General features: G+C 64.6%; 32 protein-coding genes (1 of these 32 running past the window's edge). 13 read left to right on the top strand and 19 right to left on the bottom strand.

Features of this window, described 5'->3' with window-relative positions; genetic code table 11:
* Positions 1-151: 151 nt before the first annotated feature.
* Positions 152-412, bottom strand: a complete 261-nt coding sequence (locus ACIQT2_RS12945; RefSeq protein ID WP_402946924.1) for a hypothetical protein — start codon at positions 410-412, stop codon at positions 152-154.
* Between the two features lie 45 nt (positions 413-457).
* Entirely contained in the window at positions 458-655 is a 198-nt protein-coding gene (locus ACIQT2_RS12940; RefSeq protein WP_402946922.1) for a hypothetical protein, read from the bottom strand.
* Between the two features lie 268 nt (positions 656-923).
* Between ACIQT2_RS12940 and ACIQT2_RS12935 the strand changes: the two genes are divergently transcribed.
* Entirely contained in the window at positions 924-1,712 is a 789-nt protein-coding gene (locus tag ACIQT2_RS12935) for a putative protein N(5)-glutamine methyltransferase (protein WP_402946919.1), read from the top strand.
* 261 nt (positions 1,713-1,973) lie between these two features.
* The gene (locus ACIQT2_RS12930) at positions 1,974-3,593 is read left to right on the top strand and encodes an MFS transporter (RefSeq protein ID WP_402946917.1); all 1,620 of its coding nucleotides are present in this window, start codon (positions 1,974-1,976) and stop codon (positions 3,591-3,593) included.
* Here ACIQT2_RS12930 and ACIQT2_RS12925 read toward each other — a convergent pair.
* Entirely contained in the window at positions 3,590-4,081 is a 492-nt protein-coding gene (locus ACIQT2_RS12925) for a hypothetical protein (RefSeq protein WP_402946914.1), read from the bottom strand. The two genes, ACIQT2_RS12930 and ACIQT2_RS12925, sit on opposite strands and share 4 nt — an antisense overlap.
* 154 nt (positions 4,082-4,235) lie before the next feature.
* Between ACIQT2_RS12925 and ACIQT2_RS12920 the strand changes: the two genes are divergently transcribed.
* Together ACIQT2_RS12920 and ACIQT2_RS12915 are read left to right on the top strand one after the other, a co-directional pair.
* Complete coding sequence (locus ACIQT2_RS12920; RefSeq protein WP_400335374.1) at positions 4,236-4,931, top strand: response regulator transcription factor; 696 nt, start codon at positions 4,236-4,238, stop codon at positions 4,929-4,931.
* Positions 4,928-6,286, top strand: coding sequence for an ATP-binding protein (locus tag ACIQT2_RS12915; RefSeq protein WP_402946912.1), 1,359 nt, complete (start codon positions 4,928-4,930; stop codon positions 6,284-6,286). The genes ACIQT2_RS12920 and ACIQT2_RS12915 overlap by 4 nt, the downstream gene beginning before the upstream one ends.
* A gap of 12 nt (positions 6,287-6,298) precedes the next feature.
* Here the strand turns inward: ACIQT2_RS12915 and ACIQT2_RS12910 are convergent, their stop codons facing one another.
* The gene (locus ACIQT2_RS12910; RefSeq protein WP_402946909.1) at positions 6,299-7,711 is read right to left on the bottom strand and encodes a PLP-dependent aminotransferase family protein; all 1,413 of its coding nucleotides are present in this window, start codon (positions 7,709-7,711) and stop codon (positions 6,299-6,301) included.
* Here ACIQT2_RS12910 and ACIQT2_RS12905 point away from each other — a divergent pair.
* The gene (locus ACIQT2_RS12905; protein WP_402946907.1) at positions 7,710-8,642 is read left to right on the top strand and encodes a DMT family transporter; all 933 of its coding nucleotides are present in this window, start codon (positions 7,710-7,712) and stop codon (positions 8,640-8,642) included. The genes ACIQT2_RS12910 and ACIQT2_RS12905 overlap by 2 nt on opposite strands.
* A 26-nt stretch (positions 8,643-8,668) precedes the next feature.
* On the top strand, positions 8,669-9,295 hold the full coding sequence (locus tag ACIQT2_RS12900) for an FMN-binding negative transcriptional regulator (protein WP_402946905.1): 627 nt from the start codon (positions 8,669-8,671) through the stop codon (positions 9,293-9,295).
* Between the two features lie 48 nt (positions 9,296-9,343).
* Here the strand turns inward: ACIQT2_RS12900 and ACIQT2_RS12895 are convergent, their stop codons facing one another.
* Positions 9,344-9,859, bottom strand: coding sequence for a GNAT family N-acetyltransferase (locus ACIQT2_RS12895; RefSeq protein ID WP_402946903.1), 516 nt, complete (start codon positions 9,857-9,859; stop codon positions 9,344-9,346).
* Entirely contained in the window at positions 9,856-10,326 is a 471-nt protein-coding gene (locus tag ACIQT2_RS12890) for an SRPBCC family protein (RefSeq protein WP_400335365.1), read from the bottom strand. Before ACIQT2_RS12890 ends, ACIQT2_RS12895 begins: the two co-directional genes overlap by 4 nt.
* Before the next feature lie 121 nt (positions 10,327-10,447).
* On the opposite strand from ACIQT2_RS12890, the gene ACIQT2_RS12885 reads away from it, so the two are divergent.
* Positions 10,448-11,509, top strand: a complete 1,062-nt coding sequence (locus ACIQT2_RS12885; protein ID WP_402946901.1) for an FUSC family protein — start codon at positions 10,448-10,450, stop codon at positions 11,507-11,509.
* A 47-nt stretch (positions 11,510-11,556) separates the two neighbouring features.
* On the opposite strand, the gene ACIQT2_RS12880 is transcribed toward ACIQT2_RS12885, so the two are convergent.
* Positions 11,557-12,237, bottom strand: a complete 681-nt coding sequence (locus ACIQT2_RS12880) for a ScbR family autoregulator-binding transcription factor (RefSeq protein ID WP_402946899.1) — start codon at positions 12,235-12,237, stop codon at positions 11,557-11,559.
* Between the two features lie 760 nt (positions 12,238-12,997).
* Here ACIQT2_RS12880 and ACIQT2_RS12875 point away from each other — a divergent pair.
* From ACIQT2_RS12875 to ACIQT2_RS12860, 4 genes are all read left to right on the top strand, one after another.
* Complete coding sequence (locus ACIQT2_RS12875) at positions 12,998-17,332, top strand: LPXTG cell wall anchor domain-containing protein (protein WP_402946897.1); 4,335 nt, start codon at positions 12,998-13,000, stop codon at positions 17,330-17,332.
* An 88-nt stretch (positions 17,333-17,420) separates the two neighbouring features.
* Positions 17,421-18,920 (top strand): SpaH/EbpB family LPXTG-anchored major pilin, encoded by a 1,500-nt coding sequence (locus ACIQT2_RS12870; protein ID WP_402946895.1) that lies wholly within the window; start codon positions 17,421-17,423, stop codon positions 18,918-18,920.
* Between the two features lie 9 nt (positions 18,921-18,929).
* Positions 18,930-19,895 carry a class C sortase gene (locus ACIQT2_RS12865; protein ID WP_402946893.1) on the top strand — a complete coding sequence of 322 codons (966 nt, stop codon included), beginning with the start codon at positions 18,930-18,932 and terminating at the stop codon, positions 19,893-19,895.
* Positions 19,896-20,093: 198 nt separating this feature from the next.
* Positions 20,094-21,635 carry an MFS transporter gene (locus ACIQT2_RS12860; protein ID WP_402946932.1) on the top strand — a complete coding sequence of 514 codons (1,542 nt, stop codon included), beginning with the start codon at positions 20,094-20,096 and terminating at the stop codon, positions 21,633-21,635.
* Here the strand turns inward: ACIQT2_RS12860 and ACIQT2_RS12855 are convergent.
* On the bottom strand, positions 21,625-22,404 hold the full coding sequence (locus ACIQT2_RS12855) for an SDR family NAD(P)-dependent oxidoreductase (protein WP_402946890.1): 780 nt from the start codon (positions 22,402-22,404) through the stop codon (positions 21,625-21,627). The genes ACIQT2_RS12860 and ACIQT2_RS12855 overlap by 11 nt on opposite strands.
* A 135-nt stretch (positions 22,405-22,539) precedes the next feature.
* On the opposite strand from ACIQT2_RS12855, the gene ACIQT2_RS12850 reads away from it, so the two are divergent.
* Positions 22,540-23,859, top strand: a complete 1,320-nt coding sequence (locus ACIQT2_RS12850) for a BNR-4 repeat-containing protein (protein WP_402946888.1) — start codon at positions 22,540-22,542, stop codon at positions 23,857-23,859.
* Positions 23,860-23,915: 56 nt separating this feature from the next.
* Here the strand turns inward: ACIQT2_RS12850 and ACIQT2_RS12845 are convergent, their stop codons facing one another.
* The 8 genes from ACIQT2_RS12845 to ACIQT2_RS12810 form a co-directional block, all read right to left on the bottom strand.
* Positions 23,916-25,757, bottom strand: coding sequence for an IucA/IucC family protein (locus tag ACIQT2_RS12845; protein WP_402946886.1), 1,842 nt, complete (start codon positions 25,755-25,757; stop codon positions 23,916-23,918).
* Positions 25,754-26,344 (bottom strand): GNAT family N-acetyltransferase, encoded by a 591-nt coding sequence (locus ACIQT2_RS12840; protein ID WP_402946884.1) that lies wholly within the window; start codon positions 26,342-26,344, stop codon positions 25,754-25,756. The genes ACIQT2_RS12845 and ACIQT2_RS12840 overlap by 4 nt, the downstream gene beginning before the upstream one ends.
* Entirely contained in the window at positions 26,341-27,684 is a 1,344-nt protein-coding gene (locus ACIQT2_RS12835; protein WP_402946882.1) for a lysine N(6)-hydroxylase/L-ornithine N(5)-oxygenase family protein, read from the bottom strand. Before ACIQT2_RS12835 ends, ACIQT2_RS12840 begins: the two co-directional genes overlap by 4 nt.
* Positions 27,681-29,243: a pyridoxal phosphate-dependent decarboxylase family protein gene (locus ACIQT2_RS12830; RefSeq protein ID WP_400335345.1), complete on the bottom strand. Its 1,563-nt coding sequence runs from the start codon at positions 29,241-29,243 to the stop codon at positions 27,681-27,683. The genes ACIQT2_RS12835 and ACIQT2_RS12830 overlap by 4 nt, the downstream gene beginning before the upstream one ends.
* Before the next feature lie 202 nt (positions 29,244-29,445).
* Entirely contained in the window at positions 29,446-30,288 is an 843-nt protein-coding gene (locus ACIQT2_RS12825) for a sulfurtransferase (protein ID WP_402946880.1), read from the bottom strand.
* A gap of 206 nt (positions 30,289-30,494) precedes the next feature.
* Entirely contained in the window at positions 30,495-30,920 is a 426-nt protein-coding gene (locus tag ACIQT2_RS12820; protein WP_402946878.1) for a hypothetical protein, read from the bottom strand.
* Between the two features lie 96 nt (positions 30,921-31,016).
* A complete protein-coding gene (locus ACIQT2_RS12815; protein WP_402946875.1) occupies positions 31,017-37,109 on the bottom strand; it encodes a hypothetical protein in 6,093 nt (2,030 codons plus the stop codon).
* Between the two features lie 226 nt (positions 37,110-37,335).
* Positions 37,336-38,940, bottom strand: a complete 1,605-nt coding sequence (locus tag ACIQT2_RS12810) for a sigma-70 family RNA polymerase sigma factor (RefSeq protein WP_402946873.1) — start codon at positions 38,938-38,940, stop codon at positions 37,336-37,338.
* Positions 38,941-39,371: 431 nt separating this feature from the next.
* On the opposite strand from ACIQT2_RS12810, the gene ACIQT2_RS12805 reads away from it, so the two are divergent.
* Positions 39,372-39,716, top strand: coding sequence for a hypothetical protein (locus ACIQT2_RS12805; protein WP_402946870.1), 345 nt, complete (start codon positions 39,372-39,374; stop codon positions 39,714-39,716).
* Here the strand turns inward: ACIQT2_RS12805 and ACIQT2_RS12800 are convergent.
* The 3 genes in view from ACIQT2_RS12800 to ACIQT2_RS12790 are tightly spaced (at most 59 nt apart) and all read right to left on the bottom strand, a layout consistent with a single transcriptional unit that may run on beyond the window.
* Entirely contained in the window at positions 39,713-40,078 is a 366-nt protein-coding gene (locus tag ACIQT2_RS12800; protein ID WP_402946930.1) for a GNAT family N-acetyltransferase, read from the bottom strand. The two genes, ACIQT2_RS12805 and ACIQT2_RS12800, sit on opposite strands and share 4 nt — an antisense overlap.
* Positions 40,065-41,405, bottom strand: coding sequence for an acyltransferase (locus tag ACIQT2_RS12795; RefSeq protein ID WP_402946867.1), 1,341 nt, complete (start codon positions 41,403-41,405; stop codon positions 40,065-40,067). Before ACIQT2_RS12795 ends, ACIQT2_RS12800 begins: the two co-directional genes overlap by 14 nt.
* A gap of 59 nt (positions 41,406-41,464) precedes the next feature.
* On the bottom strand, positions 41,465-41,833 hold the 3' portion of the coding sequence (locus ACIQT2_RS12790; RefSeq protein ID WP_402946864.1) for an amidohydrolase. It continues 840 nt past the right edge of the window; 369 of the gene's 1,209 nt are visible here — the last part of the coding sequence; the start codon falls outside the window, past its right edge — the gene reads right to left on this strand; the stop codon is at positions 41,465-41,467.

Here is a 41,833-nt window from a genome sequence, read left to right as displayed (position 1 = left end):
ACCCACCCTCAACCTCGAAACCCCAGCCAACCGGCTTAACCAGCTGCTACAAGCGGCCTAACCCCCCAGCGTTGCTCCCACCCCTTGACTCCGCCGGCTCAAAACGCGCTTAACTGCGACCTAGTTGGGCAGGCGGGGCGAGGCTAGCCGGTCAGGAGGAGTGCGGCATCTGGGGCCGGCTGGTCCGGTGGACCGCGGTGACCGCCGCGCCCTGGCCAGCCCGGCCGTGGGACTGGTCATGGTCCTTCGGGTGCCGCCGCTTGCCGTTACCATCCGGCCATTGATTGCCCTGCTCGGTGCCGAGAGTCGCTGCTACGGCAGCCGGCTCAGGCATCGGAGCCATATCCATGGACTCCACCAAGTGGCTGGCAACCTCGGGGTTGATGCCTCCGGAGTTGTGGTTCGCAGTCATGGTTCTTCCTTTCCTCAGTGAAACGAAGGGATTTCAAGTTTAGGCCTACCAGCGGACCTTTTTCATGGTCTTTGCCTGCTTTCCGCTGGCGTGCGTTGGCTTGTGGCCCTTGCCCGTGCTTTGCCAGCCACCGGGGGTTCCTCCCCCGGACTTGCTCTCAAGCATGGCCCGCTGGGCGTCGGTCAGTTTGGATTTGATTCCGCCTTGGGCGGCTTGGTTGTTATCTGGCGTGTTGGCAGTCATAAGTGGACTCCTCAAAGGTGGTGAAGTCCTGGAGAGGCGCGGGAACCACGGCGTCACGGTGTGGTCATGAAGCAAAGAAGGCGACAACGGGAACGGCATGGAGGCAGGGCCTCAACAGGCGTGGATTTTTGTCAGGTGAAACTCGGCTGCGCACCAATCGGCGCAGACGGTTTACTCAAAAATCAATGTTCCCATGCGTCACACCTTAGCCAAGATGGGCCGCGTTTGGGAACCCCGTGCGGCGGAACCCCTTGCTAGCATGGGCGCAATGTCTCCTGGGTCCCCGATTGTCGACGCACTCCGGGCTGCCGGCTGCGTCTTCGCAGAGGACGAGGCAGCACTGCTCATGGAGGCCGCCCGGGACCCCGAACACCTGCAGCACCTGGTGGAGCAACGCATCGCGGGCATGCCGTTGGAACACCTCCTGGGCTGGGTGGATTTTTGTGGCACCCGGATGGTCGTGGAGCCTGGCGTTTTCGTGCCACGGCGGCGCACGGAGTTCCTGGTTCGGCAGGCGGCGTCGCTGGGGAAGCCGGGTGCCGTCGTCGTCGATCTTTGCTGTGGTTCCGGCGCGATCGGCGCCGCGGTCCACGACGCCCTGGGAACCAGGGAACTGTATGCGGCCGATATCGATCCTGCTGCTGTGGCGTGCGCGCGCCGCAACATCGAGCCGCGGGGCGGGCGGGTCTACGAAGGCGACCTCTTCGCCCCGCTCCCCCGCCATTTGATGGCCAGCGTTGATGTACTTCTGGTGAATGCCCCTTATGTGCCCACCGATTCGATCCGCATGATGCCTCCGGAGGCGCGCCTTCACGAGCCACTGACAGCGCTCGACGGCGGCTCTGACGGTTTGGCGGTCCAGCGCCGGGTCGTGGACGGTGCGGCTGAGTGGTTGGCGCCGGGTGGGTTCGTGCTGATTGAGTCGTCTGCGTCGCAGGCGCCGGAAACAGCACGGCTGTTCACCGGTGCAGGGCTCGTGGCCCGCATTGCCTCGGACGCCGGGGTGGATGCCACGGTAGTGCTGGGCCGCGCGCGGGAGTCGGTCCCACATCCGTAAGCTTTTCCGCTGAAATCGCCCCCATTGCGTGGGCTGAGCTAAACAATTTGGTAACAGTGCTCCCGTGAGGGCCAAAAACCGCGCGTTTACAGGGCAAGAACGGGCAAAAACAAGTAAGGAATCTGGGCAATTTTGACCCAGATATGGCCAATAAATCGGATCTCAACTCGGGTTTCGGGGCAAAAACGCGTAAAATTGAAACCCTGCCCAGAGCGGGGCAGCAGAAGTCGCAAGCAAATGACCTCCCTAGGAGAAGCCCAAATGCCCACAGACCCAAGCAAGATCGTCTCTCCGGACGGCGCAAGGAACGCCCCCGGAAAACCGGCCGCAGCCACCACCCCGGCTGCCGCCGACACTGCTAAGAACCCGAAGAAAATGAAGCTCCGCACCAAGCGCCGGTTGAAGGAATCCGACGTGAACGTGGTGGACCAGCCCATGCTCAAGAAAGCACTCGGCGGAACCATCGTGGGTAACACCATGGAATGGTACGACGTCGGCGTGTTCGGCTACCTCATCACCACCATGGGTCCTGTCTTCCTCCCGGAAGCCGACAAGTCGGTCCAGACACTCTTCCTCCTCGGCACCTTCGCCGCAACCTTCATCGCCCGCCCCCTCGGCGGCGTGGTCTTCGGTTGGCTTGGCGACAAGGTGGGCCGCCAGAAGGTCCTCGCAGCAACACTGATGCTGATGGCGGCAAGTACGTTCGCCGTCGGACTCTTGCCCGGCTACGCGCAGATCGGCATCTGGGCCGCCGCGCTCCTGGTCATCCTGAAGCTCGTCCAGGGCTTCTCCACCGGTGGCGAGTACGCCGGTGCCACAACCTTCGTCAGCGAATACGCACCGGACAAGCGCCGCGGCTTCTTCGCCAGCTTCCTTGATATGGGCAGCTACATCGGTTTCGCCCTCGGTGCCGCCCTGGTTTCCGTTCTGCAGCTCACCCTGGGCCAGGCAGCAATGGAGGAATGGGGCTGGAGGCTTCCGTTCCTGATCGCCGGTCCGCTCGGCCTGATCGCCGTGTACTTCCGGAGCAAGATCGAGGAATCCCCGCAGTTCCAGGCCACCCTGGATGCCCAGGAGGCCATCGCCAAGGACGCCGCGTCCAAGGATGCGGACGTTGCCAAGGGCCCTGTCGGCATCATCAAGGCCTACTGGCGCCAGATTGTGCTGGCCATGATCCTCGCGGCCGCCGCCAACACTGTTGGTTACGCTTTGACCTCCTACATGCCCACGTACCTCACGGACTCCAAGGGTTACGATCCCGTCCACGGCACCTTGCTGACCATTCCGGTCCTGGTGGTCATGGCCATTTGCATCCCGCTGACCGGCAAGCTGTCCGACCGCATCGGCCGCCGTCCAGTGCTGTGGATCGGCGCAGGCAGCACCGTGCTGTTCGCGATCCCGGCCTTCATGCTCATCGGTATTGGTGAAGTGTGGTCCACGCTGCTCGGCCTTGCACTGGTTGCCTTCCCCGTGACGTTCTACGTTGCCAACCTGGCCTCGGCACTTCCGGCACTGTTCCCCACCTCCAGCCGTTACGGCGGAATGGGTATCGCCTACAACTTCTCCGTGGCAATCTTCGGTGGAACCACGCCGTTCATCGTGCAGGGGCTCATCGAGGGCACGGGCAACGACATGATGCCGGCCTACTACCTGATGGCCACGTCCATTGTTGGCGGCATCGCGATCTTCTTCCTTCGTGAATCGGCACAGCGTCCGCTGCCGGGCTCCATGCCCAGCGTTGACACCCCGGCCGAGGCCCGCGAACTCGTTGAAACCCAGGACACCAACCCGCTGATCAACCTGGACGAGATGCCATTCGATGGCCAGCCGGTCAGCGACGTGGCCTTCGGTAACGACAAAAAGGATCTCGCCGGAGTCTAGGAACCGCTTGCCTGCAACTTCTGCGCAGCTTTTTGGATCCGCTCGCCGTAGCCACCGTTCAAGGCGCTCTCCTTGATCTTGGTGGCTACGGCCGTTTGATCATCCTTTGCGGCGTCCCGCAGGGTCTTCAAATCCGCCTGCAACGCTTCCGGCAGCCTGTCGGCCCAGTGAGGCCTCTTGTCCAGGATGAAGCCGGCCAACTTCGCGGCCCGTTCGCCGTAGCCGGTCTTGCTGCTGTCGCCCTTGATGAAGAAGCGCAGCACAGCGTGGGCTGCGGGGTGGGCAAAGAACCTGGCTCCCAGTCCTTCCCGCGACGGGGACGGGGACGGAGCAGCTGAAGCCGTTGACGACGTCGAAGGTGTGGGGGTGGGCGTCGCCGCATTCGCGGCCACGGTTCCACCGCCCAGAAGCAGTCCCGCCGCGAGGACGCTGACGACGGCGGTGCGTCCCACCGTCGAACGCTTGCCGTTTACCGAGGTGCTTTGCATTGCCTTGTCCTTTCACTGGCCGGCAGACTGCCCGCCGGCTCCTGTACTGACTCTGGACCGGCAAGGTGAAGTGTGTGTTCGGCCAATGTTCGGGGAAGGTAAAGCCGCTGCGGAAAGCCCTCCGCGGCCGGCGTTCTTGCTGTTCAATGGACGCATGGAGGACAGTCGCGGGCTGGTGCTGATTGCAGAGGATGAACGGGCAATCGCCGATATCCAGCGCCTCTACCTGAGCCGCGCCGGCTTCGGCGTGCACGTGGAAAGCGATGGCTTGGTGGCCCTCAGCCAGATCCGGCGGCTGCGTCCCGTGGCAGTAATCCTCGACGTCGGCCTGCCCGGCATGGACGGGATCGAGCTCTGCCGCAGCCTGCGGCAGGCCGATGACTGGACCCCCGTGCTGTTCGTGACCGCGCGTGATGAGGAAGTGGACCGCGTCCTGGGCCTGGAACTCGGGGCGGACGACTACCTGACCAAGCCCTTCTCGCCATCGGAACTCGTGGCGCGCGTCAAGGCCGTCCTCCGCAGGACTTCAGGCGTGCCCGGTTCCAAGCGGCTGGTCCTCGGCCCGCTGGAAGTGGATCCCCTGCACAGGACCGCACGGGCGAACGGAGCCGATGTGGTGCTCACTGCCACCGAATTCGATCTCCTTGCGTTCCTCATGCAACAGCCCGGACGGGTGTTTTCGCGCGAACAATTGCTCTCCGCAGTCTGGGGCCAGGCCAACTACGCTGCCGGACGGACCGTTGATGTCCACATTGCCCAGCTGCGCGCTAAGTTGGGCGCATACTCCCCTATAGTCACCAGCCGCGGGGTGGGCTACTCCGCGGCACAGCCTGCTGTTCCCCCGGCATGAGGCACTGGTTGGGCTCGCTGGCGGGCCGCATCACCCTGGTCATCGCAGGAGTAGCCACGGTGGCGGTGGTTCTTGCAGGGCTGCTGGCCGCCCAGTTGGTGAATTCGACGGCGGTGGACGAGGCCCGGAAGTACCTCGCCGCAGAAGCCGAAAGCTTGAGCAAGGAACCCCTGGCCGGAAACCTGCAGGAATTGCGGGCAGACCTGGTGGGGCACGGTGCCCGCCTTGCCCTGATCCGGGCAGACGGCCGGGTGACCGGTGCCGGGGCCCGATTCCTCGATGACGCCACCGTAGCCGATGTGCAGGCCGGTAAATCCGTCTCCAAGACCGTGGACGGTCCGCAAAATCCGGTGGTTCTTGAGGCGCGCCCGCTTGGAGCGGGCGGAGGAGTGGTGCTGGTGCAGCCCGTCTCCGAAATCCGCGAAGCCGCGGCACCCCTCTTGCGGCGCATGCTGATCGCACTTGCGGTGTGCCTGGTGTTCTCGATCGTTGCCGGGGGGCTGGTGTCCCAGTGGCTCAGCAGGCCATTGGTGAGAACCGCCGACTCGGCCCGGCGCCTGGCCGCCGGGGAACGTTCAGTGGCCGTGGCGGCGGGCGGTCCTGCCGAAGTCGCGGCCGTGCAAGGTGCATTGGGGGCCCTGGACACCGCGCTCCGGGTCAGCGAGGGCCGGCAGCGCGAGTTCCTGCTGTCCGTATCCCATGAGATGCGGACACCCCTGACGGCCGTCCGCGGATACGCCGAGGCACTCGCGGACGGCGTGGTGAGCGGACCCGACGTTGCCGGGGTTGGCCGGACGTTGGTGACGGAGACGGACAGGCTGGACCGGTTTGTCCGCGATCTCCTGGAGCTGGCGCGCCTGGAAGCCGATGATTTCCGCATGGACCTCCAACTCCTGGACGCTACTCCGCTCCTGCTCGAAAGCTGGGCTGCCTGGCAGGCGGTTTGTGCCCAGCGCGGCATTATTGGACGGTTGGACCTGCCGCAGGCGGTGCCCATCGGCCCGTTGCCTGTCCGGACCGATGGGCAACGGCTGCGGCAGGTGGTGGACGGGCTGCTGGAGAATGCGTTGCGTGCTACCCCGGCCGGGGCACCCGTAGTCCTCGCCGCCCGTTCCGAAGGCGGCGGGCTGGTGGTGGAAGTGCGCGACGGCGGCCCTGGCCTCTCGCCGGACGATGCAGTGGTGGCGTTCCAACGCGGGGCGCTGCACGCGCGGTACCAGGGCGAACGGCAGGTGGGCAGCGGGCTGGGTCTGTCCATCGCTGCTCGATTGGTGGAGCGGCTTGGCGGCACCATCAGCGTTGACCAGGCTCCGGAAGGTGGCGCCAGGTTCGTGGTGCGGCTTCCCGCCGGGTGACGGCGGCCGAGGCTACCGCCCCTGGCGGCCCAAAAGCTCCCCGATGATCCGGACGCCTTCCGGGAAGGCTCCGGGATTCGGCCCCGCATAGTTCAGCCGCACGTACGGCCCCTCCGGTTCGGCCGGGAACCACTCCGCACCGGCTGCGATCAGCACGCCGGCTGCCTCGCAATCGCGGGTGAGGCGATCGACGTCGGTCGCGTCCGGCAACCTCAGCCACACGTTGAGGCCACCCTTGGGCAGGTGGGTGAGGTGTGCTTGCGGCACGTGTTCACGAAGGCTGGTGACCAGGAGATCACGGCGGGATTGCAGTTGGGAGCTGACCCCGCGAAGGTGCGTGTGCCACCCGGGCTGCGTGACGACGTCGAGCGCCGCCGACTGCAGTAGCCCGCTGACGTACATCGACTCCGCAGCCTGGGCGGTAAGGATCCGCTCGCGGGCGGGTCCGCGGGCAATGACCGCCGCCACGCGGATGGACGGGGAGACGCTCTTGGTCAGGGACCGGATGTACAGCACGTGCCCGGAGTCATCCTTCGCGGCGACCGGGATGGATTCCGCGGCGATCCCGAAATCATGCGCCCAGTCGTCCTCCACAAGGAACGCCCCGTGGGCCTTCACCACGTCCAGGACTTCCTCGCCGCGCTGCACGGACCACTGGGCGCCGGTGGGGTTGGCGAAATTGGGCTGCGCGTAGAACATCCGCGCACCTGTTTCCTCGAACGCGCGGGCAAGCTGCTCGGGGTCCGGGCCCTCCGGCCCGCTGGGCACCGGGACCACCCGGACGCCCGCCTGCGACGCGGCCAGCAGCGCACCCCAATAGCTGGGCGACTCCACCAGCAGCGGCTGGCCGTGCCCCACCAGGCCGCGGAAAATCGAGCTGAGTCCGCTCTGGCTCCCGGGAAGGACGACGACGTCACTCGGCTGTGGCGGCGTGACGCCAACCGGCGTTGAGGTACTGAGTTCCCGGGCGAACCACGACTGCAGTTCCGGCAGTCCAGCCACCGGCGGCCGGGACAAGGACGCTTCCGCCCGTGCCGCACGCGTCAACGCTGCGCGGACGAGCCGTTCGGGCAGCAGGTCACGGGCCGGGTACCCGGAATGGAAGGCGATCACGTCATTGGATGCGCTGCGCATGGCCGCCGTGTTGGTGAGGCGGGGTGCCTGGAGGGCTCCGAGTGCGGCTGTCTGCCACGCATAGTCGGCCGGCCTCGCCGTCCGGAAGGCCCGCACGAAGGTTCCCACTCCGGGGCGGCTCTCGATCAGGCCCTGGGCGGTTAGGGTGCGAAGGGCCTTCTGGACGGTCACCGGGCTCGCCTGATAGTCAGCCACAAGCTTCCTGGTGGACGGTAGCTTGGACCCCGGGGCAGCGCTGGAAATCCATTCCTTCAGTCGCAGAACGATCCGGGAACTGCTATCGTTATTCATGAGTCAACATAGTAGCGCTACTCTTCTTTCATCGCCAGTGGTATCCACACGGACAACGGTGGGAATCTGGTGGGGCCTCCTGGGCGTGTTTGCCTTCTCCTTCACTGTGCCGTTCACGCGGGTAGCTGTAGAGGGAATGTCGCCCTTGTTCATCGGGGCGGGCCGAGCCGTAGTCGCGGCCATTCTTGCCGCGGCGGCGTTGGCGTTCACTCGGCAACGCCTTCCCCAGGGCATCCAGTGGTTCCGTTTGGCCATTGTTGCCGGCGGAATCGTGGCAGGATTCCCGCTGCTGACCACTTTCGCCTTGACCAGCACCTCGGCCAGCCACGGAGCAGTGGTCATCGCGCTACTCCCCGCGGCCACGGCAACAGTAGCGGTGTTACGGGGACGGGAACGTCCCCGCCCCTTGTTCTGGATCCTCACGGCTGTGGGCGTGGTGGCCGCGCTGCTCTTCGCCCTGGTCCAATCCGGAGGTTTCGGCTCCCTGCACTGGGCCGACCTGCTTCTGCTCGGGGCTGTCCTTGCAGCGGCCATCGGCTACGCGGAAGGTGGGCTCCTGGCGCGCGAACTTGGCTCGTGGCAGACCATCTCCTGGGCACTCGTGGTGGCCTCGCCCGTGATGATTGTCCTGACGCTGGCTTCCCTTGGCTCCGGCCTTCCGTCCGCGTCCCCGGCCAGTTGGGCGTCCTTCGCCTACCTGGGCGTGGTGAGCATGTTCCTTGGCTTCTTTGCCTGGTACCGCGGCTTGGCCATCGGGCCGATGGCACAGGTCAGCCAGATCCAACTGGTCCAACCCGTCATGACCATCACCTGGGCCGCACTGCTCCTTGGCGAGTCCCTGACCCTGACCACTGTTGTTGGCGGACTCTTGGTGATCCTCTGCGCAGGTGCCGCTGTGCGCGTCAGGCTCGCACCGCCGTCGGGCTCTTAGCCCCCTCCCAGCGAAAGGAAGAATCCATGTACACCCCCGCGCACTTTGCTGCTTCCCCCGAGGCAATTACCGCCCTCCTCCAGGACTCCGGCGCAGCGAACCTGGTGACCATGACTACGGACGGCTTGCTCGCCACGTTCCTGCCGTTTGTCCACGATCCGTCCGTGGGCGGGCACGGTGCTTTGCAATCGCATATGGCACGGAACAACACCCAGTGGTCGTCCCCTGTGAGTGGAGAAGCCTTGATGATCATTCAAGGTTCCGACGCGTATATCTCGCCATCCTGGTACGCCTCGAAAGCGGAGCACGGCCGGGTGGTGCCGACGTGGAACTACTCCACCGCGCACGTCTACGGCGAGTTGGTGGTCCATGACGACGTCGACTGGCTGGCCAGGCACGTGCGTCGCCTTTCTGATCGGCACGAGGCCTCGATGCCGCAGCCGTGGACCGTCGACGACGCCCCCGAGCGGTTCATCGCCGGGCAACTGAGGGCGATCGTGGGCGTGGAACTGGTCATTACCCGGGTGGAGGCCAAGACGAAACTGAGCCAGAACCGGACGGCTGACGATGTGGACGGCGTGATTGCCGGACTTCGGGCGGCAGGCGACCCGGCGAGCGCGGCGGACGTGGAACGCGCCCGGAATCCCAACTAGGTCGCAGTTGTGCGCATTTTGACGGCTCAAAACGCGCACAACTGCGACCTACTTGGGCGGAACCACCGGGCGCCACATGGCCACCCGCGGCCACCGGGTCAGGCCCAACTCCGCCTCGTGCTCCATGAGGCGGGCCAGCTCGGGACCCCAGCTGCCGGCGTCGAGCAGTTCAAAACCGAGGCGACGGTAGTACGGGGCGTTCCACGGCACGTCGCGGAAGGTGCTCAGCGTTTGCCGCACCATGCCGTGGCCGCGTGCCCAGATCCGGGCGGCGTGCAGGAGTTCGCGGCCAAGGCCCTGGTGGGCATGGTCGGGGTGGACGCTGACCTGTTCCACGTGGGCGTTGCCATCCACCACGTCCACCAGGATGTACGCCACAGGAAAGTCGAGGCCGTCCACGTACACCCATGCGCGTCCGCCGGTGACATAGCGCTGCAAGACGTCCACAGGGAAGGACTCGTCATCGGCGATCTGGTCCATGCCGAGCGACCGGAAGGCTTGACCGGCCGCCGTTTCGATGTCCTGGAGTTGTCCCAGATCGTCAGAGTGCGCCAGCCGGATCATCTGTTCGGGTCCGGAACGGGAGGAGCCTGGGAGACAAGGAATTCGTTGCGCTTTTCGATCAGGTTCTGCATGTAGCGGGCCAGGACCAGCTTCTCCACCAAGCGCCCCAGTGCCCCGAAGGGTGCGGCGAACTCCACCGTGTCCACCATGAGCGTGCCGGTGCCGTCGGGGCGGAACTGATGGGTGTGGCGGAGGTACTTGAAAGGGCCACTGACCTGCTCGTCAGTGAACGACGCCGGGGCCTCCATGTGCACGATGCGGCTGGTCATGCGGAACCTGACTCCCAAATGCCACGCCTGCCACGTGACGGACTCGCCCTGGGCAATGAGTCCCGTGGTGGTGCCGGCGATCGCTTTTTCGCGGCTCTTGGTCATGGAGCCGACGTGGGCGTCGATGTTCCTGGACAAGTCGAAAAGCTCCTGCGGCGGCATGGCGGAGCGGGTTCGGCACACAAAGGCTACAGGCATATCTCGATCTTTCCAGACTCCAAACAGTGCGTTGCTTTAACGGCGTGTGACCGGGCTTATGGCGGACCCTGACCCGACCCTGATAATTTTCGAACCTGAGACTTTCGCCCACAAGCCCCGGATGATTGGTGGTGTTCCCGTGCCCACGTTCATGACGCACGCACGCGAACTTCACAGGCTGGGACCGGCCAACAACGATCGCCTGTCCGCCGTCCGGGTGGCCCTTAGTGTCGCCGCCCCGGCCTTGGTTCTGATCCTCGTGGGGCGGCCGGACCTCATGTTGTACGCGGTGTTCGGCGCCTTGACCGGCATGTATGGTCGCAACGAGACCCACCAGCTCCGCCTGAAACACCAGGCCCAGGCCGCCGTGATCCTGGTGGGCGGGCTGACTATCGGCGTCTTCCTGTCCGTGAACCACATCCACTCCTGGTGGCTTGTGTTGGTGGCAACCTTGTTCGCGGGTGCGGGTTCGCTGTACGCGGATTCATCGCGGCTGAGGCCCATCGGACCCTTCTTCGGAATCCTGGCGTTGGGCGCCTGCGCATCGGTCCCCACCAGTGTTCCGTTCACGACGGCGGTACTCATCGGTGCTGCCTCCGCCGCCTTCTCCCTTGTGGTTGGCTTTGCCGGCTGGTTGCGTCACAGGACCTGGGAGCGCGGCGCCGTCCGCGATGTTCCACTGTTCCGGGGTTCCTTCAGGCAGGCCGCCCTGATTCATGCCTCCCGGTACGTGCTGGCAGTGGCCGGCGCCGGAGCGATTGGCGTGCTGAGCGGGAGCGGCCACCCGCACTGGGCCATGGCCGCGGCCGCCGTGCCCCTTGCAGGCGCGGATCTCCCCAGCCGCGTCCACCGGGGCATCCACCGCATCGTTGGGACATTCCTCGGATTGGGCGTCGTGGCAGTCGTGCTTTTCCCCAGCCCGCTGTCTCCACTGGAGTATTTCCCCGGCCATACCGCCGTGGTCCTCGCCGTCATTGTGGTGTTGTGCCAGTTCCCTACGGAGCTGTTCATGGCCAGGCATTACGGGTGGGCCATGGTGTTTTTCACCCCGGTTGTCCTGCTCATCGCCCAGTTGGCGGCGCCCATGGATCCAGGCGTGCTGGTGCTGGAGCGTGCAGTGGAAACGTTCGTGGGGGCTGTTGTGGGGATTGCCGTGGCTGTGGTGGTGCAGCGCCGGGCATAGCGTGGCATCCCGCGGCTCGGATTCGCTGACGTCGTGGGGTCAGGGAGTCAGGCAGATTGTCCTAAGGGACGGCCGGCTACGTTGCCCGACGTGGATTCGAGCGACACCAAGGCACCGAGTTCTGCCGGGCTGAGGCCGGAATTCCCGTCGATGATTCCCGGCAACAGGATTTCCCACATCTGCTGTATCCGGAGCATCACGTCCTCACGCCCATTGAGGACATTGGAAACCATCTGGACGCCCGTGAAGGATGCCACGATGTAGCGGGAAAAGTCTGCAGGATCCACCGATGCCCGGATGTGCCCCTGCTGGATTCCGTTCTCGGTGAGGTGGCTCATGGTGTCGAGCCAGTCCTGGTAGGGCTTTCGGACCTCCTGGCCGAACGCCGAAGCCTCAAGGGTCAACCGGATGCCTGCCCGGACAATGTGGTCGGTGACCAGCAGGTTCCCGAAGGCTCCACACAGCCGAATAATCGTCTCCAAGGCCGGTTTGTTCTCGCCAAGAATGCGTCCGCCGGCCGCCATGGCGATCGAATGCTGCGCTTCCAGGACTGCGCCGGCCAGCTCGTCCTTGGTTTTGAAGTGGAAGTAAAGGGCGCCTTTGGTCACCTGTGCGGCCTCTGCCACCAGCGCAATGGTCGCGGAGCCAAACCCACGCTCCTCAAAGACGAGTGCGGCGCCGGCAACGATTGCCTCCCGCGTCGCCTTGGCTCGGTCTTGAAGGACCAACGGTGGAACCTCGACTCTCGGAATTGGCGTGGTGCAACAGCTCCGAAGAAACGGGCCCACTGAGGATCTTACGTGGCCGGTCGGGGCTCCCCCCAATGCGATTCCCACCGGCAGCTCTTCTCCTGTGGGACCAATCGATGCCCCGACCGGCAACCCCTAAAACAAACCATACATCCGGTTTTAAGGCAAGGTGGATGTCATGCGGAAGATTCCCGGCCCACCTCGGTTGAGGGGTCATCGGCACCCGGGAGCCGCGTCTCCGTCACATTTCATAACGACAAAAAATAAGACGGCTGCAGTGCGCCTGCCGGAGACTTCAGCGCCTGATCGGGATCTCGATTCACGACCCGCGCCTGGCGTTCATAAGTCAGCAACCTTATAAATATATCAAGATAATCTAACTATCAAACGGCAGGACTACCGAAGACATGGGAATCAAAGCAGCGCCGGGATCGATGTAGTTAGTTTATCTAGCTAATCTCTGATTTCAGGCACTTCGCACGAGCGGGAAATCCGTACGTCAAGCTCTCCTCGTGGGATCGAATTTCACGCCCCTACCAGACTCTGACCTGCGCTAATAGTCAAATATGGGGGGTTGTGCCACCTCGAACGGGCTTGTTAGGGTCGGCGGTGTCAGCTCGCCTTCACGGCAGCTGATTCCGAAGTTGGGGGGCTTCTTCTCGGAAATGGTGACGCTTCTGCGTCCCTTCCGTCGTGGTCTTCCAGCCACTGACGACGAACCGAGAGGAGCGCTGGCCCGTTGAAACACGCAAAGCCAAGCAAGCGCCCCAAAGCCCGGTCCACGTCACGGCGAGGTGCCCGCACTGTCGCAGCCGCCGTCGCTGTTGTGGTCATGTTCGGCGGGTGGGGTGCAACCGCTCCGGTCTCACCTGCCACGGCGGGACCAACCCCGGTGGATTCGGCGTCGCCGTCCGAAACGGCCACCACCACGGAAGCGCCCGTGACTGAAGAGCCAACGCCGGCCACCACCACTGCCCCCGCACCAGGGGAGCCAACAGCCACTCCGTCCACCGCTGGAAAGACGCCCACGGACAAGCCGGAACCGTCCGCACCCGGCCCAAGCGCCGCCGTCGAGCCTGAGCCGCGTCCCGGGGGGACGACGCCGAGCGGGGAACCGGGCGCTGGCGGCGATGACGCGGTCGCTGAAACCGGCCGCGGTCCACCAGCGGCGGCCAGCGCAGCCAAAGAAGCCAACGCAGGCAAGGACGCCAGCCTCCTCGCAGCGGGAGTCGCAGACGCGCCCCGCCAGGTCTGGACCGAATCCTTCGAGTCCGGACTCACCAACAATGCCAGTGGACTGTCAAGCTACTCGGCCAGCAAATACACGGGATCAAGCGGTTGGTTGAACGGAACCAGCTGCACGGGCGTGCTGGTGAACTATCTCTCGCCCTACCCGAATGCGTCATTCTGCCCCACCCAGCCCTACCTGGCCGTCGGGCAGTCCTCCTTGGCCGCACGTGACGCGCGGCGCATGGCCGACGTCCTGGGCCAGGTAGCGGCAGGCGTCACCGGTTCCACCTCCGCCTCCGCTCCCACCAATGGCTCCACCTCCAGCACGCAGGTCAACCACGCACTCGTCGCCCTTCCCTACGCCACGGTCGCCGGCGGAACCACGGTCCTTCAGTCGGCAGCAGGAACGGGCGTGAGCCCCACGGATTCGCGGTATTACGCCTTGGGCATGAATGCCGTCGGGGCCCAGTGCGGCACCAACAACGCCTCACTGTCGCTGAACCTGGTCTCGGGTGCGACCACGCTCCTGGGCGGATTTGCCTCCCCCGTGGTCCCGTGCACCAGCACCGGCAACGTCTACTACACCTCCACGGCACTTCCCACCCTGGGCACGATCTCCGGGATCGTGGACCCCGCATGGTCCGCCTCCGTGCGTGCAGGAAGCTACAGCGGCACCAACACCGCACTCCTCACTCCCGCCCAGATATCCGCCGCGCGCGTGCAGATCGTGAACACCGTGACCGGTACCGGCAGCGGATTCGGCGTTGACAACGTGCGGATCCTCGATGTCAGCCCAGCCCTCGATACTTCCTTCGACGCGGCAGGGGCAACGGCGACGGTGCCTACCACCCTGACGTACACGGTCACCAACACCTCAGACCTGCTCGCCAAATCCGATTGGGGGTTCTCGACGGCGTTGCCCACCGGACTCGTCGTCGCACCGACTCCCGCGGTGGCCGGCACCTGCACGAACGTCACGGGCACGGCGTTTGCCGTCACCGCTGCAGCGGGATCGGGAACCATCTCGGCCGTCGGTGGTGACCTTGCCGCAGGCGCAACCTCCTGCACCATCACGGTGGACGTCGTGGCAGCCACCGCCGGAACGTACACCAGCGGAACGGTAACCCCCACGGGACTGATCACCACCACGCCGGCCAGCCTCACGGTGGCACCGGCAACCACCATCACGGTGCGCAAGAACCTCCCCGCCCGCACGGCCTCCACCGACCAGTTCACGTTGTCGCTGCGAACCGGAACCACCGTGCTGGCCTCGACCACCACCACCGGAACGGCAACCGGGATCCAGCCGGCCCAGATCACCCGTTCGGTAGTCCAGCCCGGGTCCACGTACACCATTCACGAAACACCCACATCCGGCGCGGGCCTGGGTTATTCCAACGGCTATGAGTGCACCCGCTCAGGCACCGTGATCGCGTCCGGCGCCGGCGCGTCGGGCACCATTACCATTCCCAACGAGACGGGAATCGACGTCCTGTGCACCTTCACCAACACGGTCCAGGCCACACGCCTCTTCTGCGACGCCAACCACTTCTACTCCGTCACCGCTGCCGGTGCGCTGGAGCAGGGCGACATTGTCTCGGGGAGCCTCGCCTCGGTCGGTTCGTGGTCCAGCGTGACGGCGGCCAACGCTTTGGGTATCGGTTCGAACGGAAACCTCGTCTACGCCATTGATCGGTCCGCGGATGCCTCGGATGTCGCGTCGATTCTCAAGTGGACACCGGGTGCCGGTTTCGAAAAGCTGGCCAATACTGCCTACACCACGACGGCGGGCGGCACCGCTGTCACTGGAAGCATCGTCGCCGGAGCTGTGGACATGGCCAGCGGCCGGTACCTGTTCGGGATCTTCGCCAACTCCCAGTTCTACATCTGGAGCTTCACCGAGTCGAACCCCACCGCCACCCGCTTCGCCTACGTCGGCGCGTTCCCCACCGGGTCGGCGCCCAACGGCAACGGCGACATGGCGTTCGACGCCCAAGGCAACCTGTACGTCGTCGGGGCGGCAACCATCAACTCCACCAACAGCGCAACGATCTACACGGTCACCGCCGAAACCCTGGCCGCGGCAGCCGGTGGGACACTGGCCGTGAACACGTCCACCACCAAAGCCACCACCGGCACGGACGCGGCCTTCGCCAACATCAACGGCATCGCCTTCTCACCCCGGGGTACCGTCTACCTCTCCAATGCGGGCAGTGCCTACGAATTCGACGCCACCACCTGGGCCCGCGTGAGCGGAACGCCCCGCGTGGCAGTGAACTCGGTTGACCTCGCGGGGTGCTCGTCGCCGTCGACCATTACCGTCCAGAAGAACGTGGTGGGCCGCCAGGCCGCGGCCGACCAGTTCACGCTGACGGCCTCGGCCGGTTCTCCGCTGACGGCGTTCGCCACGGCAACAACCACCGGCGCGGCCACCGGACGGCAAGCGGCACAGATCGGGCCCTACCCTGTCCCGATCGGCACCGCGGTGACAGTCTCGGAGGCCATGGCAGCCGGCTCCACCTCGGCCATCAGCGTGTACACCACGGTGTATGAATGCTGGGCTGACGGCGTGCGGCTCAGCACAGGAAGCACCGCGACTGGAACCGTCACCATGCCGAACCGGCTCAGCGTGAATGTGACGTGCACGTATTTCAACTCGCCATCACCGGTTTCGAGCGTACGGATCACCAAGACCATCCAGGAGTTCTCCGGCCTGACCCGTCCCGGCGTCGGTTGGAGCGTGGGCACCGCTGCGACGGCCACCACCGGAACCGCAACCGCCCTGCCAAGCCTGGCACCGCGGCAGGCGACCGATGCCGCCGGCCAAGCCAGCTGGACCGTACTGTTCGGCTCGGCAGCGTCCCGGGCAACAGTGGTGGTCTCCGAGATCCAGCAGGAAGGCTTTGCCTTCGTCAGCGGATCCTGCACGGTCAACGGCACTGCCCGCGCGGTGACGTTCAGCCAGTCCGGAACCACTATCAGCGCAAGCCTCACGGCGATTGCGCCGTCATCCAGCGTCGAGTGCACCATGGTGAACCGCCCGACGGCGTCACTCACCTTGGTCAAGCAAGTCACCTACGGTTCCGCGCTCCCCACGGACTGGACCCTGAGCGCCACCGGGCCCGCGGGGGCACTTGCCGGACCCGCCGGACGCTCCGGCACCGCCGCCGCCACCGGCATCCCCGTAACCCCGGGCGCCGCGTACCGCCTCGCGGAAGCAAACGGTCCGTTGACGTATGTCCAAACCGGCACCTGGCAGTGCGTTACCGGAACCGGCGCCACCGTCGCGGTCACGGCGGCAGGGGATGTGACGCCGAGCAACGGAGCCAGCATCACGTGCACCGTGCAGAACGCCACGGCGTCCATCACCTTGCTCAAGCAGGTAGTGAGCCCGCGGACCGGTTTCCAGGCGCCGGACTGGAAAGTTACCGCCACTCCGGCTGTGCTGGCAGGTGGGGTCCTGCCAACGGAAACGCGCACGGGCGCCGAATATGTCGCCTCGGGCAACCCAGCCAACACCTTCGATGTCAGGCCGGGCCACAGCTACACACTCTCCGAAGCGGCCACTGATCCCACCCGACGGATTGCTTACCAGGAACTCCGGCTCGAGCGATTGGTCGGTTCAACCTGGACCACGGTGTCGTCACGAACCATCACCGCTCCGGCAGCCGGGCAGACGGCGGTCTACCGCTTCGTCAACGCCCCCGTTCAGCCCACCACCTTGCCGCTCACCGGCGGTACGAGCGCTGACTCCTACTACATCGGAGGGGGATTGATGCTGGTCCTGTCACTGGCCCTCCTGGTGTGGCACAGAAGTCGACGGATGCGAGGCGCCCATCGGTGAAACCAACCCCAGAACACCGTGCCAGACATCCGTCCAGCCTTCATCCAGTCCAACCCGCCACTCGCACCTCACTCGTAGGAGAAAGCACATGTCCAACACCATCCTCAGGCGGCTATCCGCCGTCGTCGGCGCTTTGGCGCTGGGCGCCTCGGCGACCCTTGCCGCCATCGCACCGGCAACAGCCGTAACCCAGCCGGGCAACATCGACCCGACGATTGCCCGAACCCTGACCGTCCACAAGTTCGCGCTCGGACCCAACAACGGTCAGCAGATCGGCACCGGCCAGGAAGTCACCGTCCCCGGCACGCCGCTCTCGGGCGCCACCTTCACCGCCGCCCTGGTCCAGGGCGTCGACCTTACGACGCCGGAAGGCTGGACGCAGGTCTCCGCGCTGACCCCTGCCACGGCAGCCTCGCGGGTCAACGCCAACGACACGTATACAGCCACCACCGGAACCAACGGCGTGGCGGTGTTCAACAACGGCGACACCTTGCCGATCGGCCTCTACCTTGTGACCGAGACTGTGCTGCCCGCCCAGGCGACCAACCCTTCGGCGCCGTTCCTCGTCACACTGCCGTTCCCCACAGGACCGAACGGGGCACCGAGCAACCAGTGGATCTATGACGTCCACGCGTACCCGAAGAACGCTGTCACGGCCCTGACCAAGACCCGCGTCCCCGCTCCCGCCAACTCGGTGGAGGCCCGCAACCCGGACCTGATCCGCTGGGCCATCAACTCGGACGTGCCGACGTTGGCCGGTGGTGACACCCTGAACACCTTCACGCTCACCGATATCCTGCCCGCCGAGCTCAACTATCTTGCCACCGGCCCCACGGGCGTTGCCCCAACCAGTGTGCGGGTAGCCAACTCCGCCGATGTTACGCAAAACTTCCTGGCCGGCACCGACTACAGCCTCGCCTACGACGAAGCCACACGTAACCTCACCGTCACCTTCACACCCGCTGGCCTGGCACGCCTGGCCGCACTGCCCGGCGGGAAAGTGACACTGAACGTGCTCAGCCGCGCCGTCACCATTCCGGCCAACGGCATCATCACCAACACGGCACGGAGCGTGGTGAACAACGCAATCGAGACCGTCACAGGCAGCACGCCGATCGGCCAGCTCACCGTTTTCGCCTACCAGAACGAGAACGGCGTGCGGACTCCGCTCGCAGGCGCCGTGTACCAGGTGTTCCTCAACCAGAACGACGCCAACCTGGGCCAGAACCCGGTCTTCATCAACGGCATCCAGAACTGGACCACGGGGGCGAACGGCCTCGTGGCGATCCCCATCATCACACCGGGGAACTACTACGTCCGCGAGATCACTCCCCCGGCCGGTTTCCAGTTGCCCACGCCGAGCCAGGTGCAAACCCAGGTGGTAGCCGGACCTTCGTCCACCACCGCGCCTGTGCAGAACTACGTGGAATTCGAACACGACCAGGTTCCTGCCTTTGCGCTCCCGCTGACCGGTGGTGACGGCGCTCTGTGGTTCACCGTGGGTGGCATCGGGCTCATCGCCATTGGCCTTGGTACCGCCATCATCACCGCGCGTCGTCGTGCCTCCTTGGCACCCGCACGCGCGTAACGGAGAACTGTGAAAGCGAAGGCGGGGCGTCGAAAGGGCACCCCGCCTTCGCCGGTCTCCACCGCCTCGCGAGGTATCCAGGACCAGCCGCGCCGGTGGCGCCTTCCAGGGGTGGCGCTGCTGGTGGCACTGGCGATGATGTCCGGAAGTGCGCTCCTTCTCTACCCGGCCGCGGCCGCGTGGTTCAGCGCAGTGGACCAATCGCACGAGATCGACAAACTCACCCAGGGAATCAAGGACCTCGGCGCCGAAACACTGCATTCCAGGCTCAACGAAGCACGCGAATACAACCAAAGCCTCAGCGGCGGTGGAGCAGACATCGCAGCAAACGAACGGCTCCCGCTCGCAAAGGAACCCCGCGATGGCACCGGACAAAAATACCTCGACATGCTGCGGGGTGATTCCGAGGGCCTCATGGCCCGCATCAGGATCCCTTCGATCAAAGTGGACCTGCCCATCTACCACGGCACGTCGGACGCCGTCCTGGAGCACGGGGTCGGCCACCTCGAGGGCACTGCCCTGCCCGTCGGCGGGCCGTCCACCCACTCCGTGCTCACGGGTCACAGGGGCCTTGCAACCTCGGAACTGTTCAATGACCTGGACAAGGTCAAGGCCGATGACACCTTCACCATCGAGGTGTTCGGCGAGGTCCTGACCTACCGGGTGGTCGAAACCCTCATCGTCGAACCGGAAGAGACAGAGAGCCTCCTCATCCAGCCTGGCAAGGACCTCCTGACCCTTGTCACGTGCACGCCCTTGGGAATCAACAGCCACCGCATCCTGGTCACGGGCGAACGCGTCATTCCCACGCCCCAGGCGGAAGTGGACGCAGCAGGCATCTCACCCGACGTCCCCGGCTACCCCTGGTGGATGGTCATCGGAGGCGGCGTCGTTGTTACAGCCGTTGCCTACGTCTGGATTTCCGGGCGCCCGACGCGGTCTACGCGGTCCCAAAGCGCAGCCGCGCGGGCCTGATCCCGGCGACATCTTCTTGACAATGCATGTGAGCTGAAGCACTCTTGTTGAGGTTGCCTGTTGCGCAAGGCGAACCATGTTGATCATTTAGAAACTGCAGGAATACCTCCCCCTCGTCCTGCGAAACCAGGCGCCGGTGTGAAGTAAGCCGGCTGGCCTGATGACGAACGCGTGAGCCCGGGAGAACTGTTGACGACAATCAAGGGTGCCAGCACCATCGATCAAAGCAGTACGAACAGCCGGAACCCGGGGGAAAACCCGGCGGAAGCAGAATCGGGAACAGCAGGGCCAAGGCGGCGCCTCCGGTGGACGGACGTCAACGTCGTGAACCCGAAGATGCTGAAGAAGGCCCTTGGCGGAACGATCGTCGGCAACACGATGGAGTGGTACGACGTCGGCGTCTTTGGCTACCTGATCACCACCATGGGACCGGTATTCCTCCCCGAAGCGGACAGGTCAGTGCAGACCCTGTTCCTGCTGGGGACCTTTGCGGCGACGTTCATCGCCCGGCCCTTGGGCGGCTTGGTCTTTGGCTGGCTGGGTGACAAGGTAGGCCGCCAGAAGGTCCTGGCAGCCACCCTGCTGCTCATGTCGGCAAGCACCTTTGCTGTGGGCATCCTGCCCGGCTACGCCCAGATCGGCATCTGGGCCGCGGTGCTCTTGGTGGTCCTGAAACTTGCCCAGGGATTCTCTACCGGAGGCGAGTACGCAGGCGCCACCACCTTCGTGTGCGAATACGCCCCGGACAAGAAGCGCGGTTACTTCGCCAGCTTCCTGGACATGGGCTCCTATCTGGGCTTCGCCATGGGCGCCGCCCTGGTTTCCGCACTGCAACTCACCCTGGGCCAAAGCGCCATGGAGGAATGGGGATGGCGGCTGCCGTTCCTGATTGCAGGCCCCCTGGGCGCTGCCGCGGTCTATTTCCGGACCAGGATCGAGGAATCGCCGCAGTTCCAGGCAACGCTGGACGCCCAGAATGCCAACGCCGTCAAAGCTGCCGCCGATGCCAAGGCGAAGGCCGGCGGGCCGGCGGCAATCCTCAAGGCACACTGGCGCCACATTGTCCTGGCCATGGTCCTGGCAGCGGCAGCAAACACGGTGGGTTATGCCCTGACCTCCTACATGCCCACGTACCTCACCGAGTCCAAGGGCTACGACCCCATCCACGGCACGCTGCTCAGTATCCCGGTGCTGGTGGTGATGTCCCTGTGCATTCCGTTGACCGGCAAGCTCTCGGACCGGATCGGACGGCGGCCGGTGCTCTGGATCGGCGCTGGCAGCACCATCGTGCTGGCCATCCCGGCCTTCCTGCTGATCGGGATCGGAGCCGTCTGGTCCACCCTCGCTGGCCTCGCCCTGGTTGCGTTCCCCGTGACGTTCTACGTTGCGAATCTGGCGTCCGCCCTGCCTGCCCTGTTCCCCACGTCCCACCGCTACAGCAGCATGGGCATCGCTTACAACTTTTCCGTGGCGATCTTCGGCGGCACTACGCCCTTCATTATCCAGGCACTGATCGACCTCTCCGGAAGCGACATGGCACCCGCGTTCTACCTCGCCGGCACCTCGGTCATCGGGGCGATCGCCATCTACTTCCTGCCGGAATCGGCCAGGCGTCCGCTGCCGGGCTCCATGCCCAGCGTGGACACCGAGGCCGAAGCAAAGGAACTCGAAGCGAACCAGGACACCAATCCGCTCCTCGATCTGGACTCCCTGCCCTTGACGTCTGCCACTAAGGCTTGAGCGGCCTCCGCGGCGGTCCGGACGTGAGCTTCGCGGGAAGAACCCGGGCGAAGAAACTGACCACTTTGTAGCGGCGGGTGGGGATGGAGATGGCCTTGCCTTGCGCATTGTCCTCCAACCCCTCCCTCACCACGCGTTCGGCGGTGAGCCACAGGAACCGTGGAGCGACGGATTTGTCCATGCCCATGCGCTCGTGGAATTCGGTGTGGGTAAACCCCGGGCAAACCGCCGTCACCTGGACACCCGACTTCGCGTAGGCAAGGTTGGCCCAGCGACTGAACGTGACCTGCCAGGCCTTCGCGGCGGAGTAGGTGCCCCGGTTGGCGAAGGCCGCCACGCTTGCCACATTGATGATCCGGCCGCTCCCCCGCACCAGCATCACCTCCAGGGCAGCGTGGCACAATTCCATGGGCGTCTGGACGTGCAGATGGAGGTGCCGCCTCTCTTCTTCCAGCTCGTTGTCCTCGAAAGACTTCAACAGGCCGATGCCCGCGTTGTTGACCAGCACATCCACCGGCCTCGCGGCGTCCCGGAGCCGGTCCGCCACTGCTGAAACCCCGACGGCGGTAGTCAGGTCCGCGGCGAGCGTCTCCACCGAGACACTGAAGTCGCGTTCGAGTTCCCCGGCTTTGGCTTTAAGCCGCCCTTCATCACGGGCCACCAGGACCAGGTGGTGGCCGCCCTCGGCCAGTTGGCGCGCAAATTCCGCGCCGAGCCCTGCAGTAGCTCCGGTGACGAGGGCGGTACGTTCGTTGGCTCGAGTCGTCATGCGCCCAGATTAGTCCCCTGCACTTCCCGCCGAGATGCCCATTGATGACGGTGTTCGCGCGTGGGACTGTCACTACGTGCCAACCAGGGGGCGTAGGATTCCTTTTGAAACGATGCAATACCGCAAAGGATCCCCATGGCCAACGAAGCCCAGCCAACTCCACTTGTCCTCAACAACAACGGCGCCTGGTGCTGGTTCCAGGATGAGCGCGCCCTGATCGACCCGGCAAACAACACCCTGCTGATCGGTTCAGTGGCGGCACCCCCAGGACAGGGCGGTGAAGAACGCGGCGGAAACATCGAACTGGCCGTCCTGGACCTCAACACCGGAAGCAGCACGGTCCAGGTCCTCCACGAACGCCTTGAATCCGATGACCACAACGCCCCGGCCCTCCTGATCCGGCCCGACGGCCGATACCTGGCCATGTACGCCAAGCACAAGACGGACAACTATTCTCGGTGGCGCGTCTCGGTCCGCCCGCATGACGCCACCGAGTGGGAACCGGAGCAGGTCTTCGACTGGACGGAACTCGCCGGCGGTCGCGGCGCTACCTACTCCAACCTCCACCGGCTTGCCGCGGAGGGCCGTACTTACAACTTTGTCCGCGCCATCAATGACGATCCCACACTCATGGTCTCCGAGGACGACGGAACAACATGGAGCTACGGCGGCAAGCTCTTCACCCGCCCCAAGATCGGATACGTGAACGGCTACACGCGCTACGCCGCCAATGGCACGGACCGCATTGACCTCATCACCACGGACCACCACCCGCGGGACTACAACAACAGCATCCACCACGGCTTCATCCAGGACGATGCATTGCACGACGCCGAAGGCAACGTGGTCAGCAAGCCGGTCATCGGCTCTGCAGGCATCAACCAAACGGCACTCACCACGGTCTTCGAAGCCGGAATGACGATCGACGGCGATACCCTCACCCACGGCTGGACCACTGACCTCCGCCGCCAAGGTTCGGAACTCGCCGCGATCGTCACTTGCCGCGCCAACGACGTCAACGGTCCGCTGCAGCGGGAGCAAATGCTCGACGTCGACGATCACCGCCTGCTGTACGCGCGCTTTGACGGCGTGCGCTGGGAACTGAATCCACTCGCCGTCGCGGGTCCCGCGCTGCTGCCCCACGAGCAGGACTACACCGGCCTGGGTGCCGTGGACCCGAACAACCTGGACTGTGTGTACATCTCCACACCCGTGGATCCCCGGACCGGCGAGGCCACCGCGCACTACGAGCTCTACCGCGGCGTCACCACGGACAGGGGCGCAAGCTGGGCATGGGATGCCGTGACGGAAGGCTCGGACGTGGACAATCTCCGGCCGATCGTGGTGCCGGGCGATCCGTCAATCCATGCAGTGTGCTGGTTCCGCGGCTCCATGACGTCATCGCAGGCCTACGAAACGGAGATCGTGGCGCTCGTTGACGCGCCGAGGGGTTAGCTCCCGGGCTTTTCAAGCCTTGAAAGTGCCGAAAGCCAACCCCTCGCTGCGGGTGCTTAGGCGAACTTCGCCAAGGGGTTGGCCAGCCGTCCGGCCATTTGGAGTCCGCCCGAGGGATCGGAGATGTCCAGCATCTGCTGGTTGTTCCGAAGCTGCAGCCGGTTGAGGCAGGACAATTCGAAGTCCGGGGCGAAGAGGTCGTGCATGGCGAACTGGTCTGCCAACTCCGGATGGCGTTCCTGGTATTCGCGCAGCACGCCGGCCGCGGTTCCCCAGAACTCGTCTTCGCGGAGCGTCCCGTCTTCCACGAGGATCGCACCGAGGAAGCGGAAGATGCAGTCGAAGACATCGGTGAAGATCGCCAGGACCATCTCTTCGGCAGGAATCTCGGCCTTGATGCGGGAAACCTCTTCCGGGAGTTCAAGCCGGTCACCCATCACCACGATTTCCTCGGCCAGGTCCTTCATGATGGCCCGCACCGGCACGCCGTCTTCCAGGATCAGGATGACGTTCTCGCCGTGCGGCATGAAGGCAAGCTCGTACTCGTAGAGGCAATGCACCAGCGGCACGAGGTAGGCCTCGAAGTAACGGCGCAGCCACTCGGTGGGAGCCAGCCCGGACCGGGCAATGAGGGAAGAGACCATGGAAATGCCGGACGCATCCACGTGCAGCAAGGAAGCCATGGTGGCCAGTTGCTGGCCTTCCTTGAGCAAGGGCAGCGGACTTTCCCTCCACAGGGCAGAGAGCATCTTGCGGTAAGGCGAACCCTTGGCCGAAGCCGCCTCGTAGTAGTGGTTGTGGTAGCCGATGGCGGCAGATTCCTTGATCATGGCCAGGCCCCGGTTCTGGAGCTCCTGGTCCTTCGAGATCAAGTCCTGCAGCCAGTCGTTGATGGCCGGTGTTGCCTTCATGTACTGCGGCGAGAGTCCACGCATGAAGCCCATGTTCAGCACGGACATGGCCGTCTTGACGTACGCCTTCTCCGGTGACGTGGTGTTGAAGAACGTGCGGATGGACTGCTGGGCCTGGTAGTCGTCCTCCCCCGAGCCGAGGTGCACAATGTGGCGCTGGGCGATTTCTGCCGCGAACGTCACGGTGAGCTTGTTGTCCCATTGCCACGGATGGACCGGCATGAGGAGGTAGTCATCGGGATCGAGTCCGGACGCGGACAACTCCGTGCTGAACCATGCGAGCGTTGCGGGCCCTAGTTCCGCTTCGAAGTGCGTCCGGTAATCGAGGCCGGCGCTGGAGGTGAACACGGCTTTGCTGCGGTGCACGGCGATCCACTGCAGCCGCACAACGGCTCCGGTTTCCGGCGCGAAAGCATGGTAGTCGGAAATCCCGAAGCCAAGGCGGCCGTTGTTGGCCACGAAGCACGGGTGTCCCTCGGTCATGCTGTGCTCGATCGCCTGGAAATCCGCAGCCACGTCGAACCCACCCGTGACACCCGCGGCCAACTCGGCGGACCCGAACGGCTTGCCCTGCTTGTAGGCGTGGCCGGCCAGGGTGCTGCTGATTTCTTCGAGGTAGACAGGGAGCATTTCCATCTTGATGCCCAGTGCTTCATGGAACTCGGCAATGAAGTCCAGGGCATCCAGCGGCAGCTCCTCGCCTTCGCGGAAGCGGGCAATGGATTCCGGCCGGACCGCCCAATGATCCAGCTCCAGGACGGTTGCACGGAAGCGGTACTCAACCGTGTCGTCGTCGCTCGTCACGCGGTACAAGCCAACGCCTGCACCTTCGTCGCGGATCAGGTCCGGAACCAGGATCCGTTCGTGCGAGAACTCCGCGATCGCCTTCCGGATCAGGTGCCGGTTGGCAACCGCCCAGCTCTCCGGGTTGAGGTGGGAAACGGGTGCGGCCGATGGTGCGATGCCGGTTTCGACGGTGCTGGTCACTGGTCTTCTCCTCTGGTCGCCGCGGCAGGCGCGGCCAGAATCGGGGTCAGGGTGGCAAGGAAATCCTCGCGCGTGCAGAAACTCAGCAGCCCCTGCTTGTGGTCTTCGGAAGGGTCGACGGCGGGAAGGGTCACCACGCCGTGCGGGCGGAAGCCCACCTTCTGGTTGAGCGCATGGATCTTGTGGTTGCGGGCATCAGGCTCGACGACGACCCGCTGGGTTTCGGCGTCCTCGAACAGTTCCTGCATCACGGCCTGCATGACGGCGGTGGTGAAGCCCGGTTGCGGGTCGCCGCTCGGCGGGGAGACCAGCAAGTGCATTCCGATGTCGCCCGGCTGGACGTCGTACACGTCCGCCAGCGGGGATGATGCCGGGCGGTACCGTTCCATCAGGAAGGCGGGGACACCGTCGTCGAGCCCCAGGAAGGCCTGGTGGTGACCCGTGGCGGCGATCTTTGAGTACTCCTCCACAACGTCCTGTTCGGCGCATCCCACCATGCCCCAGAACCGGGCGTATTCCTGGCTCACCCAGCTGTGGAGGACTGGTGCGTCGGCTACGGGATCCACAGGGCGGAACGTGAAGCTCATACTGCTGCTCCTACAGACTCAGGGGCGTCCACGACGACCGGAGCCGGCGCGCCGAACTGCTGGAATGCGATGCTGCGTTCGACCGGGTAGATCTCGCGCCCCGTGATTTCGCGCAGGATGCAGGAGTTGCGGTAGGCGGCCATGCCCAGGTCCGGGGTGACGAAGCCATGGGTGTGCAGTTCCGCGTTCTGGACGAAGATTTCGCCGGGTTCGACGCCGGTACCGTAGTTGCGCTCGACGTCGAACCGTCCCTTCGCGTCGCGACGGATACGGTCCTTGATACCGGCCAGGAAGGCGGGTTCCTTATAGGAGTAGCCGGTGGCGAGCACTACTGCCTCCGACTCGAGGGTGTAGTCGCGGCCGTGCTCTTCGTGGCGCAACCGCAGGGTGTGGGTGCCCGTCGCAGCATTCCATTCGGCAGCCGTCAGCGAGGAGTGCGTGTGCAGCTGGGTGTCCACGATTCCGGACAGGCTCTTGGTGTAGAGGAGATCGTAGATGTCGTCGATCAGGTCCGAGTTGATGCCCTTGTACAGGTTCTTCTGGTTCTTGATCAGGTTGTCCCGCTGGTCCGAAGGCAGCGAGTGGAAATAGTCCACGTACTCCGGCGAGGTCATCTCAAGGGTGAGCTTGGTGTACTCCAGCGGGAAGAAGCGGCCGGAGCGGGTCACCCAGTTGAGCTGATATCCGTACACGTCGATTTCCTGGAGGAGCTCGTAGTACAGCTCTGCGGCACTCTGCCCGCTGCCCACGATCGTGATGCTGCGCTTGGACTGCAGCTCACTCTTCCTCGACAGGTACTCCGCGTTGTGGAGGACCAGTCCCCCGCCATCCACTATCCCCGCACAGGACACAGGGATGTACGGCGAGGTTCCCGTGCCAAGGACCAGGCGCCGCGCGCGAAGCACCTCCGCGCCGCCGGGGCCCTGCACCGAAAGGCGGTACACGCCGTCGTCGTACGTCACATCCAGCACATCCGTGCTAAATCGGACCGAATCCAACTGCCCGGCCACCCACTGGCAGTACTGGTTGTATTCGGCACGCAAGGGGTAGAAGTTCTCGCGGATATAGAAGCGGTACAAGCGTCCCGTCTGCTTCAGGAAGTTCAGGAACGAGTACGGCGACGTCGGGTCTGCCAGGGTCACGAGGTCCGCCATGAACGGAACCTGCAGGTGGGCCGGCTCCAGCATCATGCCGGGGTGCCAGTCGAAGGACTCGCGGCGTTCCAGGAACAAGCAGTCCAGGTTCTCCACCGGCTCGCTGAGTGCCGCGAGGCCAAGGTTGAAGGGCCCGACGCCGATGCCCGCGACGTCGTAAATCTTGCTGTTGTCCGGGGTGCTCACGCGGCGGCCTCCGTGGTGTTTGCGAGCAGGCTGGCGCCCGTGCGGCGGATGAGTTCGATGATTTCCTGAATGTCCCTCAGGGAGGCCTCGGCGTTGAGGAGGGTGAATTTGAGGTAGTGGCGTCCGGCCACCTTCGTGCCTGCCACAACGGCTTCGCCGGATGCGAAGATCGCAGCGCGAATGGCGGGATTGAGGGCGTCGGCGGCGTTCTCGTCGAGCTTTTCGCCGCCGATGAGAGGCCGGTAACGGAACACAAGCGTGCTCAACTGCGGAGCTGCGGCGAGTTCAAACTCGGCGTCATCGGCAAGCAAGGCACCGACTCGTCCCGTCAGGTCGATGGCTTCGTCGAACAGGGCACCAATGGCGTCGGCGCCCATGATGCGCAGGGTCAGCCAGAGCTTCAGGGCATCGAAACGGCGCGTGGTCTGGATGCTCTTGTCCACCTGGTTGGGGATCTCGGCCTTGGCGGCGCTCTCCGGGTTCAGGTAGTCGGCGTAGTAGGTGACATGGCCGAGCATGGATCCATGGCGGACCAGCACAGCACTGGAGCTGACCGGCTGGAAGAACGTCTTGTGGAAGTCGACGGTCACGGAATCGGCCAAGTGGATGCCGTCCAGAAGGTGACGGTAGCGGCCGGAAACAATGAGCCCTCCACCGTAGGCGGCGTCCACGTGCAGCCAGGAGTCATAGGCGCGGACCAGTGCGGCAAGCTCGGAGAGCGGATCAACCGAACCGAAGTCGGTGGTCCCGGCAGTGGCCACCACCGCCATGGGTACCAGCCCGGCGTCGTGTGCTTCCGCCAAAGCAGCCGCAAGGGCGGCGGGATCCATGCGGTGGTCTTCGGCAGTGGGAATGGCGATGACGGCATCGAAGCCGAGGCCGAGCATGGAGGCCGACTTCTGGATGCTGAAGTGGCTGTCCGCGGACGTGAAGATCCGGAGGCGGTCCAGCAGGTGCGGCAGGCGGGCCTCCGGGGCGTCCGTACGCAGCTTGGCGACGGCGTGGTTACGGGCAATCAGCAGCGCCTGGAAGTTGGACTGGCTGCCGCCGGAGGTGAAGACGCCATCCGCTTCTGCGGTGAAGCCGATTCGCTCGGCGGTCCAATCGATGAGGCGGCGCTCGATCATGGTGGCACCCGCGCTCTGGTCCCACGTGTCCATGGAGGAGTTCACGGCCGAGAGCACGGCCTCGCCCACCAGCGCCGGGATGACCACCGGGCAGTTCAAATGCGCGGCATAGCGTGCGTCGTGGAAGTAGATGGCGTCCTTGAGGTAGAGCTCCTCCAACTCCTCCAAGGCGGCGGCGGTGTCGGGAAGGGGTCGCTCGAGGTCGACGGCACCAACTTTGGCCTTCAGTTCCGCATGCGCGACGCCGGTGAACGGCTGGGCGGTGCGCTGCACTTTGGTGGAGACGGCATTGACTCCCTGGAGGACCTGCGCCACATAGCTGGGCGAATTTCGTGCGTTGAACAGCTGGTTGGTGGCAGCAAGTGCCAGCTCCACTTTGGAGCCGAAATCCTGCTCCTGAGCTATCTGCTCTTCGACACTGGGTGACGTCACGACAGCTTCCTTCCGTTGCGTTGGGATCGCTAGTTAGCAAAGGCAAGCCTTACTTAGGTTTGCCTTTGCGTCAAACTTTTGTGACCTAATTCGCTCGGAAGGCGGTTTCTCGGTGATGTACCGGGCGGTAGTGCGTCATTGACTTTTCCTGAAGGGGTTTTGGGTGCAAAATGTCACGCCTTTCGGCCAAGGAATGGCTGCTTCAGGCCACGTTTCCGGCCGGCCCGAGTTCGACGGGCAGCTCCGGGGACCGGCTGTACTGGGACCACCCGCCCACGAACAGGCGCCCCTCACCCAGCCCTAGATGCTCCAGCATGAGGAGGTTGTGGCACGCCGTCACCCCGGAGCCGCAGTAACTGATGAACCGATCGGCGGTGCGGATTCCCGCCGCCCGGACGTTACGGCGAAGCTCGCCGTCCGCCAATAGCCTTCCGGTGGCATCAAGGTTCTCCCGGCAGGGAAGGTTGCCGGCCCCCGGGATGTGTCCCGGGCGGGGATCGACCGGGTCCTGCAGCCCCTCGAATCGATCCCGGTTCCGGGCATCAGCCACCAAAGAGTCGCCACGGAGCACGTCCTCGATGGTGGCCAAACGCTCGTTCGGCCACGGGCGGACGCTGAAGTCCGCGACCTCCCTTGCTGCCGGCGCCGACTCCAGTGGGCCGCGATAGGAGGCCATCCCGCCGTCGAGAATTGCTGCCTGGCGACCGGTAGCCCGAAGCATCCAGACCAACCGTGCGGCGATGACCCCACCGGCATCGTCATGGGCCACCACAACGTCTGAGTCGCCAATCCCCAGGGAGGACATGCCCGCCGAAAAGACTTCCGGATCAGGGAGCGGATTCCGCCCGACCGCGTCGCCTGAATCACCGGAAAGCCAGGCGTCAAGGTCCACGAAGACGGCACCCGGCAGGTGGCCTTGATCGTAGGCCCGGCGCCCGGAACTGCCATCGAGGTACCAGCGGGCATCTGCAAGGACAAGGTTTGACTGATGGTCCTCGCACCAGTCGAGAGAGACAAAGGGCGGGATCGCTGAGGGGATTGTCATGCTGGCAGCGTATCGAGTCGTCTCACATTAAGAGATTCGCATCTCATTATTTGAGACAAACACCTTCCTGCTGCTCACGTTGGCTGCTCTTCTGGCACGCCGCCCAATGGCAAAAGAAGCGGCCGGCCGGGTCATGGTGAACCCGATCGGCCGCTTCCGTTAGTGCGCTCCGACCCGACGGCTTGAGTCGGCGCTGTTAGCCGCTGCTAGAGAACGGTTGCTCCCAGCACGCACTTGACCTCGGTCCCCTTCTGGGGAACCTCGGCGTTGATGGCCCACTCAAGGGCTTTGCCCGCCTGTGCGTCCTTGAACGACTGCTCGCCTCGGGCAAGCACCGACGACGACGTCGGATCCACCCAGCTCACGGAGATCTTCACGGTTCCCTTGGTGCCCTCGGGTGGAGTCACGGTCCCCTTGGCCGCTACCTTGCCGGCGGCGGTATCGCAGGAGGCCATGGTGGTGGCCTCGATGATGCCCGTGCCCGGGTTTGCCGGCTTGGCCTCACCAGTAGTGGGTGCCTGGGTTGTAGTGGACGACGGCGGTTGGCCGGGTTGGTTGCTGGGCGAGGAACAACCAGCGAGCGCGGCTGCTGAGACCAGCACGCCCACCATGCACACGACTGACTTCTTCATGGAGTAACTACCTGATTCCTTTTTTGCTGATTCGTGGAAGCCATGGAAAGTGCGCGGCAACCGAAATGGGGAGACCGGTTGCCGCGCACTCCTTCCCTATGCCTCGGAACGCTTACGGCGTCCAATGAGGAACAGGAACAGTCCCGCACCAACTACCAGGAGGCTGATGGGCAACACGGTGAGAACAACACCCGTGGAGGCCAGCGACTCACCTGGCTGGTTCGGAACAACCGGCGGGAAAGTCACAACAGCACTTGCAGGTGGCGTAGTAACTTGCGGTCCCGTCGGAGGCAGGCCGGTGGCAGTCGCATTGTTCACGACCTTGCCGGCATTGATATCGGCCTGGGTTACCGCGTACGTTGCCGTCGCAGTCACCGTCTGGCCAGGCTGCAGCTCACCAGGAGTGCCCGGCCAGTTATAGCGCAGTGCGGACAAGCCTGGCAGGACATCGTGGATGGCCACACCCGTCAACATGACGTTGCCAGTGTTCTTCGCCGTGAAGGTGTAGGTGACGATGTCACCCACCTTCGCGGGATCCCCTACTGCGGAAGCATCCGCGGTCTTGGAGAACTCCAGTGCTGCATCAGGCGACAGCGGGGTGTCCGTGCCGGCCGGAGGCGGGGTGACCGCCGGGCCGGTGGGAGGAGTGCCCGTGGTGGTCGCCAGATTGGCGACGTGACCGGCGTCGATATCCGCCTGGGTGACGTGGTACGTCGCCTGGGCAGTGACCGTCTCTCCGGGGAGCAACTCACCCGGGGTGCCGGGCCAGGTGTAGCTCAGAGCCGACAGGCCGGCCATCGGGTCGTCGATGGACACGTTGGTCAGCTTCACGTTGCCGGTGTTCTTGGCTGTGAACTGGTAGACGATCTCATCGCCCACGTGCGACGGGCCGGCGACGAGCGAGACCAAGGCCTGCTTGCTGAACTCCATCGCAGGAGCCGGGACCAACGGGGTGTCCGTACCTACCGGCGGCGTGCCAACCGACGGGCCAGACGGAGGAGTACCCGTGGTGGTCGCCAGGTTGGCGACGTGACCTGCATCGATATCGGCGTGGGTGATCGCGTACGTTGCCGTAGCGGTCACCGTCTCGCCCGGCTGCAGTTCACCCGGAGTTCCGGGCCAGCTGTAGACCAAGGCCGACAGTCCAGCCAAGGGATCGTTGATCGACACGTTTGTCAGCTTTACGTTGCCGGTGTTTTTCGCCGACAGCGTGTAGGTGATCAGGTCTCCGACCTCGGAGGTCCCTCCTGCAGCCGGCGCGGAAGCCGACTTGGTCAACTCCATCGCCGGTGCCGGGGTCAACGGGGTGTCCGTTGTGGCCGGAGGCGGCGTCAGGGCAGTGCCCGTCGGCGGAGTGCCGGTGGCGGTTGCCACGTTGGCCACGTGACCGGCGTCGATATCCGCCTGCTTGATCGCGTACGTTGCCGTAGCAGTCACCGTCTGACCCGGCTGCAGCTCACCGGGGGTGCCCGGCCAGTTGTAGCTCAGTGCGGACAGGCCCGCCAGGGGGTCGTTGATGGCAACATTCTTCAACGTCACATTTCCGGTGTTCCCTGCCGTGAACGTGTAGGTGATGACATCGCCGATCTTGGTCGGGTCATGAACTGCGGACGAGTCAGCAGTCTTGGTGAACACCATCCCGGGCGCCGGAACCAATGGGGTGTCCGTCGTTCCCGGAGGAGGCGTCAGGGGCGTCCCTGTGGGCGGAACACCAGTGGTCGTGGCGCTGTTGGCGACATGACCGGCGTCGATATCCGCCTGGGTGAGGGCGTACTTCGCAGTGGCCGTCACGGTCTGGCCGGGCAGCAACTCACCGGGAGTACCCGGCCAGGTGTAGCTCAGTGCAGACAGGCCAGCCAGCGGGTCGTCGATCACAACACCCGTGAGCTTCACGTTTCCGCTGTTCTTCGCCGTGAAGTTGTAGGAGATCACGTCACCTACAACGGCCGGGCTCTGAACAGCCGAAGCGTCAGCCGACTTGGTGAACTGCAGTGCCGGAGACGGGGTCAACGGGGTGTCCGTCTTACCCGGCGGTGGAGTGACGGCAGGGCCGGACGGCGGGGTACCCGTAGAGGTTGCCTCGTTGACCACATGACCCGCATCGATGTCGGCCTGGGTGATCGCGTACGTTGCCGTAGCAGTTACCGTTTCGCCCGGCAGCAACTCACCGGAGGTTCCCGGCCAGGTGTAGCTCAGCGCGGACAGACCCGCGAGCGGATCGTTGATGGTGACACCGCTCAGCTTCACGTTCCCCGTGTTCTTGGCCGTGAAGGTGTAGGTGATCAGGTCGCCCACAACAGCCGGGTCCTTGATCGCGGAAGCGTCAGCGGACTTGGTGAACTCCATGGCCGGAGCCGGGGTCAACGGGGTATCCGTGGTTCCCGGAGGAGGCGTGACCGGGGTGCCGGTCGGAGGAACACCAGTGGTGGTGGCGCTGTTGGCAACGTGACCCGCATCGATATCCGCCTGGGTGATCGCGTAGCTTGCCGTCGCAGTCACCGTCTGGCCGGGAAGCAGGATCCCCTGCACGCCGGGCCACGAGTAGACCAGCGGAGACAGGCCCGCCAACGGATCGTTGATGGCCACGTCCGTGAGGGTGACATTGCCCGTGTTCTTCGCCGTGAACGTGTAGTTGATGCGATCGCCTACAACACTCGGGGCCTGGACGCCGGACGGGTCAGCCGTCTTGGTGAACTCCATTGCGGGGCCAGGCGTCAGCGGGGTATCCGTTCCTGACCGCGGCGGGGAGATCGCCGGGCCGGTGGGCGGATTGCCTGCGCTGGTCGCCCAGTTCACAACATGGCCGGCATCGATGTCAGCCTGCGTGATCGCGTAGCTTGCCTTCGCAGTCACGGACTGGCCAGGCTGCAACTCACCGGGAGTGCCGGGCCAGGTGTAGCTCAGCGGAGACAAGCCAGCCAGCGGATCGTTAATCACCACGCCAGTCAGTTTCACGTTGCCCGTGTTCTTCGCCTCGAACGAGTACGTGATGACATCCCCAACCTGGGACGGGTTCTGGACACCGGAAGCATCCGCCGTCTTGGTCAAGGTCATGTCCGGACCAGGAGTCAACGGAGTGTCCGTGCTTGCCGGCGGCGGGGTTACCGCGGGGCCCGTGGGCGGGTTGCCCGTCGTGGTCGCCGTGTTCGCCACGTGGCCTGCGTCGATGTCAGCCTGCGTAATGCCGTACGTTGCCGTTGCAGTCACAGACTGGCCGGGCTGCAGCTCGCCCGGCGTACCGGGCCAGGAGTAAACGAGCGCGGACAGGCCTGCCAGGGGGTCGTTGATGGTGACGCCCGTGAGCTTCACGTTGCCGGTGTTCTTGGCGGTGAAGGAGTAGGTGACCTGGTCGCCCACAACAGCGGGGCTCTGGATCGCTGAAGAATCAGCGGACTTGGTGAGCTCCATCGCCGGAGCCGGAGTCAGCGGTGTATCCGTGCCGGCGGGCGGAGGAGTAACCGACGGACCGTTGGGCGGAGTGCCCGTGGTGGTCGCAGTGTTGACTACATGACCCGCATCGATGTCGGCCTGCGTGATCGCGTACGTTGCCGTCGCGGTCACGGACTGGCCCGGTTGCAGGGTTCCTGCGGCTCCGGGCCACGTGTAGCTGAGTGCGGAAAGGCCAGGCAGCGGGTCATTGATCACAACACCCGTCAGCGCAACATTTCCCGTGTTCTTCGCTTCGAAGGTGTACGTGATGATGTCACCAACGCGCGAAGGCTTCTGTACAGCGGAAGCGTCCGCCGACTTGGTCAGTGCCATGTTTGCCGAAGGAGTGACCGGGGTGTCCGTTCCAGCCGGCGGCGGAGTTACGGCAGGACCGGTGGGCGGGTTGCCCGTGGTGGTCGCCGAGTTAACAACATGGCCGGCGTCGATATCAGCCTGCGTGATTGCGTACGTTGCCGTCGCAGTCACTGACTGGCCGGGCAGCAGCTCACCGGCAGTACCGGGCCAGCTGTACGTCAACGCAGACAGGCCAGCCAAAGGATCGTTGATCGCAACGCCCGTCAGCTTCACGTTGCCCGTGTTCTTGGCCTCGAACGTGTAGGTAATTACGTCCCCAACCTTGGAGGGGTTCTGGATCGCCGAAGCGTCAGCCGACTTTGTCAGGCTCATCTCCGGTCCCGGGGTCAGCGGAGTATCAGTGGTTCCGGGCGGAGGAGTGACCGGAGGACCGGTAGGAGGATTACCCGAAGTGGTGGCCGAGTTGGCCACATGTCCCGCGTCGATGTCCGCCTGGGTGATGGCGTATGTTGCCATTGCCGTTACGGTTTCACCCGGAAGCAGAGTGCCCGGGGTTCCCGGCCACGAGTAGGTGAGGTTGGACAGGCCGGCGAGGGGGTCGTTGATGACCACACCGGTCAAGTCCGTGTTCCCGGTGTTCTTCGCCCTGAACGTGTAGGTGATCACGTCCCCGACCCGCGAAGGTGACTGAACTGCCGAAGCGTCAGCGGACTTGGTGAACTCCATGTTCGGAGCAGGCTGCGCGGTATTGGTCAGCACGCAGTCGATGTCCGCACCAGCCACCGGCGTCAAGGCCAGGGAGCCGGTGAAGGCGGCACCGGAGGGCAGCCCCGGCTGGAGGCCGTTGGCATCCGTACACGTGATCGCTTGGGCGTAGCCTGCCAGTCCGTTACCGGACTCCGTCAGGTAGTAAGGGCTTCCGGCAGCAGCAACATACTTGCCAGTGGTACCCGAGCCGGCGGCAACAGTGGTAACCGTTCCCGCCGTGGTGGAGTTGGCAGTGCTGTTGACCACTGCGCCGGTTGCCGAGCCTGAGCGGATCTCCATGGTGAACTGGTCGGAATCACTCAGGCGGGGAGCATCCAGCGCCTTGCTCAGTGCGATGCGCGGAGCCTTGACCACCAGGGTGGCATCAGCCGGCGGGTTCAGGTTGGTCTGGATGTTCGCAGCACCGTTGACGTAGGTTCCTTCGGTGTCCGAGGTGACGTCCACGGTGATGGTGCACGATTCCTGCCCACGGGCAAGGTCGCCGCCGGTAACGGAGATGACTCCGCTGCCTGCAGTGGCCACCGTGCTCAGCGGTGCGCCGGCAGTCTGAACACACGTGCCGCCAATGTTGGGGGCTCCGGCAACAACCAGCCCGGCCGGAAGAGTGTCCGTGATGGACCAGTCGTCCTTGGCGTTGAGTTCGCTGGTGTTGGTCACCGTCAGCGTCAGCGTGGACGCCTGGCCCGGGCCGATCAGCGACGGTGAGAACGACTTGTCCAGCTGCGGAGTCACGTCAACCAGGCGCACGTTGTCGAACGCGCCGTCGTTGCCGTTGGTGGTGCCGTTGTTGTTCCACATTTCCAGGCCCATGGATGAACCCACGGACTGGAAGGCCTGGTTGGTGGTCATCGAGTTGATGTTGACCGTCTTGGTGACTGTGCCGAACACGCCGCCAATGTCGCTGGTGACTTGCTGCTGGTACGCCTTGACGTTCGGGTCAGACGAGGTCTGGCACCCGTTGACCGGATCACCGATGGGAGTCACGGTTCCATCAGCGTCGATCTTCGCGAACTGGTAGGAGGGGTCCGCAGATGCCGCCATGCAGTTGATGTAGGCCGTATCGACGCCAAAAGTGTAGTAGTGGCCAGCCGTGGTGGCCACGGGGTTGACCGTCTTGAACATCACGCCGAACTTGGGGCCAGCCGGGATGAGCGCACAGAAACCTGTGGTTGTGGGGGTCGAAGGGCACTCCGTGAAGGAACTCGTCACATGCTCGGTGTCCGGCGATCCGGGAGTGAACTGCTGCCCCATGCCTTTGGCGAGCATGCGCAACTGCTGGTAACTGCGGCGGGTTCCGTTCTCGGCACAGCGGTCCTCCGTTCCGGAACCAGCAGTACCCGATACTGCCCACGGAGGCGTATCGGTGTTGCCGTAGCTCAGGATGACGCCATTGCAGCGTGCGCCATCAATCCAGGTGGGTGAGCCCGTGTACGTCTGCCCCGAGGCACCCACGTACGTCGTGGAGCCGGGCGCGGAGTAGGACTGGGCTCCGAGCGGCGTATTGTCGATGCCGTTCTCGAAGTCTTCATTGAAGACCACGGTGCCGGGCTGGGTGACGCCTGGGGTCCCCGGAACTGTGGCGGTGGCCGGTGGCGCCAACGCGCCACCTACCCCTAACGAAATGATCGCCGCAGCGAGGATGCCCGCTAACAGCTTTCGTGGACGTGTATGTGTCATGGATTCTCTTGGTTTCTCTAGGTCACGCAAGGGCCGGGGCCACCTAAGACCCTGGCTCTGGCTCGGCTGTTCGCCATTGATCCAGTACGCGCAACCAATGATTCGTGTCGTCGAAAGCCGGACAACCTCCAACGCGGCCGACATGGGCGACCTAGTGCTCCTGTGGAGGCAACCCGAGAAACGTGACGCGAGAATTCAGAAAAAGTTCAAAAAGTTTGGGAACGACCTAGTGGAACGTGTTGGTGAACGTCTTGGTAACGATGTCTTGCCCGCCCAAACGGTAGTCCAGCGTCCCCAGGGACGCCGACTGGGGCAGGGAAACTCCCACCACGAAGTGAAGACTCGAAGGATCCAGTTGGCTGGAAGTGCACCGGATCTCGCGTGCGCCGGAAGCCACACAATCCCAGCCGGCGGGCACAGTGGTCCTGCCGGAGATAAACGTCGCGTCATCCGGGAGTGTGAAGACTGCCTCACCCGACGTCGGCGTGCCGGCGCCGGACAGGGAAAAGTCCACCGTGAGGTCGCGCTCAACGGCGTTCGGTCCGGGAACGGAGGCAAATGTGGCCTCAACCGTTTGGAAGACCGTGCCCGGGGTTGCCGGAGGCGAGGCCACCGGCGTCGACGTCACCACTGCGGAGTCGATGACGCTTGCCTTCCGCTGGAGCACGGGAAGGTCGGGAACGACGACGGCGGGTTCCCGCGGTGTGGCGACCGGCGGGACCGCCGGGGGTGCTTCCACCGCAGGCGGAGCCGGCGCGGGGGCAGCAGTGCTGGGCGCAGCAGGAAGGGTGGGTGCATCCGGAACCGCAGGCTGCACCGGAGGAGCACTGCGGGCCCCGGCCACCGTCGAGTCGGACACCGGTTGAAGGAGCCAGGCAGCGACTCCCGCCACGGCCACTGCTGCGACGGCTGCCGCAACCACCACCTTGGACAGGGCACCGGAGCCCTTGCCCGCGCCCGAGGTGGGCAGGGCCGCCGTCGTACCGCCGGCAACGGAACCCACGGATCCTGAGGCCAATGCCGCCGCCGCGCCAGGGGTGAACGCGATGCCTGCGACCAGAGGGAAAAGGAGGCCGCGCATCCGGCCTTCCACGTCACTAAGTTCCACCAGGAGGGCTGTGCACTGTGGGCAGGACTCCAAGTGGGAACTGACCTTTTCCTGCGAGGAGCGCTTCAACGCGTTGCGCGCGTATTTCCCCAACTGGCTGGCATATTCGTCGCAGGCTTCATCCACTGTCTGGCTGATGTGGTGCTGCAGGTAGGCCTGGCGCAGGCCTTCCCTGGCACGGATGGCAAGGGAAGAGACGCCGTTGGGGCTCAGGCCCACAAAGGGTGCGGCTGCCGCGGGCTTCAACCCTTCGATGTCCAGATGCCAGAGGACCGCCTGCCAGCGTTCGGGCAGCGATTTGAAGGCCTTGGCCATGGTGCTCGACTCGAACTCGATCAGCACGGTGTCCGCGTCATGGACCGCCGAATCGAGGATGCTGTCGTCGGTGGCCATGGGCGTCCGCCTGGCCTTTTTGTTCCGTTCGTAGGCAGTGCGCCGCACGACGGTCAGGAGGTAGGACCGGAAGAACTCCTTGGGCCCTTTTCCGTCCTTCAATGACTGGAAGATCGACGCGAAAGATTCAGCAACCACGTCATCGGCGTCGCTGGGGTTGTCGGTTTGCTGCCGGGCAACGTAGTGGGCAATCGCGAGGTGCCGGTTGTAGAGGGTGTCGAAAGCTTCCGTCGCTCCCTGGCGCACCAGATCCAGGAGTTGGGGGTCGCTGTCCACACCCGCAGTCAGGGACGACCCCCCACGTGTTCCCATCTCTAATGCTTGGTCCATAAGCAGTAGTGTGACATCAGATTGTCCGCTGACTTGAATCGAAGGTTACTTACGACTATAAGGGGGTCAAAATTTCTCCCGGAACGGCAACACAAAGCTCACCCCAACGCCACTAAGTCTTCATGAGGCCCCTCATCGCTGCATCAAGATCCGTCCGCCACGGCGCGAACCGCGGCCTCTCTGTGGCCAAAATTGCCGGATCCGCGCGGAAACCCGGGCAATCGGGGGTCCGTCTGGGCTCTCCGCCAGGGAGCCGTACCGGGACGATTTCACGGAAGCTCCGGGTGCGCCACGTGAAGCTCGTTTACGGCGCGGACAAAACTACAGCCGTTCCTGGAGACACTGTCATCTTCACGGCGTGGATCAGCAACGGCTCCAAAAGTCATCTTCGTAACATTTGTCTTATTCCGCGATCGTTCACCAACGAGGCCATGGAAGCGCTGACTTACGCATCCAGCCCGGCCCGCGAGGACCTGGCAATTTCGTCGTTGGCACCGGGCGAAGGGGTTATGCGGAGTTTCTCCTACCGGGTCACCGCGGTGGACCACTCCCATGGGGGCAGCCTGGTCAGCGCCATGCAGGTCCGGGCCTCGTGCCTGGGCCGGCTGGTCACGGACGAACACGATGCGATCGTTTCCCTGACCGGAACCCGGACTCCCTGGCCGGTGCGGTCCACCCGTCCGGGCCTGGGGCATTGGAGTTCCACGCCGGTCACGTCCGTCAAGCCCCGGCGCCGGCCGCGTCGGCTGGCCAACGCCGGGATGCTGAAGCGCTAGTCGTTGTCCGGTTCACCCACAGGCTTCTCGGCGGGCCAATCGACGTCCTGCTCATAGCCCTCATGCTTTTGCAGATAGGAAGCGATGTAAGGGCAATGGGGAATGATGCGCTTGCCGGAGGCCACCACGTCGTCCAGGGCGAAGTGGGCCAGGACCTTCGCCAGCCCTTGGCCCTTGAACTGCGGCTTGGTCTCGGTGTGGGTGAAATCGATGTGACCAGGCCTGTCGATGAACTGGGAGATGACGGCCAGCTCCCCGTCGACGTGGAGTTCGTAGCGGTGGAATTTGTCGTTGCGGACTGTGGTAACGCCAGCGCGGAACGAGTCGGCCAAGGAGTCGGTGTGTCGGTCATGATTCGAGATTGGCACGTAAACCTCGCGCTGGCAACGTGGGCTCCCCCAGCAGCTTCCGGGGCGGCAGCACCGGCGTCGGAACCCTCCCCAAGAGCAGGACGGCGAGCGCGAAGCACGCCGCTCCCCCACCCAGCAGCGCCAGCGTCAGGCCATTAAGGGCGGCATCCAACACCGGCAGGAAAACCACGACGCCGGCAGTCACCACCGCGGTCCGGGAGGGACCACGGGCGTGGCTGGCCGCCGTCGGACGGTTTTCCAGCCGGCCGAAGACAAGGATGACGGGTACCAGCAAGGCGACCACGGCGAAGAAGACCGGGATCCGGCCCCACCACCATTCCGCCAACTCCGGCGACGGTTTGGGAAAGTCAGTGAGCAGGAGCAGCGCCGACATACCCACCAAGAGCGGCAAATGCCACAGGTAGACCGTCATGGCCCGCCGTCCCGCAACGGCGATCAGCGCGTGTATCCAGCTGACTGAGCCCAGCCAACGGATGCCGTTGTGGAGCAGTTGCAAGGTAGCCGCTTGGGAGATACCGAGAAGCAGCAGGCAATAGTTGGGCGGGTTGATGTTCTCCACCATGTTGCCGGGATAGATGGCCACGCCGGTCACCACACCGAGCACCAGGTTGCTTGAGGCTATGGCACCGATCAGCCACGAGCGGCTGCGGTCCTGGAAGAAGCCGTCGGCCATGAGAAAACCCAATTGCTGGACCGCACACCAGACGAAGACCATGTTGACGAAAGCCAGCACCGGGATGGCTCCGCGCAGCGAATCCACCGTAATGATGAGGGCCGCCAGGATGCCGAAGGTCAGCCGGGGTGCGCGTTGGTGGAAACGGGCCATCAGGGGAATGCTCACCTGGGCTGTGAGGTAAGCGGCCAGGAACCACAGCGGCATCGCTGCACCCGTTGCCATCAATTGGATCACCTGCGGATGGACGCCCAGCAAAAGGGCTGTCCACAATCCCGCCCACATGACTGCAAGCAAGGCCATGGCGGGGCGCACCAGCCGCAGGAGGCGCACTTGGGCGAACTGGAAACCCGTTCCGCCCCGGGCCTGCAGGCGGCGCCAGGATTGCAGTCCCGTCATCCCGCCCATCACGAAGAACAGCGGAACGATCATGAGCACCCACACCACGGGCGTGAACCAGCCTTGGTCCATCAAGGTGTTGGCTGTGGTCACCGTTCCGTCCCTGTGGAGGACCGGGCTGACCATCATGCAGTGGGCGGCCACCACCAGGAGCAGGCAGGTGAAGCGGACAAGGTCGATCGCTGGGTCCCGCCGCACGGCCATGGCCTGTCCGGCGGGAGTTTCCAGATGCCGTGGATCCTCCATGGCCCTCCCAACCTCGTGCTGCCTCCATTCTCCGCCCGGCACGCACAGGGGGCCAGCGATCAACCCGCCGTGCGCCGGACCAGTCGTTCCCTTTCCACCGGATCCACGGCGGCTGCGCAGGCCGCGGCAGCCAGCCCGAAGGACGCGTCGAGGGCAGCCAGGTCTGCGCTGGCGGAGGCCCCGAAGGCCGCGAATCCGGCAGTGTGGTGGGCGGCGCCGCGCACCTCGTAGCCGACCATGGGGTGGATGCTCGGCACGGCCCGGGAAACGTTGCCCATGTCCGTGGAGGCCACGGGGGCTGTGTCGACGGAGACCCTCCTTCCCCGGCCTTCCATGGCTGAGCGGTAGGCGGCGGAAAGGAACGCGTCCTGGTTGAGTTCCGCGTAGTCATTGCCGTGCTGGGTAATCTGGAGCGTGCAGCCGCTTGC

Origin of the sequence: Paenarthrobacter sp. NPDC090522 (assembly GCF_044769225.1) — a bacterium.
Lineage (GTDB): Bacteria > Actinomycetota > Actinomycetes > Actinomycetales > Micrococcaceae > Arthrobacter.
This window is presented reverse-complemented; position numbering and strand designations above follow the sequence as displayed.

Bases quoted from the DNA above. Each gene is read 5' to 3' on its own strand.
- ACIQT2_RS12945 (WP_402946924.1), bottom strand. From the start codon at position 412: ATGACTGCGAACCACAACTCCGGAGGCATCAACCCCGAGGTTGCCAGC.
- ACIQT2_RS12940 (WP_402946922.1), bottom strand. From the start codon at position 655: ATGACTGCCAACACGCCAGATAACAACCAAGCCGCCCAAGGCGGAATC.
- ACIQT2_RS12935 (WP_402946919.1), top strand. From the start codon at position 924: ATGTCTCCTGGGTCCCCGATTGTCGACGCACTCCGGGCTGCCGGCTGC.
- ACIQT2_RS12930 (WP_402946917.1), top strand. From the start codon at position 1,974: ATGCCCACAGACCCAAGCAAGATCGTCTCTCCGGACGGCGCAAGGAAC.
- ACIQT2_RS12925 (WP_402946914.1), bottom strand. From the start codon at position 4,081: ATGCAAAGCACCTCGGTAAACGGCAAGCGTTCGACGGTGGGACGCACC.
- ACIQT2_RS12920 (WP_400335374.1), top strand. From the start codon at position 4,236: ATGGAGGACAGTCGCGGGCTGGTGCTGATTGCAGAGGATGAACGGGCA.
- ACIQT2_RS12915 (WP_402946912.1), top strand. From the start codon at position 4,928: ATGAGGCACTGGTTGGGCTCGCTGGCGGGCCGCATCACCCTGGTCATC.
- ACIQT2_RS12905 (WP_402946907.1), top strand. From the start codon at position 7,710: ATGAGTCAACATAGTAGCGCTACTCTTCTTTCATCGCCAGTGGTATCC.
- ACIQT2_RS12910 (WP_402946909.1), bottom strand. From the start codon at position 7,711: ATGAATAACGATAGCAGTTCCCGGATCGTTCTGCGACTGAAGGAATGG.
- ACIQT2_RS12900 (WP_402946905.1), top strand. From the start codon at position 8,669: ATGTACACCCCCGCGCACTTTGCTGCTTCCCCCGAGGCAATTACCGCC.
- ACIQT2_RS12895 (WP_402946903.1), bottom strand. From the start codon at position 9,859: ATGATCCGGCTGGCGCACTCTGACGATCTGGGACAACTCCAGGACATC.
- ACIQT2_RS12890 (WP_400335365.1), bottom strand. From the start codon at position 10,326: ATGCCTGTAGCCTTTGTGTGCCGAACCCGCTCCGCCATGCCGCCGCAG.
- ACIQT2_RS12885 (WP_402946901.1), top strand. From the start codon at position 10,448: ATGATTGGTGGTGTTCCCGTGCCCACGTTCATGACGCACGCACGCGAA.
- ACIQT2_RS12870 (WP_402946895.1), top strand. From the start codon at position 17,421: ATGTCCAACACCATCCTCAGGCGGCTATCCGCCGTCGTCGGCGCTTTG.
- ACIQT2_RS12855 (WP_402946890.1), bottom strand. From the start codon at position 22,404: ATGACGACTCGAGCCAACGAACGTACCGCCCTCGTCACCGGAGCTACT.
- ACIQT2_RS12850 (WP_402946888.1), top strand. From the start codon at position 22,540: ATGGCCAACGAAGCCCAGCCAACTCCACTTGTCCTCAACAACAACGGC.
- ACIQT2_RS12840 (WP_402946884.1), bottom strand. From the start codon at position 26,344: ATGAGCTTCACGTTCCGCCCTGTGGATCCCGTAGCCGACGCACCAGTC.
- ACIQT2_RS12825 (WP_402946880.1), bottom strand. From the start codon at position 30,288: ATGACAATCCCCTCAGCGATCCCGCCCTTTGTCTCTCTCGACTGGTGC.
- ACIQT2_RS12820 (WP_402946878.1), bottom strand. From the start codon at position 30,920: ATGAAGAAGTCAGTCGTGTGCATGGTGGGCGTGCTGGTCTCAGCAGCC.
- ACIQT2_RS12815 (WP_402946875.1), bottom strand. From the start codon at position 37,109: ATGACACATACACGTCCACGAAAGCTGTTAGCGGGCATCCTCGCTGCG.
- ACIQT2_RS12810 (WP_402946873.1), bottom strand. From the start codon at position 38,940: ATGGACCAAGCATTAGAGATGGGAACACGTGGGGGGTCGTCCCTGACT.
- ACIQT2_RS12805 (WP_402946870.1), top strand. From the start codon at position 39,372: ATGGAAGCGCTGACTTACGCATCCAGCCCGGCCCGCGAGGACCTGGCA.
- ACIQT2_RS12795 (WP_402946867.1), bottom strand. From the start codon at position 41,405: ATGGAGGATCCACGGCATCTGGAAACTCCCGCCGGACAGGCCATGGCC.